The sequence below is a fragment of the Nocardia shimofusensis NBRC 100134 genome, assembly GCF_001613125.1.
GTDB classification, from domain to species: domain Bacteria; phylum Actinomycetota; class Actinomycetes; order Mycobacteriales; family Mycobacteriaceae; genus Nocardia; species Nocardia shimofusensis.
The window spans coordinates 287,450-344,335 of the sequence record NZ_BDBT01000004.1 but is presented as its reverse complement, the minus strand read 5'-3'; the positions used below and the strand labels follow the sequence as shown (position 1 = coordinate 344,335).

The following is a 56,886-nucleotide window of genomic DNA, read 5'->3' as shown; positions in this document are numbered from 1 at the left end:
CCTCTGCCCTCGGGTATTTCGCGCCGTCAGCAATCCGGTGACTTGCCGGTGGCGGCGGTGTGCCCGGCCCGGAAGCCCCACACCATCGCGGGCCCGATGGTGCCGCCCGCCCCGCCGTAGGCGCGGCCGGTGACCCCGGCCATCGCGTTGCCCGCCGCGAACAGCCCCGGAATCACCGAGCCGTCGACGTGGCGGACCCGGCCGTCGTGATCGGTGCGCGGCCCGCCCTTGGTACCCATCGCGCCCACCGTCACCGGCACCGCGTAGTACGGCGCGGTGGTGAGCGGGCCCAGCGTCTTGCCCGCGAGGGTGTCGGCGTCCTGATCGCCCCAGTAGCCGTCATAGGCACTCGAGCCGCGCCCGAAGTCGGGGTCGGCGCCCGCGGCGACGTAACCGTTCCACTGCGCGACCGTGGCGGTCAGGCCGTCCGGATCGATGCCGGTCTTCGCGGCCAGAGCCGCCGGGCTCGCGGATTCGTTGAACCAGTCCGGGACCGCGCCGCCGGGCTCGACGCCCAGAAATCCGTAGCGCTGCAGATGAACCGAGTCGAACACCATCCAGGCCGGATCGTTGACATAGCCGTGTGCGGGGTGCAGGTAGTGGAAGGCCCCGGCCATCGAGTTGTACTCACCGGCCTCGTTGGCGAAGCGCTTGCCCGCCCGGTTGACCATGATGGAGCGCGGCCGGGTGCGTTCCAGGCGCACACTGCGGCTGCGCGGCTTCCCGTCGATGGTGTCGCCGGGAATCCGGACCACCGGCACCCACCACGCCTCGCTCATCGTGCCGAGCTCCGCGCCGTGCGCCATCGCCATCCGCAGGCCGTCGCCGGTATTGCCGGGCGGGGAGACCGCGCCGCGCATGGGCCCGCGCAGGTAGGTCTGCACCAGGCCCTCGTCCCACTCGAAGCCGCCGGTCGCCAGCACCACGCCGTTGCGCGCCCTGACCCGGAATTCGCCTGCCGCCGTGCTGATCCGGACACCGGTGATCGCGCGGGCCCCGGAACTCCCGGAGGGCTCGGAACTCTTGGAGGGCTCGGCGAGCAGTTCCACCGCGCGCGCCCCCGTCGCGGGGGTCACGCCTCGATCGAGCACACCGCGCAGCAGGCCGGCGATCAGCGCGGCGCCCGCCACACAGGGTTCCACGGCCTCGTCACCGATGGTCGCCTTCAGCCGGGCGCGCGTCTCGGCGTCGAAACCGACATTGCTCCAGTCCGCCGGGAACGCGGTGATCCGGTCGCGCCACGGCCCCAGCGTCGCGAGATCGACCGCGGCCGGGCCGAGCGAGCGACCGCCGCGCGGCCTGCCGCCGGGCAGTTCGGGCTTGTAGTCGGGGAAGCCGTCGGCGACCGCGAAGCGCACACCACTGTGCGCCTCCACGAAATCGAGCATGGCCGGACCGGTTTCCACGAACGTGCGTACCAGCGCCTCGTCCATGGCCCCGTGCGACTGCGCCCGCAGGTAATCCATCGCGTCGTCGACCGGCAGCGGCTCGTCGGCCCGGTCGTGCGCCGGAATCCAGGCGATGCCGCCGGAGACCGCGCTCGTCCCACCCACCGTGGCCGCCTTCTCGTACACCGCGACGGTGGCCCCGCGCACGGCTGCGGTGAGCGCCGCGGTCAGGCCCGCCGCCCCGCTGCCGAGGACCACGACATCGACTTCGGTATCCCACTGCGAAGGCACTCCACGCTCCCTTACCGCCGTCCCCGCACCGGCTTCGGACCCGCCGATCAGCGGCCTCACCTGCGAGATTTTCATTCCCCTGTTTGGAGAATGATATTCTCCAAATTCGGATGTCGCAATGGTTGCGCGGCAATCGCCCTGCGGATCAGATGCTTGCGCACCTTCCCGCCGGCCGTGCGCGGGAAGTCCGCCGCCCGGAACAGCCGTTCCGGCCACTTCTGTCGCGCCACGCCTGTCGCCGCGAAGTGCTCGCGCACTTCTCCGCGGGTCGGCATGCGCGCACCGGGCCGCAATCGCAGTACCGCGCCGACGATCTCGCCGAAGCGCGCATCAGGGACCGCGACGACCACTGCCTCGGCGACGGCGGGCAGCAGCGTGAGCACTTCCTCGACCTCCAGCGCGCCGATGTTCTCGCCGCCGCGGATGATCACATCGGACTTGCGGTCGGTGACCGTCAGATGCCCGTCCTCGTGCAGCACGCCGATGTCGCCGGTCCGGTACCAGCCCTGCCCGTCGAAGACCTTCGCGTTCTGCTCGTCGTCGAGGTACCCCAGACACAGATCCGGCCCGCGACTGAGGATTTCGCCGTCTTCGGCCAGCCGTATCTCCACACCGGGCATCGGCCTGCCGTCGGTGCACAACCGCTCGAACTCCGGGGCGGTGTAGCGCGAGGCGGTGATCGAGGGATGTTCGGTGCTGCCGTAGGCGCGGAACGGCACCAGCCCCAGGTCGGCGAGCCTGCGGGTGACCGAGACCGAGACCGCCGAGCCGCCCAGGCCCACGTACTTCACGCTCGCGAGATGGTCGGGCGTGAAATCGGCATGCTCGAGCAGACCGGTCACGAAGTACGGCGGACCGCCGCCGACGGCGAGACCGTGCTCGCGCATCAACGCCAGCGCACGTCCGGGCTCCCACCCGTCCATCAGATGCACCGCCTTGCCGTGCAGCACCGGGATGAGAAACGCGCCGACCATGCCGATGAAGTGACCGACCGGTGTGGCTGTCAGCTGCACCGCGTCGTCGAGCGCATTCTGCTCGGCGAGCTGCCTGACCTCGCAACCGAGCGTCTGGTGGCTGTGCACGACGCCTTTCGGCGCACTGGTCGTCCCGGAGGTGAACGCGATGAGCGCGGGGGCGGCCGGATCGGCGGGCAGCACACCGGCCATGGGCGGATCGGCCGACAGTTCCTCGAAATTCGCGTCGGCGCCGTCGACGGTGCCGACGATCGGCACCTGCGCGCACAGCTCGGGGCTCAACCCCTCGGTGGTGACGAAGACCTTCGGCCGGGCCGCGCCGAGGATGTGCGCGAGTTCCTTCGGGCCGTAGAAGTGCACGACCGGCACGACGACAGCACCGAGAAAGGCCGATGCCCAGAACGTCACCGCCGCTTCCCGCCAATTCGGCAACCGGAAGGCGATCACATCGCCCGGGCCCACGCCACGCTCGCGCAGACCGGCGGCCAGCCTCCGTGCGGACAGCTCGACCTCGGCGAAGGTGCCCACCCACGGTCGCGCGGCCGAGTGCACATGGAACGCCAGATCGCCGTTCTCGGCCAGCCTTCCGGCGAGGAGTTCGCCGAGGGTTTCGCGGCGCCACCACCCCTCGCGCTCATAGCGGTCACGCAACTCGTTCGGAATCACTCGCATGGTCGGCCGTCACTTCCGGTAGCACCTAACGGAAACATCATTCTCAAGCGTGCGCACGCGGTAGAACCAGACATTTCAGGCGAGTAGCCGTGTCGGAATCCTTGCGGGCTCATTGCGCGAAGAGTACCGTTCTCATTTATCGCAAGGATTGTTCTTGCAAGGATTTCAGAGGGAAGGAGCAGCTGTGGGACGTGTGGAGGGCAAGGTCGCGTTCATCACCGGCGCGGCGCGCGGTCAGGGCCGCAGTCACGCAGTGCGTCTCGCCGAGGAGGGCGCCGACATCATCGCGGTCGACCTGTGCGAGAACATCGACACCGTCGGCTACGCGCTGGCGACACCGGAAGACCTGCAGGAGACGGCCGATCTGGTTGCCAAGACCGGCAGGCGCGCCTACACCGCGAAGGCCGACGTGCGCGATGCCGGACAGCTGAAGACCGCGCTGGAGGCCGGCATCGCCGAACTCGGCCGACTGGACATCGTCGTCGCCCAGGCCGGTATCGCCGGGATGAAGGGCGAGCCGCAGATGCAGGCGTGGACCGACGTCATCAACACCAATCTCATCGGCACCATCAACGCGATCCAGGTGGCGCTGCCGCATCTGTCCGAGGGCGCGTCCATCATCGCCACCGGCTCGACCGCCTCGTTGATCGACATCAACAAGGTGGATCAGCCCGGCAAGGACCCCGGCGGCATGGCCTACGTGCACTCCAAGCGCGCGCTCACCGCCTACGTCTACGAACTCGGCCGCCAGCTCGCGCCGCGGGGGATGCGCGCCAATGTCGTACATCCCACCAACTGCAACACCCCGATGTTGCAGAGCGAGCCGATGTACCGGTCGTTCCGGCCCGATCTCGAGCACCCGACGCGCGCCGACGCCGAGCCGGTCTTCGCCGTGCAGCAGGCCATGCCGATCCGCTACGTCGAGCCCGAGGACATCAGCAACGCGATCGTCTTCCTGGCCTCCGACGAGGCCCGCTATGTCACCGGCCTGCAGGTGCGCGTCGACGGCGGCGGCTACCTGAAGTGGTACGACTACCACATCTGAGCGAAGGAATCTCCGTGAAGGTCAGAGTCGATTCGGAACGCTGTCAGGGTCACACCCTCTGCGCCATCAGCGCGCCCGATGCCTTCGAACTCAGCGACATCGACGGGCACGCCACACCGGCGTCGGAGGATGTCGCTCCCGGGCAGGAGGACAAGGTGCGCGAAGCCGCGCGCTCCTGCCCCGAACGCGCGATCACCCTGCTCGACCAGGGATGACCCTTCCGCCGGCACATGCGTCGCGCACCGCATCTCCGGGCGATCATCCTGCTCGAACGGCAATGAGCCGCCCGCCGGCACATGCGTCGCGAACCGTATCCCCCCGATAGCCAGAGGAATTGAAGCCGTGACCATCGACGATGCGGTCGCCGACCGGGGCCGCAAACAACAGCACGCCTACCACTTCGACCGGCACACCCCCGAGTACCGGCACCGGTTCGAGGAGATCACCGAGGAGATGCACACCAAGTGCCCCCTCGCGTGGACCGACACCTACGACGGTCACTGGGTCGCCGCGGGCGCCAATGTGGTCTTCGAACTCGCCCGCAGCCCGCACGTCTCCAACGACCACGATGTCAACGGAGTTCGTAAGGGCTACAAGGGCATCTCCATCCCGACCGCGCGGCGAGCCGCCCTCGTGCGCGGCGGCATGCTGGAGATGGACGACCCCGAGCATCGCCAGTACCGCTCGGTGCTCAACCCCTATCTCTCCCCCGCGGCCGTGCGCCGCTGGGTGCCGCTGATCGACGAGATCACCCGCGCCGCCATCGACGAGAAGATCGAGACCGGCCGCATCGATTTCGTCGACGACCTGGCCAATGTCGTCCCGGCCGTGCTGACCCTGGCCATGCTCGGCATCCCGCTGAAGAAGTGGTCGCTCTACAGCGAGCCCGTGCACGCGGCGGTCTACACCCCGGAGGACTCTCCCGACGCCGTCCGGGTCGCCGAGATGCACCGCCAGATGGGACTGGATCTGCTGACCAGCCTCGTGGAGATCAAGGAGAATCCGCGCCCCGGCCTGGTCAAGGCGCTGGTCGATCTGCGCATCGACGGCGAGCCCGCCCCCGACCTGGAGATGCTGGGCATGCTCGGTCTCATCATCGGCGGCGGCTTCGACACCACCACCGCGCTGACCGCGCATTCGCTGGAATGGTTGTCCCAGCACCCCGATCAGCGCGAGGTGCTCAGCCGCGAGCGCGAGTCCCTGCTCGATCAGGCGACCGAGGAGTTCCTGCGCTACTTCACCCCCGCGCCCGGCGACGGTCGCACCATCGCCGCCGAGTGTCCGGTCAACGGGACCGTGCTCGAGGAGGGCGAGCGGCTGTGGCTGTCGTGGGCGATGGCCAACCGCGACCCGGAGGTCTTCCCCGACCCGAACGAGGTCGTGCTGGACCGCAAGGGCAACCGGCACTTCAGTTTCGGTCTCGGCGTGCACCGTTGCATCGGGTCGAATGTCGCGCGCACCGTGTTCAAGTCGATGGTGACCGCCGTGCTCGATCGCATGCCCGACTACCGCTGCGATCCCGAGGGCACCGTGCACTACGACACGATCGGCGTCATCCAGGGCATGCGCCATCTGCCCGCCACTTTCACACCGGGTCCGCGATTGGGTGCCGGCCTGGAGGAGACGCTGGAGAAACTGCAGCGCATCTGCGACGAACAGGGTTTGGCCGCGCCGGTGACCGAACGGCCCGACATCGCCCGCGTCGACTGATGAGGACCCATCCCGACGGCACGCGGACACCGGTCATCGACGCCAGCGTGCACATCTTCTTCTCCTCCAACCGGGACATGCGCTCGTTCCTGCGGGAGCCGTTCAAGAGCAGGGGCGTCCCCGACGCCGAGATGGACTGGTACGGCGCGCCCGGCGGGGAATACGCCGCCGGGACGCGCGGTCCGGACAAGCGCTATCCGGGCAGTGATCCTGCGTTCGCCGGTGCGCAGTTGTTCGGCGAGCGCGGCGTGGATGTGGCGATCCTGCATCCGATGACCCGGGGCGTGCTGCCCGACCGGCACCTCACCTCGGCGGTCCTGGCCGCGCACAACGAGATGATGGTGACCCGCTGGCTGGATTCCGGCGAGTACAGCGAGCGTTATCGCGGCACCATCCGCGTCAATCCGGAGGACATCCCCGGCGCGCTGCGCGAGATCCGGCGCTGGGGCGATCATCCCCGGGTCGTCCAGGTCGGCGTCCCGCTGCAGTCGCGTGAGCTCTACGGCAAACCGCAGTTCTGGCCGCTGTGGGAAGCCGCCGCCGAGGCAGGCCTGCCGGTCGCCGCGCACATCGAGACCGGCGAGTCCATCGCCTTCCCGCCGACGCCGTCGGGTCACACCCGAGGCTACGAGCAGTACTACGGCTTCATGTCGCTGAACTACATCTATCACCTGATGAACATGGTGGCCGAGGGTGTCTTCGAGCGCTTCGGCGACCTGAAGTTCGTCTGGGCCGACGGCGGCGCGGATCTGCTGACCCCGTTCACCTGGCGGATGGACACTTTCGGCCGCCCGCACCTCGAGCAGACCCCGTGGGCGCCGAAGATGCCCGGCGACTACCTGCCCGGGCACGTGTACTTCGTACACAACAGCATCGACGGTCCCGGCGATGCCGAATTCGCCTCGGAATGGCTGGACTTCACCGGCAAACAAGACATGGTGATGTTCGGCTCGAGCTACCCGCACTGGCACTGCGCCGATGTCGACACAGCACTGCCCGCGGCACTGACTGCCGAGCAACGCGACAAGCTCTGCTGGGCCAACGCCGCGAGCCTCTACGGGATCGAGATCCCCGCCGCGAAGGAAGGACGGCCATGCTGACCCACGAACAGCACCGCGCCCCCGCACCCCAGCAGATCGCCGTACGGGTGGTCGACTCCGACGTGCACCCCGTGCCCCGGCGCGGGGAACTCGTCGACTACATCCCCGAGCCGTATCGCAGCGCCTACTTCCGTAGTCACAAGGTCGGCGACATCATCATCTACGACGCCCCCGACTACGCCCACTCCTACGCCATGCGGGTCGACTCGTTCCCCGAGGACGGCGAATTCCCCGGCAGCTCACCGGAACTGGCGTTCCAGCAGCTCATCGTGGAGGCGGGCTCGGATATCGCCATCCTGGAACCGACCGTCAAAGCGGCCAGGATCCCGGAGGCGACCCAGGCGATGGCCACCGGTATCAACCACTGGCTCGCCAACCACTGGCTGGACCCGAAGAACAACTGGCATCAGCGCTGGCGCGGCTCCATCTGCGCCGCCGTCGACGACCCGGCGGGCGCGGTCCGCGAGATCGAGCACTGGGCAGGCCACCCGTTCATGTCGCAGATCCTGATCAAGGCCGAGCCGCGCCCGGCCTGGGGCGACCCCAAGTACTACCCGATCTGGGAGGCCGCGACCCGCCACGACATCGTGGTCAGCTGCCATCTCGGCCGCGGCGCCTTCGAGACCATGCCCATGCCGCCGGTCGGATTCCCCAGCTACAACCACGATTTCATGGTCACCTACTCGCTGCTCGCCGCGAACCAGATCATGAGCCTGATCTTCGACGGCGTCTTCGACCGCTTCCCCACCCTGCGGATCGTGTTCGTCGAGCACGCCTTCACCTGGATCCTGCCGCTGATGTGGCGGATGGACGCCATCTACGCCGCGCGCAAGCAGTGGATGACGATCAAGCGCAAGCCCTCGGAGTACGTCAAGGAGCACATCAAGTTCACCACCCAGCCGCTGGACTACCCGGAGGACAAGACCGAACTGACCCGGGCGTTCGAGTGGATGGAGGCGGACAAGATCCTGCTGTACTCCTCGGACTATCCGCACTGGACCTTCGACGATCCGCGCTGGCTGGTGAAGCATCTGCCGGTCGCGGCGCGCGACAAGGTCATGTATCTCAACGGGATTCAGACCTATCACCTGCCGGAGACCGTACCGGCGATCACCGGTCGACGGCGGGTGTTCTGAATGAGTGAGTCGGCGATGGCCGAGCCGCCCGAGGCCGCGAAGACGGCCGACAGAACCGGCGAGCGGCCGGTTCGGCTGGCGCAAGGGCGCGAGCACGTGGTCGCCCGGGTCGACGAGATCGCGCCGGGCGAGCACAAGGTCGTGCCGATCGGCAGGCACGGCGTCGGCGTCTACAACGTCGGCGGCACCTTCCACGCCATCGCGAACTACTGCCCGCACGAGGGCGGACCGCTGTGCGCGGGCCGCACCAGGGGCCGCACGGTGGTGGACGAGAACGTCCCCGGCGACGCGGTGATGTTGCGCGACAAGGAGTTCATCTACTGCCCCTGGCACCAGTGGGGCTTCGAACTGGCGACCGGGACGACCACCGTCAAGCCGGAGTGGAGCATTCGCACCTACCCGGTGCGGATCGTCGGTGACTCGGTCGTCGTGCAAGCGTGAGGAGCGCGCATGCCCGCACTGGCGATCAACGGCGGTGACGTCGTCTACGAGATCCTCGGCGAGAGCGGCGATCTCATCGTGCTGACTCCCGGCGGACGCTACGGAATGGACATCCCCGGCCTGCGTCCCCTCGCCGAAGCTCTCGTCGCCGGCGGGTATCGGGTGCTGCTGTGGGACCGGCCCAACTGCGGGGCCTCCGACGTGCAGTTCTACGGCCGGACCGAATCCCATATGCGCGCCGAGACCCTGGCCGGACTGCTCACCGGGCTCGACCTCGCGCCGTGCGTGCTCGCGGGTGGTTCCGGCGGGGCGCGGGACTCGATCCTGACCGCCATCCGCTACCCGGAACTGGTCGACAAGCTGGTGTTGTGGAATATCGTCGGCGGCACCTACGGCACGTTCAATCTCGGCGCCCACTACATCCTGCCCAGCCTGCAGGTGGTGCGCGGGGCGGGCGTGGCCGGACTGCTCCGGCTCAAAGAGTGGCGCGAGCGCGTCGAGGCCAATCCCGCCAACGAGAAGCGGCTGCTCGCTCTCGACGCCGACGAGTTCGTGAAACTCTCGCTGCGCTGGCTCAACGCCTATGTGCAGAAGCCGGGCCAGACCATTCCCGGCGTCGACGACGACGAATTCGATCGAATCCAGGTGCCCACCCTGATCATTCGGGGTGGCGAGCACGATATCGACCATCCGAAGCGGACCTCGCTGGAGATCTCCTGCCTGATCGCCGGCTCCACGCTGATCGACCCGCCGTGGCCGGAGGATGCGTGGGAGCGGGCGATGCAGGATCGCGCGATGGGGCGGGTGAAGCGATTCAACATGTTCGACACGTGGGTGCAGGCCGCGCCCCCGATCCTGGAATTCCTCGGCCGATGAACGATGTCCGGCCGAGGTCGTGGACCCGCTCAGTCGATGTCGATCCGGACCTCGCAGTTCAGCGACGCCTCCAGGGCGGTGTGGATGCGGCTCTCCGGCACCCGGCGCAGGTCATCCTCGCGCAGGCGGACGTGGACGATGTCGAAACCGTCGTCGTCGAGGGAGCGGGTGACTGCGCCGCGCAGCCCGAAGCCGGCCAGGACGCCGTGGGCATCGTCGTCGGTGCCCCGGCTGAGGTAGGTCACCACGCCCGGTTGCGGAGCGGTGTGGAAGGCCCTCGCGCACAGGGTGACCAGCGTGCTCAGCGAAGCCTCGGCGTCGGCGGTGTCGAGCAGGAATTGCAGCTCCCTGGGTGGCGCGTCCTTCTCGGCCGAGCTCACGGCGGCCGTCCCCGCGAGGCCCTGATCGGCGCTCGACACGCGGAGGCCGAGGAGTTCGGCGCCCTGGTCGGCGAGTTCCGCCTGCAACGCGGCCAGACCGTCCGCCCGTTGCCCGGCGGTCAGCTCACGCCCCGGATCGACGTCGATACGCAGCACCGCGGTTCTCATGCCGGAAAGACTATCCGGCCGTCCGCGTCCCACCGGCCGAATCGGCCACCCGTGCCCGAGCCCGTTCGCACGCCGGGCACGTCTCGCCGCGACCACCGAAGAGGTTGCCATGCATCATGATTCCGATCCGCCCCGAGCGCTGACGGTCGCGGTCGCGCCCGGCGTCGCCCCCAGATTGCTGCGCGACATCGACGATGTCGAGGATCTCGCGCGCTACCGCGCCGAGGGCGGCTACCGCGTAGTCGGCGCGACCGCGGAACTGCTCGACCAGATCAGCACGTCCGGGTTGCGCGGGCGCGGCGGGGCCGGCTTTCCGCTCGCGGTGAAGCTGTCCGGCGTCCGTGCGGCGGCGTTGCGCGGCTCCCGTACGGTGGCCGTCGCCAACGGCGAGGAAGGCGAACCCGCCTCGATCAAGGACAAGTGGCTGATGCGCCACCGCCCGCACCTGGTCCTCGACGGTCTGCGCCTGGCCGCCGCCGTCGTCGGCGCACACCGCGCTGTCGTGTACCTCTCCGACGGCGAATCCGCCCGCGCCGTCGACCACGCGCTGACCGAACTCGACGCCGCGGCGATCACCGAGGTGCCCATCGAGCTGGTGGTCGTCGAGCCCGGCTACGTCGCCGGCGAGGAAACCGCCGCGGTGCGCGCCGTCAACGGCGGACCCGCCAAGCCGACCGACAAACCGCCCCGCCCGTTCGAGAGCGGCGTCGACGGCCTGCCGACCTTGATCAACAATGTCGAGACACTGGCGCACCTGCCCTTCATCCAGGCCCACGGCGGCGAGGCGTTCCGCGCGGTCGGTACCCCCGGTTCCCCCGGAACGTTCCTGGCGACCGTCACCGGCGGCGGACGCGGTCCCGGCCTCTACGAACTCGCCCACGGCACGCCCTTCGCGACGCTGCTGGATCTGCACGGTGTGCCCGCCTCCGAGGTCCGCGGCGCACTGATGGGCGGCTACTTCTCCGGCCTGCTCGGCGAGCCGATTCTCGACGCGACCCTCGACCACGAGTCCCTGCGCGCATTGGGCAGCGCCCTGGGCTGCGGCGCCGTCGCCCTGCTCACCGATGAATGCCCCGTCACCATCGCAGCCGCCGTCCTCGCCTACTTCGACCGCGAGAACGCGGGCCAGTGCGGCTCCTGCTTCAACGGCACCGCCGCCATGGCCGCCGCCGCCACCGCCCTGCACGAGCACCGCGCCACCGACACCGACCTCGCCAACCTGCACCGCTGGTCGACGGTCCTGCGCGGGCGCGGAGCCTGCGCCACCCTCGACGCCGCGGCGAACATCGCCGAAAGCCTGCTCACCGCCTTCCCCGCCGAGGTGCGTGCCCACCTCACCGGCCGCTGCCCCACCTGCGCCGACCCCGCCCCGCTGCCCCTGCGCCCCTTCCACGCCGAAACGGCGGTGCTCGCATGAGAATTCGCTTCGACAAGACCCTGTGCGACGGCTTCGGCATCTGCGCCCGCCATGCCCCCGACCACTTCCCCCTCGACGATTGGGGCTACGCCGTCCTCGCCGGAGACGGCAGAATCGCCCCCGAGGATCAACCCGGCGTCCTGCGCGCTCTACTCGACTGCCCCGCGCATGCGATCATCGCAATGCCTGAATCCGATCCATCGACGACGCTCGAACGGCAAGAAGGGACCACCCCGTGAAGACCAACCTGTCCTGCCCCTGCGGTGAACAGATCACCGGAACCGACGAAGACGACCTGGTCGAGAAGGTCAACGCGCACCTCGCCGCGAACCACCCCGGCCACGAATACACCCGCGATCAGATCCTGATGATCGCCTACTGATCCTTCCGTATCCCGCACGACTACAGCCCGCCCCTGGATCTTTCGAGGGCGGGCTGTCGCATGTGCCGGTCCCGATGATTCAGTGTCGGTCGGCGAGCACGCCGCGGCACAGCAGCGTGAGCTGCGCCGAGACCGCCGCCAGATCTCGCCCCTCGGTCGCGGCGACCCGCATCCCGGCCTCGTTGACGGCTCCGAGCAGCAGTTGGGCGGCCAGGCTCGGCTCGACGCCGACAACGAGCCGGCCTTCCTCCGCGAGCGATTCGAGCAGTTCCGCGACGAGTCGCAGCGACCGGCCGCCGTCGAGCGCCCGCCAGCGCGACCAGCCCAATGCCGCGGGCGCCTCGACGAACACGATCCGCTGCATCGGCATGTCGTCGGCAAGCGTCTTCAGAACCACCGGCCCCAGCGCGAGCAGCCGTGCACGGGCATCGGCATGCTCGGCCAGCGCCTCGGAGACACGCGAGACCAGTTGACCCTCGGACCGCGCGAACACTGCCTCCATCACCTCGGTCATATTCGCGAAGTGGTGGTAGAGCGCACCCCGGGTCACGCCGGCCGCCTCGCTCAGCCCCGTCGTGGTGACGGCGGCGAACCCCTCGCTCGCGAACAACTGCGCCGCGACGTCGAGGAGCCGCTGCCGAGTCGCCAATGCCTGCGACTGTCTCGATGTGGCCATACCGGCATCCTACCCATTGACATACACTCTGCATGTCACATTCAATCTGTATGTGAACCTCTCCCGGATCGAACAGCAGCAGCCCACCAACGGCACCGACCTGATGCGCCTCTTCGTCCCCCAATCCCCGTTCGTCTCACTTCTCGGCGTTCGGATCGAAGAACTCACCGACGACGAAGCGGTCCTCCGCCTCCCGTGGCGCCCCGAACTCGCCACCGTCGGCGACATGGTCCACGGCGGCGCGATCTCAGCGCTGGCCGACATCACCGTGATGGCCGCGGCTTGGTGCGGCCGCGCCCTGCCCGGCCAACTGCGGGGCGTCACCACCTCGTTGTCCCTGCAATTCCTCGAACCCGCCCACGCCACCGACCTCATCGGCCGCGGCCGCCCACTCCGACGCGGCGCGACCCTCACCGCCCTCGAGGCCGACATCGAAACCCCCTCCGGCACCGGAGTCGCCAAAGCCATGGCCTCCTACAAGGTGGGCTGATCCGATGCTCCGCATGAAAACCAGGTGCGAACTCTGCGCGACCACACTGACCCCCGACGCCGCGGCGTGGATCTGTTCTTACGAATGCACCTACTGCCCGCGATGCCACACCGATCTCACCGAATGCCCCAACTGCGCAGGCGAACTCGCGCCGCGACCACGCCGCACCACGGGACTCACCGACATCGCCGCAGGTACCCCCGCCCGACTGACCCGGATAATCCGGCGCAGCATCAAAAGCAGGTCGTAGACCGGCCGCCCCGTGCGCACAGCGACATGGACTCACTACGGCGTGTGACGCCCGGCCCTGCCGCGCGGCTCCGACCATCGGCTAAGGTCTGACTGTTCTATCGGCAGCGACCCTTCGGCGGATCCCAGCGATGATCGAGATCGGACTTGCGGTAGTCGCCGTAGCGGAGGCGATGGGCCTGCTCTGGCTGTGGACGCTGCTGACTCGTACCCGCGGACAGCTGACCCGGACCGAGGCATCGCTGAGTCGCAGTCGCCGCGAGCTCGCCGAACTCGAGCGCAGGCTCGAGACGCGTCGTCAGCTGATGACGAGTGGCCGGGAGGCGGTCAAGACCGTATGGGAGACGGCGAATCTCGTCCGCGCGAAGGGCCTCCGCAGAGCGATGCTCAGCTCGATCGAAGAACTGGCCGGGTGGGCGCAGGTCGAGCGACCGGATCTGGCTCGGTTGGTGCCCGACGGTCGCGTCGCGATCGTGTTCTCCGATATCGAAGGCTCCACCGCCCTCAACGAGCGGCTCGGCGATCAGGCGTGGGTCAAGCTCCTCGACCGCCACGAGAAGCTGATCCGCAAACTGGTCGCCGCGCACGGCGGGCACGTGGTGAAGAACCAGGGCGACGGCTTCATGATCGCCTTCGCCGAAGCCGCCCAGGCCGTGCGCTGCAGCATCGAGATCCAACGCGCCCTCGGCAGCCGCGCCATGAAAGCCGGCAACCGCGAGAACGTCCGCGTGCGCATCGGCATCCATACGGGCAAGTCGGTCCGCCGCGGCGACGACCTCTTCGGCCGGAACGTGGCCATGGCGGCACGGGTGGCCGGGCAGGCGAGCGGCGGGGAAATCCTCGTCAGCGAGGACGTGCGGACCGCCGTGAGCACCGAGCCGGACATCGTTCTCACTCCCGCACAGGAGGTCGAACTGAAAGGCTTCACCGGATGCCATCGTCTCTACACGGTGGACAGCGCGCGCTGATCAGCCCTGCTCGGCGTGACTCTCGTGTTGCCGCTCAGCGGCCGAGCCGCGCCCGCCACTGCGCGATCGTCGTGCCGATCTCCGTGTGCGCGGGCTCGCCGTACATCCACTCCCGCGCGATCCGATGCCAGTTGTTGCTGGTCCGCAGTTGTCCCAAGGCCGCGAAGGTGAACAGATCCGCGCGACGGGAGAAGACGTGTTCGGGCGGCAGCAATTGGCGTCTCAGACCACGGAAGTCGGACTGCCTCGGGTCGACGGCGAGAACGACTGCGCTGGTGGCGAGTTCGGGCGTGATCGCCAATTCCTCGTCGAGCAGGTGCCAGCCGGCCGCGGCCCACACGTATTCCAGGCATTCCCGCGGCGTGACTCCCGCGCCGGGGTCGACGATGCCACGGCCGACCCATTCCCGATACAGGTCGTCGGCTCGGTACTCGCAGGCCGCGCGGAGGCAGGTGCGCTCGACCTCGACGTGCACCGGGTCCATCGTGTGGAACAGGCCGAAATCGACGAAGCACACCCGCCCGTCCGTCGCGAGGAGAACGTTGCCGGGATGGGGGTCGCCGCAGAACTCGTGGTCGGAGAACAGCGAACTGATGTAGAAGCGATAGATCAGCTCACCGACGTCGTTACGATCGGAATCGGGTAGCTGCTGGATCTGCTGGAATGGAACGCCTCGAACGAATTCCGAGACGAGCACATGCCGACCGCAGTACTCCCCCACCACGTCGGGAACGACGATCAACGGATGGCCCCGGTAGCGCTGGGCGATCCGATGCTGGGTTCGGGCCTCGCGCGGATAGTCGAGTTCGGCGGTGATGTTCCGAGCGATCTCGTCGAGGACGGCGGTGTCGGCGGCGGTGGGCAGCACCGATTTCCACAGTTTCGCGAACCACGCCAGATTGCGCATATCCGCGTCGACGGCGGCGTCCACGCCGGGGTACTTCACTTTCACCGCCACCGAGCGCCCGTCGCGCAAGGTCGCTCGATACACCTGGCCGATGGAGGCCGCGGCGATGGCCGTCTCGTCGAAGTCGGCGAAGACCCGCGCCATCGGGCCGAGATCGCCCTCGATCACCGTCCTCATCCGGGCGAAGGGAATCTCCGGTGCGCGGTCGCGTAGTTCGGCCAGTTTCGCGCGGAAGAGCTCGCGATGCGACTCGGGGACGAGGTCGACATCGAGAACCGAGAGCATCTGCCCCAGCTTCATGGCGGCGCCCTTCATCCCGCCGAGCACGGTCACGGCTTGTTGCGCGGTCTGCAGGGCCGAGCGCTGGGCAAGGATTCGCCGCGCCTGCTCGGGGCGGCCGATCATCGACAGGCGAGTACCGACACCGCGGACCGCCTGGCCGGCGGCCAAGCGCCCGAGGCGGCCGCCACGGGTCAATCGACTTCTCGGCACCGGATGTTCGGTCACCTACCTTGTGTAGTCCCACGCAGCGGGACCGGCAATAGTGTGCGACGCCAATGGTCACCGCCCGAATGCTGTCATCGAGACGAAATACCGCCATTCCAGCCTGCTCGTACCGCGAAGTGAGCAAAGCTCAGGTTTTCGATGCGCGGAGAGGAGTGCGATGAGGACGAAACCCGCCCGGCAGGGGCGACGTCCGACTCAGGAGCGGGCGAAGGCCACCAGGGAACACATCCTCGACACCGCGGCACGGCTGTTCGGCGAACGCGGGATCGCCGACACCTCGACGAACCGGATCGCGGCCGAAGCCGATGTCAGCATCGGGACCGTCTACCGCTACTTCGCCGACCGCAGCGTCATGGTCGACGAACTGCTCGAACGACTATTGGTCCGAGCCGAACAGCGTTGCACCGCGTGGATATCGGAGACCACTCAGCTGTCGCGCGAGCTCACGCGCGCGTCGGCGTCGGAGCTGTTCACCAAGTTCCTGGAGAGCTTCACCGACGAGTTGGCCGACAACGCGAAGCTGGTCCGGGCGTTGATCGACGGCGTCCAGTTCTACAGCAGCGGCCTTCCCGAGTTCGAGCCGCGGCTGCGCCTGCTGATCAAGGTGCTGCTGATCCAGATCCTCGGCCCCGGCGACGACCGCAAGTACGACACGATGACCTTCGTGTTGATCAACACCGGATTCTCGGCGGTACTGCGGACATCGGCTGTGGAGGTCACGCCCGAGGAACGGGAAGCTGCCATCGCCATGACGGGCCGGATGATGGGGGCGTGGCTCGAAGCCGAGATGGATCTGGCCTGACGGCAGCTCAGACCGGGTGCCCGGGCGCGGGGGTCCGGGGCTTCGGCTCGGCGTGATCGGCGAATGCCTTCGCGACGAGCGCCGACCGCAGCTGCCACAGGCCGCGCCGTCCGTTCGGGTCGATGCCGGTGAGCGCGGCGATGCGCTTGAGGCGGTAGTCGACGGTGTTGGTGTGAATGTGCAGCGCGCGGGCCGTGCGCCTGCGGTTGAACTCGTTGGCGATATGCCGCTGCAGGGTCTCCAGCAATTCGGGGTGGTCGTCGAGCGGGTCCAGCAGTGCGGCCAAGCTCGTGCGGCCGGGGCCCGGCCTGCTCAGCTGGTATTCCAGTGCCACGTCGCTCAACTCGTAGAGACGGGGCTCGCACTGCAGCCGCTGCACTAGATCGAGCAGTTCGTGTGCGCGCGCGACCTGTTCCGGGATCTGCGCCGTCGGCGCGAGGGTGAGGGTCCCCGTGACCGGCACGCCGGCGGCGGCGGAGAGCCTGCCGATCAACGCTTCGATCTGGTCACGGGAGGCCGAGGGCTCGGGCAGCAGGACTGTTCCGCCGTCCACGCCGAGCAGGGACAGGGCGTCGGTGCCGCTGCGGGCGAGTTCGGACTGAACGCGGCGCAGTTTGCGGCGCGCCACCACCTGGCCGCTGAGTCGCGGGTGGGATTCGTCGGGATGCTTCGGGATGCCGAGCGCGAGGACGTGATACTCCCCCGCCACGTCCAGCCCCGATTCCCGGGCGATCCGCGAGGTCGGGTGCCCGCTCAGGAGCGCGCAGGTGAGCGTGTGAACGGCCGAATGGTGTTCGCCGACCACTGCTTTGTGCTCGCGGATATAGGACCGGGCGACGATCGTGTTCATGACGTCGAGCAACTCGACCATCCGCTCCACCGCGCTGCGCACACTGTCGAGATCACCCGCGGTGGCCGAAGCCAAGATGAGGTCGGTGCCGAGTTTGAAGCCCTCGTGGATCGCGTGCAGGATCGTGTCGATCGGCACCCCTTCACGCGCCCACCCCGCGGCGGCCTCGGCGAGCCTGTCGGTGTCTTCGGGAATCTGCCCGCCGTCGAGCATGCCGACGGCTATCTCCAGGCACGTCCCGGTGATCGACATGATCTCGCCGGACATCGCGTCGCCGGGGAGAGTCCCACACGGAGTCACGTTCTGCACGAAGTGACCGACCATTTTCCGCGAGATCGTGTGAACATCCTTCAATGGTGTGGACATCGGTTGCCCGGACAATTTCAAATCCGTCCGAAGCGTGCCGTTGGCTGTCATCGTCGACTTCCTTCCGCCCGAGAGCTACGGCCGTTTCCGGCCCCACCGTGGATGCGCCCGCGCATTTCGAGCCCCGGCACCCGACATGCCCGGCTGCGTCCGATCGGTGGAGCATGAACTCTAAGTTGTCCGACAACTCACTTTCCACTTCTCTTTCCGCACGGCTGCGTGCGCCCGCCCGCACATCCACCACCAGCGCAGATAACGGGATAGGCAACTCGTGCTGCGGGGGTTTTCCGAAACATCCTGCAGGACCGCTCACTTCAGGCAGGAATGCGACGGAGGACGCACGAAATACCCCGAGTGGTCGATGCGCAGCACTCGCCCGCACCCCACCGGGGTCTTCGCTCAGCCGTTACCGGCGCTCACACGGTGACATTCACAGCGACCCTCCCCCACCGATCAGCCACGGGTTAGAGGTGCACACCAGCGGCTGCGACGGATCCAGGGTGTTGAGGATGATCGACAGCGCGCGCGGCGAATACATCAACGTCAAATGGTCGGACAGATCCTGTTCGCACCCGTCCTGCAGCGTGATGTTGCGGACGGTGGCGCCCGGCCCGGCCTGCAGGAACGTCGAGTCGTAAGGCGTGGTGATCTCGTCGTATCGGCTGCCGACCACCGTGTATTCCACTCCCGGCTCCGTGTCGCCCCCGGCGTTCAGGTTGTTGATGAAGTTCGAGCCGACCGTCTGCTGAATGCCCGCGTGACCCACGAAGATCTCCACCAGACCGAGGACGTCGATGCCGAGGTTGTTGATCGCCCGGCCCAGCGCGCCGATGCCGATCAGCGTGGTGCCGTGATGGGTGGCTCCGAAGGTCATCAACTGGTCGACCTTGTCCGCGCCCCCTTCGAACCGGAGGTATTGCCGCGCCACCGTACCGCCCTGCGAGTGGGCGACAATGTTCACCTTCTCCGCCCCGGTCGCCTGCAGGACCCGGTCGACGAAGACGTCGATCTGCTTCGCCGAATCCTCCATGTAGCCGGTGCCGTTGCGGCCGGGCAGGACCGGGCCGAGGCCACCGCCCTGGATCAGGCCGGACTTGCCGTAGTTGAAGGTGAAGACGCAGTGACCGGCGTCGTGGATGGGCTGGGAGACGTAGGCGAAGTTGTCGTAGGCGTTCTCCCAGGTGCCGTGCAGCAGCACCACCGGTTCGGGATGTTCGGCGGTCGGCTTGCACGTCCAGTCGTTGGAACCCGGGGGCGCCACATCGGGGTTGAGCAGACCGTGGCCGAAGGCGGCGAGGAACGCGGTGGCGGGCGGACCGAATCCGACGGTGTCCGTGGCGTGGCCGCCGCGCAATCCGGAGCTAGAGCCGGAGCCGCCGTAGCAGTCACCGGAGCCGTTGCCCGATCCCGCGCCGCTGCCCGAGTCACACGCCGAGCCGGAGCCGGAGCCACTGTCGACGATCGGCGTCGCGGACGGTTCCGAGAGCCCCTCGTCGATGACGTCGGCCAGTTGCTGCTCGGTCGGCACCGCGGCCGGCTCGGCATTGACCCCCGCCCCCACCACGCCGACTGTGAGGACGGCCGCGCTCGCCACGACAACGGCCCGCATCGACCCGCGGATAGCTTTTCGCTTCATCGGTTTCCTTCCCGCAAACAGGTGTTTCGGTTCCCCGTAGTGGGGAATCCATCCGCACCTGAGAACCGCCGATGACGCTAAATCCGATTGATCGACGATTCGCCCGAAAGCGTTCAGGCCGTGCTGATCACGATGAATCGAGCGGCGGTCCGATGACGGGACACAGGAAATTCACCAGCCCGGCGAGAATTGTGACCGATCACCGATTTCCACGGTCGAGGATTGGAAATGACTTCGGCACCGACCGACGGATCAACACCTGTTGTGGCGTCGGACAGCCAGGCAAAGCAATGCGTTGGGAATGGGCATCATTCGTTACACCGGCCCTCGCCGCGACGGTCTGGTCGGCAACCTGGCGAGCGCCCCTCCTCGACTCGGCGACCGCGGCCGTCGCCGGAAAAGGTGTCGAAACCGGCTTTCGCCTGTGCAACGATCGCACACGCTCACGACGAATCCAGGCAATAGAGAAGAGCACATGGCGACCTCGGATGTCGGTTCACAGTCGGAAGAGAAGCCAACGGGAGGATTGCGCCTCCTCGCGACGAACGCGCCTTTCCGCGCGCTTTTCCTCTCGCGGACCGTGTCCTACACGGGCGAGGCAGTCAGCCTGGTCGCGCTGATGCTGTTCGTCGCCGACTCCACCGGTCAGGCGATAGCGGTCGCGGTCCTGCTGCTGGTCGGGGACTTCATCCCGGCCCTGCTCGGGCCGATCACCGGGGCGATCAGTGACCGCTTCGACCTCAGGCGGGTGATGATCGTCTGCGAACTCGTTCAGGGCGCCACGCTGCTGACGATCACCCTGTCGATGCCGCAACTCCCCCTGCTGCTGGTCTTGGTGGCAGCACGGGCGACCGGCGGCCAGGTGTTCATGCCGACCTCGCGGGCGGCTGTGCCCGCCCTGGTGCGCGGACGTGACCTGGAGTCGGCGAATTCCAGCATCGGGTTCGGCGCCAACGGAGCCGAGGCTGTCGGCCCGTTGCTGGCCGCCGCGCTGTTGCCGTTCCTCGGGCTCCAGGGCGTACTCTTCGGTGCGGCGGCGGCCTACGGGTTTTCCGCGCTCATTCTGCTCGGACTGCGGCCGTTGCCCTCGGTCCGCGAGGAGCGCGAGTCCACCTCTCTGCTGACCGACGCCAAGGAGGGCATGGGCTACATCTGGTCGGTCTCGGCGGTCCGGGTGATTGCGATGGGGTTTTGCGTCGTGGTGGCTTTCAACGGAATCGACGACGTGGCGCTGGTGCTGCTGGCCAAGAACACCTTCGACGCGGGTGACTCGGCCGTCGGGCTGTTGTTGAGTGCGGTCGGAATCGGACTGCTGGTCGGCTACGCGCTGCTCGCGCGCTACGGCATGCGCGGTTCGACGGTAGTCCTGCTGCTCCTCGGGTTCGCGGTGAGCAGCCTGGGCAACTTGCTGACCGGCCTGGCATGGGCGGTCGCCGCAGCCTTCACCCTGCAGGCGGTACGCGGCATCGGGATCGCGGCGATGGACGTGGCGACCAACACGCTGCTCCAACGCACTGTCCCGGCCCGGATGCTGGGCCGGGTCTTCGGCAATCTGTACGGTGCGGTCGGTGTGGCCGCCGGACTGTCCTATGTGGGCGGCGGGCTGCTGCTCGACGTCACCTCGGCGCCCGTCACCCTCGTCATCGCGGGCGTGGGCGGGCTCGTCGCCACCGTCGCGGTGGCCGTGACGCTTCCCCGCGCGCTGCGGCGCGGCCGGGCCGCCGGGGAAGGCGTCGGTCCAGAAGGATGATTCGCTCGGGCCGCACGCCGCGCTCAGTGGCGATGGAAGGGTTTCCGCGATCGACCAGGCCGACCGCGCCTGGTCGGCAACCTAGCGAGTGACCCGCACAGGCACCTCGGTCCAGCCCGCGACGCTGGTCTCGCGGGCACGGCGCAGACCCTGCCGATCCAGTTCGTATTCGGGCATGAAGTCGAGCATGGCATCGAGGGCGATGTGGCTTTCCAGACGCGCCAGGGCGGCGCCCAGGCATCGATGGATGCCATAGCCGAGACCGAGATTGTTGCCGGTGAACGGACGGGTGATGTCGAAGCGGTCGGCGTCGGGGAAGGCGTCGGGGTCACGGGTCGCCGAGGCGAGCAGCATGAGAACAGGACTGTGGACCGGGATCGTGCGGCCGCGCAGGGTGACCTCACGCCGGGTGTAGCGCACGTCGTACTGCACCGGACCCTCGTAACGCAGCAGTTCCTCGACCGCGCCGGGGATGAGTGAGCGGTCCGCGCGCAGTGCCCGCCACTGCTGGGGGTGGTCGGCGAAGATCACCGCTGCCGTGCCGAGGAGTTTGGCGACGGTTTCCGCGCCCGCGCCTGCCAGCAGCGCGGCGAAGCCGAGCACTTCCTTCTCGGTGAGCCGGGTGATGCTGCCGTCCGCGCGATCGACTTCGACCGCGAGCAGCCGGCTGATCATGTCCTCGCGCGGACGGACGCGACGTTCGGCGACCAGCCGCGTGTAGTACGCGGTGGAGGATTGGACCGCGCGGCGCGCGTCCTCGTCGATTCCCACCTGCCCTTCGGCGCGTTGCAGCGGGATCGAGAGCCATTCCCGCAGCTGCTGCCGGTCTTCCTTCGGCACACCGAGCATGGTGGTGATCACCTCGATCGGGAACAGCGAGGAGAAGTCGGCGACCACGTCGAAACGCTCCGGGTCCAGCCGCTCGACGAAACCTGCGATGGCCTCCCGGATCATCGGCTCGAGAGCGGCGATGGCGCGCGGGGTGAACACCGCGCTGACCAGCTTCCGCATCCGGGTGTGCTCGGGCGGGTCCATCATGATGATCATCGGGATCTGCTGTTCGGGCGGTTCCGGCGCGAGCACCTGCTCGAGGGTGACTCCGCGCCCGGAGGAGTAGGTCTCGAAGTCCTTCATCGCCGGCACCACGTCTGCGTGCCGCGACAAAGCCCAGAATCCGTAGCGGGGGTTGTGATAGACGGGTGCGGAGTCGCGGAGCCTACGGTATATCCGTTGCGGATCGTCGTGGAAGGCCGCGGCGAACGGGTCGAAATCGATGGCGTCGTGGGAGACGAGGGAGTCGGTCATGAAGTGCCTCTTTCTCGATCGGCCGACCGTTGCCCGCGCGCGGAATCCGAGGTCCGCCTGCTGACGAGACGGGAAACGCCCAACCCCTCAAAGCGTTACACTTCTTACACTCTATGTAAAGGTTGTCAAGTGGACTCGATTTCCGAGCGGGACGGCAACGACACGCGCACGCGGATCCTGCGGGCGACCTTCGAGGTGCTCGGACGCAGGGGCTACGGGAAGCTGAACCTCTCCGATGTCGCGGCGGCGGCGAAAGTTTCCCGCCCGACGCTGTATCGGCTGTTCTCCTCCAAGCAGGACCTGCTGGCCGCGTTCGGCGAATACGAGCAACGCAATATCGAAAAGCGCGTGCGGGCCGCGATCGAAGGCCTCGATGGCGCGGAACGGCTCGACGCGGTCCTGCGGTTCATCGTCGACTTCCAGGACTCGTACTCGTTGAGTCGCGTCGTCGAGGTCGAGCCGGATTATGTACTCCAGGAGATCGCGCGCGTCGTGCCCGTCATGCGTGAAGTGATCGAGCCGCTTGTGCCGCAGGATGACAGGCGAATCATCGCCGGCGCGATCGTACGGTTGGCGGTCGCGCATTACCTGGTCGGCGGCGACGACCGAGCCGACTTCCTGGCTCAACTCCGGCACACTGCCGGAATCAGTGGCAGTCCGCGAAGTGCGTCCGCCGGCTGAACCACAGCATTCGGCTCGACATGAGCTTCCCCGCAGACGTAGCACACGTTTCTCAAACCTCTTCCGGAGAAGTCGTTCGAGACGGGACGGTGGTTCACCCCGCGCGTCGATGAGATTTCCCAGATCCCAGTCCGCATGAAACGCTCACTTCGAGCAAAGAGTCGGCCATTCCGGCGGACTACCCGTACAGGTCCGACAGTCCGATCAGTGTGATGTCGGATGACGACGCGGCGGCATTGCGTGCGTTGTCGTTGAATCCGGCACTACTGAACAGAATCAGCCGAGTACCACTGGTGTCGTAGCGGCCGGCGCGGGCGATGAGGCTTCGGAGGTGCCGAAGTCGGTCGATGTGGGCTCGGCCGATGGTGTCGTTCCATTTCGCTTCGCCGATGGCCAGCAGTGGAGGTTTGCCCGCATCGGCGAGACCGACGACCGCGACATCGATTTCGTGAGCGACCCGGGCAGTGGTGTCGTGGACGACGCCGTGTCCGACTCGCGCCGGCAGTCCACCGAAGATATCCGGGTCGGCGTGGTGCAGCGACCATTCGCGGCAGATCTGCTCGAAGTGCGGGCCGAGCACATTGCTGGCGAACCTGCGCCTGCTGGCCTGCCACACCCGATGCGCACTGCCGGGGCGCTCCAGCTGATCCCACACCGGTCGCATGATCGCGTGGTAGAAGCCGATCAGCGGCTCGGCGATGCGATATGCCGAACGGTTCTGCCGGAACACATCGGCGTCCCGGTGCAGCAGTCCCACGTCTTCGAGCACGGTGATGGGATGGGCGAGATCGGTGGCCTTGCGTTCGAGGTAGCCTGCAATGCCACCGCGCGTCGCGTTACCGTCCGCAACCGCGGCGAGTACCGATAGATACAGGGCCGTGTCTCGGAGGTCCGGTTCTTCGGCCAGCAGATAGCGCGGCTCGCGAAACAGCGGGGTCTCCGGATTCAACACCGTGCGTTCGACCCATGAGTCGAAGTCGGCCGCATCGGCAGGAACGTCACCCCGGGCAAACTCCCGGCGGTATGCCGGAGTACCACCGACGATCGCATTCACTTGGACTGCCAGCTGCGGATCGGCGATACCCCAGAACTCGGCGGCCAGACGGAAGTCGAGCGGTCGCACCAGTAGTTCCAACCCTGCCCGGCCCCGCAAGGGCGCGCTGCCCGACAGCAGTCTGCTCATGAACGACAACGCGGACCCGCACAACAACAATCGGGTCCGGGACGTCGCCCGCTGTTCGCGAAGCGGACGGAAGGCTTCCTGAATGATGGAGGGCAGCTCCGGGTTGGCCTTGGCCAGATACGGGAACTCGTCTATCACCACCGGGACGGGCCCGGCGCTGCCCAATCCGAGCAGCGTGTCGATGACCTCCGACCAGTGCGCGAAGTGGAACGGACTCGCCGGACGGATATGGTCGGTCAACGCAGCACTGATCCGGCGCAACGACTCGACATCGGTCGCCTCGGTCGCGCCGAAGTAGAAGCCTCCCGCTGCCCGGCATACTGCCTCGAGCAGAAACGTCTTGCCCTGCCGGCGCCGACCGGACACGACACCCAGGGTGGCACCGACTTGGCTGTCGGAAACGAATCGCGACAGGGCCGCCCACTCGTAGTCCCGGTCGAACATGTCCAGAGGCTTATCCATGCGGCTCCATCGATTTGTATAGGTACAGTTTTTATAACTGTACCTATACAAAGCCATTCCCTGGGGTCAGAGCGACTGCATGCCCGACGCGCGCACCGCGCCTACAGTCGAGCGCCCTCGCTCGAATCGCAGCGGGAGCGCCCAGCCGTGGGACCGTCCTGGTCGGCGGGACGCGATCGGCGTGATCGACGGGCGCACGGTTCCGGAGGACGCATTTCCTGGTGGTAGCCGGCGCGTGCGGGGGCAGGGATGCGGGACATCAGTGGTCCTTCCTCGTATCACGGCAGCCATCGGTCGCGCGGGCCTCGACCTGGTTGGTGCGCACGATCGGCGACGTGGCGCAGCAGGTCTCGCCCTTCCATGCTTCGCGACCTTCCCTGACCGCGAACGCCGCGATCACCAGCGCGGCGATCGGGTCGGCCCACGACCAGCCGAACAGGCTGTTGAGCAGCAGCCCGGCGAGCAGCACGCCGGACAAGTACGCGCACAGCAGCGTCTGCTTGGAATCGGCCACCGCCGATGCTGATCCGAGTTCGCGTCCGGCGCGGCGCTGAGCCGCGGACAGGATGGGCATGACGACCAGGCTGGCGGCGGCGAGCGCGATGCCGATCGCGGAGTGTCGGGCTTCGCCGATTCCGAGCAGGGCTCGGACCGAGTCGACGGTGACATAGAGCGCGAGGGCGAAGAATGAGAAGGCGATGATGCGCAGGGCGATCTTCTCCCGCTTCTCCGGATCGCGCCCGGCGAACTGCCAGGCGACCGCGGCGGCGGAGGAAACCTCGATCACCGAGTCCAGGCCGAAACCGATCAGCGCGGAGGAAGACACCCGTGCGCCCTCGGTCAGGGCGATGATCGCCTCGAGCACGTTGTAGGAGATGGTCGCGGCGACGAGCAGGCGAATCCGCCGCGCCAGCAGCGCCTTGCGGGCCGGGTCGGGGTCGGCGCGACTCTTCCGGGGCAGGCCGGGCGAGGCCATCAGCAACACCCATCCGGTTCGGCGTCCGGGCAGCAGGCCGGATCCACGGAGAGCACCAGCCCGAGCAGGTCGTCGAGCGCCCGCCCGATCCTGGCATCGGCCAGTTCGTAGCGGGTGCGCCGACCTTCCGGCGCCGTGACGACCAGCCCACACCCGCGCAGACAGGCCAGATGGTTGGACAGGATCTGACGCGAGACGCCGATGCGATCGGCCAACTCCGAGGGATAGGACGGCGCGCTGCGCAGGTTGAGCAGGATCCGGGTGCGGGTCGGGTCGGACAGCGCGTGCCCGAACCGCGCCAGGGCATCGGTGTGCGGCACCGGCAAGGTCTCCATGCCGCCACTGTACAGATTTCTCTGTATTCAGAAAAGGATGAACCAGCAGGGAGCGCCGGGTGCCGACAACCGGTTGGCTCGACATCCCGCGCCCGTCCGTGCGCTCTCCCGCCGCGCGACTACTTCTCGCTGTGGTGGCTCTTCACGCTGCTCATGTCGGTGAGGATGGGATATCCGGTGTGGCTCAACGCGTTTCCATGGCCGGTCTGATGGGTGTCGAAAACCGATTGGATGGCGGCGTAGAAGCCTTGGATGTCGAGGGTCTGGTTGACGGCGCGCTTGGCCTGGCGGAGGCCGAAGGGCGGCATCCGGGCGATCTGGGCGGCCAGTTCGGCGGTCTCGGTGGCGAGGCTGTTCAACGGAACCACGCGGTTGACCATGCCGGTGTGCAGAGCTTCCTCGGCGGTGATCGAGCGGCCGGTGAAGAGGATCTCCTTCGCCTTGCGAGGGCCGAGTTCCCAGGTGTGGCCGTGGTATTCGACGCCACCGATGCCCATCAGGACTACGGGGTCGGAGAATCGGGCGTTGTCGGCGGCGATGATGAGGTCGCAAGGCCAGCACAGGAGCAGGGCGCCGGCTATGCAGCGGCCTTGGACGGCGGCGATGGTGGGTTTGGGGATATTGCGCCAGCGGAGGCTGTATTCGAGGTAACGGCGGGATTCGGCGGCGTAGACGAAGTCGAGGGTGATCTTCTCGGGGGCGTCGGCGGGCCGGTCTTTGAGGTCGTGACCCGCGGAGAAGTGTTTGCCCGCGGCGGCCAGGACTATCACCACGACCTCGTCGTCGGTGGCGGCGCGGGTCCAGGCGGCGTCGAGTTCGTCGAGCAGGGCCATGTTCTGGGCGTTCGCCGCCTCGGGGCGGTTGAGGGTGATGGTGGCTACGCGGCCTTCGGTGCGGTAGTCGATGTACACGGATGTCGCCTTCACGGTCGGGGAAGGCCGAGCACGCGCTCGGCGATGATGGTGCGCTGGATTTCGGAGGTGCCGCCGGCGATGGTGCCCGCGAACGTCCGGACGAAGCGTTCGAACCAGCCGGGGGCGGTGTCCTCGAGGCTGAGCGGGCTGTAGCGGGCGGTGACGCCGGGGTGGTCGAGGCCGCCGGTGCCCGCGGCGGCGAGGGCGTGTTCGGCTCCCGCCTGCACGGCTTCGGAGCCGAGGAGCTTCAGAACCGACAAGCCGGGGCCTGCTTCCTCGCCGCGGGCGGCCTTGGCCAGGGCCTGCGAGCCGAGCAGGCGGAGGGCGTGGGCATCCATGGTGAGGGTGGCGTAGCGGCTTTCTTCCAACGGGGTAACGGGATGGAAGTCGGCGAGCAGGCCGTCGAGGCGGCTGGCGAAGTTGGTCCACAACAGGTTTCGTTCGTGGCCGAGGGAGCCGCTCGCCACCCGCCAGCCTGCGTTGAGATCGCCGAGCAGATTGTCGGCGGGGACTCGAACGCTGTCGAAGAAGACCTCGTTGAAATCCAGATCGTCGGGGCGGGCTACCGAGGCGAACGGGCGACGGTGCACGCCGGGCAGATCGGTGGGGATGAGCAGGGCGGAGATGCCGCGGTGTTTGGGGGCATCCGGGTCGGTGCGGACGAAGGTGAGCACGACGTCGGCGTCATGAGCTCCGGACGTCCACACCTTCTGTCCGTCGACGATGAAGTGGTCGTCCTCGAGGCGGGCTCGGGTGCTGAGGCCGGCGAGGTCGGAGCCGGCGCCGGGTTCGCTCATGCCGAGGGAGGCGGTGAGGTCGCCGCGGAGAATGGGGACCGCCCACCGCCGCTTCTGTTCTTCGGTGCCGAAGGTGAGCAGGGAGGCAGCGATGATGCCGACACCTTGCGGGTTGAAGTGCTCGTGGATTCCTCGTTCGGCGAGGGTCTCGCGGTGCACGTACTGCTCGAGGATGCCCGCGTCGCGCCCGCCGTATTCGGGCGGGTTGCCGGGCACGAGCCAGCCGTGGTCGAACTGGGTACGTTGCCAGCGGCGGGCCCAGTCGGGGGTATGGGAGCTGGAGCGAGGGCGTTCGAGGCCCTCGGCGTCGGGCAGGTGCTCGTCGAGGAAGGCGATGAATTCGGCGCGGAACGCCTCGACGCCGCTATCGAAGGCCAGTCGCACGGTGGTGCCTCGCAATCGTCGCTCGATGTTCGTCGGTGCCGCCGAGCAGCAACTCTCCCGCCTTGGCGCGCTTCAGAGCGAACTGGACATCGTTTTCCCAGGTGTAGCCCATGGCGCCGAACAGTTGCAGGCCGTTGCGGAAGACCAGGGATTGGCATTCGCCCGCGGCCGCCTTGGCCATGACGGCGGCGAGGTGCTTGCGGTCGTCGGCTTCGGCGATGGTGAGGGCCGCGAAATAGGTGAGGGCGCGGGCTCGTTCGATCGCCACGTGTATGTCGGCGGCCTTGTGGCCGACGGCCTGGAAGGAGCCGATCGGGACGCCGAACTGGCGGCGCTCGCGGACGTGCTCGACCACGAGGTCGAGGACGCGTTGGCAGGCGCCGACCATGGTGGCGGCCATGCCGGTGAGGGCGACGGCGCGGGCGTGGCGGACGTCGGCCGAGCTGCGGGCTTCCGGGGCGACTCGGACGCGGTCGAAGACGACGTCGGCGATGTGCAGGACCGGATCGAAGACGGCGGCTCGGCGGATGCTCACCACTCCGGCGGGGACCAGGAAGACGCCCGCGCCGGTGACCACGGCGAACTGGTCGGCGCGGTCGCCGTCGAGGACGCGGGCCGAGCCGGTGAGGACCCAGTCGCCGCCTTCGCGGGCGGCGGTGACGCCCTCGTAGACGGCCGCGCCCGCGACCTCGGCGGGGGCCTGCGTGACGAGCGGGGCGAACTGACTGGTGGTGGCCAGGAAGGGGGTCGGATCGCAGGCGCGCCCGAGTTCTTCGTGGGCGATGGTCAGCTCGACGGCCTCACCGGGCTCGGTCATCGCCGTCCAGCCCTGATCGATGAGCGATTTCCACAACGGGCCCGTGTCGGCGCCGTGATCGGCGACCTCCCTGATCAACGTCGGCGGGCAGTGCCGGGCGAGCATCTCGCGTACGGTGCTCTGCCAGAACCGCTGATCGGAGTCGAACTCCAACAGCATCCGATCGACCTCCTTATCCGTGACCGCGGTTCAGCGCGCTCGCCACACCTGCATGGACATCGACCCGAGGTCCAGGGTCGGGCTCAGCGGCAGCTTTCCGCTCGCGGAACGTTCCCCGAAACCGCGCAGGACGACATCGGGGTCCGCGCTGAGTTCGTAGATGGCGAGGTAGCGGTGGGTGGGCTCGCCACGGCCGGGGACGGGCTGGATTTCGTAGCGGGTGCACGATTCGATGCCGGGAACGGCGAGGACGTCGGCGAGATGGTCGGTGTCGTACCACGTGTTGAATTCCTCGTCGCGGCCTTCGACGGCATTGGTGAAGACGAGCATCTTGGCGTCGGTCATGGTGGTGTCCTTCTCTCGGTGGGCTGTCCCGCTGGTCAGTGCGGGAGCATGGCGGTCCAGGGGCGGTTCGGTTCGGTGGCGAGGTCGCCCTGCTGGTAGACGCGGCCGTCGGAGGCGAGGTAATCGCCGGTTGCGGGGTCGTAGCGCGCGGCACCGATCGCCGGGGCGTCCGAGGTACTGCTCGCCGGAGCGCTGGCGGGGGCGTTGCCGGGCGGGCTGTTCTGCGCGGAGATCGGGCGGGTGTCGGGAGCGATGCCCTGATCCTCGAGTCCGGGGTCGCGAGGGTAGGGACCGATCAGGGGTTGCTCGGGGGCGAGCGGGACGAATCCTTCCGGGCTGCGGCAGAGTTCGGCGGTCGGTGCGTATTTGCCGGGTTGTCCCGCACAGGGGGTGTTGCGCACGCCGCGCACGGCTATGTCGGAGTCCTGCGGGAGTTTGCAGTACAGGCCGTCGGGGGTGTCGAGGGTGTCGGTCTCGTGCGGGGAGCGCCACTCGGTCGGCGGGAGGAAGCCGACGGTGCAGGCGGCGGGTTCGGACATATTGCCGAAGCGGAAGGTGCCCAGGCCCAGGCCGGAGGCATTCTTGGACGGCTGCACGGTCTGGATCATCGAGATCGACGGCGGGAGCAGGACGAGCAGTTGTTCGAGACCGGCGTTGTAGGTGACCGCGAGCCGGCCGACACTGGTGAGGTTGGCCAGCAGGACCGGCAATGTCAGTTCGACGGATTCGAACAGGCGGGTCGCCTCGGTGGCGAAACCCGGGCCGTCGCGCAGGATCGCGCGGAGCTGCGGGTCGTTGGTCACGAGTTGGCCGGTGACACCGGCGAGGCTGCGGGTCCACACCTGGACGGCATCGAGGCTGCGGGCCTGAGCGTCGAGCAGCGGGACGGTGTCCTGGACGAAGGTGCGGGCGGTCTCGCCGGAGCCCTCCAGTTCACCGGCGAGGGTCCGGGTGGAGGCCAGCAGCGAATCCAGTTCGCGGCTCGACGATCCCAGGCCGGTGGACAGTTCACCGAGCAGGTCGTACATGCGCTCTGTCGGAACGGTGCCGACCATGGCACTGAGGCTGTCGAGCATGGGGCCCACCGCTTGCGGGACCTCGGTCGCCGAGAGCGGGATCACCGCGCCCTCACGCAGGTAGGGGGCTTCGTCGGTGCGGGGGCGCAGTTCGACGTACTGTTCGCCGACCGCGGAGACACTGCGGACCAGGGCTTCCAGGTCGGCGGGAATCGGATGGCCGGTGTCGAGGGTGAGGGTGGCGCGCACGCCGTCGTCGGTGAGGTCGACGGCGGTGACTTTGCCGACCTCGACGCCGCGGTAGGTGACATTGCCGAAGCGGTAGAGGCCGCCGGTCTCGGGCAGGTCCAGGTAGACGGTGATCGAGCCGACGCCGAGCAGTTGCGGCAGTTTCATGTAGACGGTGCCCATGACGGTCAGGCCGATCACCGACAGGACGGCGAAGATGACGAGCTGGGCTCTGACGAAGCGGGTGATCAGCATCAGCGGCCTCCGGTTCCCGGCGGGGTGATGCCCACACCGAGCGGGTTCGAGGTCTGCTGGGCGTAACCGGGATCGCCGACGGCGGCTTGGATGACGGCGTCGGGATCGGCCCACGGGGTGCCTTGCAGCAGTTCGCGTTGCAGGCGCGGGATGGTGAGGTCGACGGTGGCGTGCAGGTTGATGTAGTCGCCGCGGACGGCGCGGTCGATCACCGACTGGCCGTAGGGGTAGACGGTGGCGTAGGCGAGGCCGGCGTCGAGCAGCGGACCGACATCGGCGACGGCTTTCAGAGTCGGCTCGAGATTGCGCAGGTCGGCGATCAGGTCGGCACTGATCTCGGTGACCACGCCGGTGGCGGTGTCGCTGAAGACACGCAGGCGGTCGAGGGCGTCGGTGAGGGCGGGGCGTTCGGCGAGCAGGAGGTCGAGGGCGGGCGGGAGCATGTCCAGTGCCCGGGTGAGAGTCTCGGTCTGGCCCGCGAAGGTCTCCCCCAGCCTGGCCAGCGCTTCGATGGAGGCGACGATGTCGGCGCGCTGTTCGGCGAGGACGGTCATGAAGCCGTCCAGGCGGGTGAGCAGGTCGACGACCTGGTCCTGACGGCCGTCGAGGGCATTGTTCAGTTCGGCGACGATGTCGCCCAACTGGCCCAGACCGCCGCCGTTGACGACGACCGACAGGGAAGCCAGGGTCTGCTCGGTGGACGGGTAGGTGGAGGCGCGGTTCAGCGGCAAGCGCGCGCCCGATTCCAGGCGGCCGGTGGAGTGTTCGCCGTCGGGGGTGTTCAGTGCCAGGTGGGTGGAGCCGAGCAGGCTGGTCTGGCCGACGGTGGCGACGACGTTGGCCGGGATCTCGGTCTCGGGGCGCACCGCCGCCTCGACCACGGCGTGCCAGCCGTCCAGGGAGATGGTGCGGACGCTGCCGGCCACCACGTCGTCGATCATGACCGGTGAGTTCGGCGTCAAGGTGCCGACATTCGCGATCTCGATGGAGACGAGCGTCGCCCGCGAGCTGTTGGACTCGGCGCCGGGCAGCGGCACCGAGTTGACGCCGTGCGCGCCGCAGCCGGTGACGGTCAGCAGTAGGCAGGCCGCGGAGGCGACTCGGCGCGCACGGGAGGGCAGGAAGTGTCTCATGGTCAACGCCTTCCGCCGAACAGGATGGCGGCCAAGTCGAGCGGAGGCGGTGGGGCCTGCTCGACGGGGGCCACCACCTGCGGGACAAGGTGGGGCTCGGTGTAGAGCACCTTCTCCGGGCGCGGGGTGGGACCGAGGATCGGGTTGATCGAGAAGGGCAGGTAGTTGAAGCTCAGCAGTGGCAGGACCGGCCCGAGGTAGTCGCGGCAGGTCTGGGCCGATTGCGCCGAGGACTGTTTGCCGACGGCCTCGATGGCCGAGCAGATGAACTGCACCGGGTTGGAGAAGTTGTTCAGCACGAACACCCCTGCCTCGGTGCCGGATTCGGGGTTGTAGATGTTGTAGAAGTTGGCCATGCTCGTCGGGAAGACGTGCAGGAGCTGTTCGAGGTCGTCGCGGTTGTCGACGAGGTTCTGGGTGACGTTCACCAGACGGCCGACCTGCTCGCTCGCGCGATCGCGGTTGTCGGCGACGAAGCGCTGGACTTCGGTCACCGCGAGGGAGAGCTGGTGCAGGGCGGCGTCGAGGTCGGAGCGGCTGCCGTCGATGACGCTGGTGAGGGTGGCCAGGCGGTCCTGGAATTCGACGATCTGCACATTGCTCTCGCGCAGGGCGGTGACGAACTGCTGCAGGTTCGCCACGGTGGTCACGATGTCGCCGCTGCCGTCGGCGAGGATGCGGCCGACGCCGCTGAGCTGGTGCAGGGTGTCGCGCAGCTGGTCGCCGTTGCCGTCCATGGCGGTGGCGGCGCTGTCGACGAACCGGCCCAGGGAGCTCGAGGAGAGGTCGCCGTCGGGGCCCAATTGGTCCGACAGCTTGGTCAATTGGGTCTTGACCTCGTCCCATTCGACCGGAACGGCGGTGCGCTCGAGCGGGATCGTCGCGCCCTCGGCCATGGTCGGCCCCACGCCGCGATAGGCGGGGGTCAGTTGCACGAAGCGGGAGTCGACGAGACTCTGGGCGACGATGATCGCCCGCGCGTCGGCGGGGATCGAAACGCTCCGGTCGACCTCGAGAGTCACTTCGACCGTGGTGCCGCGCGGTGCGATGGCGGTGATGACGCCGACCTTCACGCCGGAGACCCGCACGTCGTCACCGGGGTAGATGGCGGTGGCGGTGCTGAACACGGCACGAAAGATGTTCGGGCCGAGAGCGGCTCGCCATCCGGTCGTGCCTGCCGCGATCAGCGCGGCGGCCAGGGTGAGAACTCCTGCGATGCGGAGGATCGTCGTTCGGGTCATCGCGGTGGCTCCGGGGTGAGTTGTGGCGCGCCGAAGGCCTGGTCGATGAACGGCTGGATGAGGTCGCCGGGGATCAGGTTGGCGACGAAGGCGTTGTAGAACGGGCCGCCGGAGACCGCTTCGCCCTGCGTCATGGAGACTTTCGCCAGACCGGGCAGGGCGGCGGCGATATTGTCGCGGTTCTTTTCCAGCATGGCGACCACCGAGTTCAGTCGGTCCAGGGTCGGGGCGAGATCGGCTTCGTTGTCGGCGACCAGGCCGCGCAGTTGCTCGGCGACGGCGGCGGTTCCGGCCAGCAGGTCGACGATGGCCTGGCGGCGGGCGACCAGGGTCTGCAGCAGCGCGTTCGAGTCCAGGATCATGGTGTTCAGTTGCGCGCCGCGGTCGGCGAGGATGCCGGTGACGTCGGCGGTGGCGGTCAGCAAGGCGCGCAGGGTTTCGTCGCGGCTGTTGATGGTGCGCGACAGTGCGGTGAGGCCGTCGAAGGTGGGACCCAGCTGCGGGGCGATCCGATCCAGGGTGACGGCCAGGGTGTCGAGCGAGGCGTCCAGGGCAGCGGCATCGGTCTCGCCGACATTGGTGGTCAGCTCGCCCACGGCGTCGGTGAGCGAGTACGGCGAGGAAGTGCGGTCGATCGGGACGAGGTCGCCGGGACGCAGCACGCCCGGTCCGGCCGAGACCAGGGTGAGCACTCGTTTGCCCAGCAGGGAGCCGGTTTTGATGTGGGCGGAGGTGCCGCCACCGAGGGTGATCCGATCGCGGACGGTGAAGTCGACCTTCGCGTCGCCGTTGTCCAGGCTCAGGCGGGCGACAGTGCCGACCGTGACCCCGGAGAGGACCACCTCGTCGCCGACCGCGAGTCCGCCTGCCTCGGCGAAGACGGCGGTGTAGCGGACGGTGGTGCCCCAGGCGATGAACTTCTGCGATTGCAGGCCGATGGCGATCACGCAGACGATCAGGACCACGCCGACCACGCCGTGGCGGGCCAGGTGCGCGCCGCGATAGTGCGTCAGGCTCATGGGCTGCACCGTCCCGTCGTCTGCTCGATGGCGGGCAGGACCAGCACCTGACCGCTGGGATCGTTGATCCGGACGGTGATGGCGCAGATGTAGTACTGGATGAAATTGCCGTAGGCGCCGGTGCGTACCAGCTTGCGGAAGTTCTCGGGGGCGCGGCCGAGGGCGTCGTCGAGGATCTGTTTGTCGCTGTCGAGAAGCGGTGCGAGACGGGCCAGTTCGTCGACGGTGCCTGCCAGTGGCGGGCGGGCGTCGGTGAGCAGGTCGGCGACGCTCGCGGTGCCCTGGTCGATGGCCTCGATGGCGGCGCCGATCGGGTCGCGCTGGGCGGACAGTTCACCGATGAGGCGTTGCAGGCGATCGACGGTGCCGGTGAACTGATCGCCCTCGGCGCTGAGGGTGTCCATCACGGTGCGGAGATGGTCGAGCAGGCGGTGGACGACGTCGTTCTTCTCGGCGAGCGCGGTGGTGAACGAGGCGGTTCCGGCCATGAGCGAGTCGATGGTGTTCTCCCTGCCCTGCACGATCTCGAGCAGCGACCAGGTCAGCGCGTTGACCTCGTGGGCGTTCAGGCCCTGGATCACGGGTTTCAGACCACCGATGAGCAGGTCGAGATCGAGTGCGCCCGCGGTCTTCTCGACCGGAATGCGGGCGCCGGGGGCCAGTGGTTCGGAGACCCCTGGCGGGTCGGTGAGTTCCAGGTAGCGGTCGCCGACGAGGTTGAGGTAGCGCACGGCGACCTCGGTGCCGGTGGTCAGGGTGACGGTGTCGGCGGCGTCGAATTCGACCAGGACGGAGTGGTCGTCGCGCAACTCCACGCCGCGGACCGTCCCGATGGGCACGCCGGCGATGCGCACGGTGTCGCCACGATTCAGGCCGGAGGCGTCGGCGAACACCGCCGAGTATTCGGTGGCGCTGCCGCTGCGATACTGGCCGAACACCAGGATCAGCAGAGCCGAGAGCACCACCATGACGACGGCGAAGGCGCCGAACTTCAGCAGCGGCGCGTTGCGTGGGCTCATCGCGGCCCTCCGATCGACGGTCCGAACAGGGCGTTCGGCAGGGAGTCGGGGTTGACCACGATGCCCTGGTTGCCGCGGGCGAACGGGTCGGCACCGACATCGGCGACGACGAACGGCGGGCGCTGTTCGTAGCCGACCGGCAGGACCGAGCACTGGGAGCCGCCGGAGGCCCGCAGTTTCGGCAGGTTCTCCGGGTAGCGGTAGGGGTCGATGCCCCACAGGAAGTTCGCCGACAGGCCGAGGCCGGGGACGTCGACCGGGGCCATCTGCGAGAGGTCGGCGAAGCCGTCCAGCGAGCAGTACAGGGCCTCTCGATATTCGGCGGTGAGGGCCGTCGTGGGGACCAGTACGTCCAGGGTGGTGGCGAGGGCGGAGGCGTTGGCGGACAGGACGCGGTTTCCGGTGTCGGACAGGCCGATCAGGCCGAGCAGCATGGCGTCGAGGTTCTGTTGTTCCTCGAGCAGCGTGCCGCCGGTGGAGGTGAGGTTGCCCGCGGTGTCGAGCAGGGGCTGGGCGGCATCGGCGTAGGTGTTCAGGACCGGTGCGGCGAGCCCGATGTCGGTGCGCAGGTCCGGGAGGGCCGGTTCGAGTTCGGCGAGGAAGGTCTCGAGGTCGCTGAGCATCTCCCCCACCTGGGTGCCCCGGCCGCGGGTGGCCGCGGCGAGGGAGCCCAGCGTGGCGTTCAGCTTCTCCGGCTCGAGTGCGGCGAGCACGGCGGTCAATTGCTCGAAGACGGTGTTGATCTCGACGGTGACGCGGTCGGCGGTGAGCACCTGTCCGGCGCGCAGCTGATCGGCAGGGCGCTCGGGTGGGATGAGCTGGACGTACTTCGCCCCGAACACGGTGGTGGAGGCGATGGCGACCGAGACGTTGCCGGGGATCCGGGCCAGCTTGTCGGTGTCGATGGCCAGTTCGAGGGTGGCCGTACCGTCGGGGCGTTCCCGGATCGAGGAGACCTTGCCGACGGTGACGCCGCGCATCTTCACATCGGCATCCGGATTCATGACCAGACCCGCGCGTTGGGAGAGCACCTGCACCGCGACGGTGTCGGCGAACGCGCCGCGGAAGCTCTGCACCGCGCCTGCCACCAGCAGCGCGCACAGCGCCATCGCGACTGTCCCGGCCAGCGGGCGGATCACGTTGTGCACCAAAGTCACTCACCTACCCGGACAGATCGAAGTTGCCGTCGGCGCCGTAGACCGCCAACGAGACCAGCAGGGTGACCGAGACGATGGCGATCAGCGAGGTGCGCACGGCATTGCCCACCGCGATCCCCACCCCGGCCGGACCGCCCGCGGCGAAGAAGCCGAAGAAGGTGTGGATCAGCAGCACCGTCAAGGCCATCGCCAGCGCCTGCACGAACGACCACAGCAGGTCGATCGGATTCAGGAATGTCGAGAAGTAGTGGTTGTAGAGGCCCGAGGACTGCCCGAGCAGGACCACCGTGGTGAACCGGCTGGCGATGAAGGAGGCCACCACGGCCAGCGCGTAGAGCGGGGTGATGGCGATCATCCCGGCGACCAGACGGGTGCCGACCAGGTAGGCGATCGGCTCGATCGCCAGCGACTCCAAGGCGTCGATCTCCTCGTTGATACGCATCGCGCCCAGCTGGGCCGTGGTGCCCGCGCCGAAGGTCGCCGCCAGGCCTATGCCCGCGACCACGGGCGCGGAGATACGCACATTGATGAAGGCGGCGAGGAAGCCGGTGAGCGCCTCGATGCCGATATCGCCCAGCGAGCTGTAGCCCTGCACGGCGAGCGTGCCGCCGGTGGCCAGGGTGAGGAAGCCGACGATCACCACCGTGCCGCCGAAGACCGCCAGAGCGCCTGTGCCCATGCTGATCTCGGCGATCAGGCGGACGGTCTCGCGGCGGTGATGCCAGGCCGCGAACGGGGCGACAGCCAGGGCTTTGACGTAGAAGATGGCGTGGTCGCCGACCTGACCGGCGACGGCGATCGGCTTGCGGACCCGCCGCACGAACAGCGGGTAGCGGGTGGCGAAGGTCGCGATTTCGGCGGTCACGGGTTGTTCCGTCATCAGCGCACCGTCATCTGGATTCCGATGGCCGTGACGACCACATTGATCACGAACAGCGACATGAAGGCGTAGACCACGGTCTCGTTGACCGCGTTGCCCACCGCCTTCGCGCCGCCGGTGACGATCAGCCCGCGATAACAGGCGACCAGCCCGGCGACCAGCCCGAACAGCAACGCCTTCACCGAGGAGATGAGCACCTCGTCGATCCCGGTCAGCAGAGTGATGCCCGCGGCGAACGCGCCCGGATTCACATCCTGCACATAGACCGAGAACATGTAGCCGCCGAGGATGCCGATCACGCATACCAGGTTGTTGAGCAGGAACGCCACCAGGCCGGAGGCGAGCATGCGCGGGGTGACCAGCCGTTGCACCGGGTCGATGCCGAGCACCTGCATGGCGTCGATCTCCTCCCGGATGGTGCGCGAGCCGAGGTCCGCGCACATGGCGGTCGCGCCGGAGCCGGCCACGATCAGCACGGTCACCATCGGACCCACCTGGGTGACCGCGCCGAACGCCGCGCCCGCGCCGCTGAGATCGGCGGCGCCCAGCTCGCGCAACAGAATGTTGAGGGTGAAACTGACCAGCACCGTGAACGGGATGGCCACCAGCAGAGTCGGCACCAGCGAGACCCGCACGATGAACCAGGACTGTTCGAAGAACTCTCTGGCCTGAAACGGTCTACGGAAGGCGAAGCGCACCGCGTCGGCGGACATGGCGAACAGGCCGCCGACGAGTTCGAACGGCCGAGCCGCCCGATCCACCGCCGCCGGCGTCCACGCGCGCCGTGTCCGTGTCATCGCCGCGCCTCACCCGACGATGGTCGCGAAGGTCTTGCTTTCCAGGAACTCCTCGAGCCCGGCCGCGCCCATCTCCCGGCCGATGCCCGACTGCTTGAAGCCGCCGAAAGGCGTCTCCGGGCCGAAGTAGTGACCGCCGTTGATGCTGAACGCTCCGGCCCGGATGCGGCGGGCGACGGCGACGGCTCTGGCCTCGTCGGCGCTGTAGACCGCTCCTGCCAGACCGTATTTCGAATTGTTGGCGATGCGGACCGCGTCGTCGTCGGTGTCGAACGGGATCACCACCAGGACCGGCCCGAAGACTTCTTCCTGGGCGATCTCGCTGTCGGGGTCCACATTCGTCAGCAGCGTCGGGGTGTAGAAGAAGCCGGGATCGACGCGTTCGCCACCGGTGACCAGCGTCGCGCCGTCGGCGACCGCGCGGCGGACCATGCCGTCGACCTTGTCGCGCTGGCGTTCGCTGATGAGCGGGCCCATATAGGTGTGCGGGTGGGCCGGGTCGCCGTAGGTGATGTTCGAGAAGTTCGTGGCCAGCATGGCGACGAGTTCGTCGTGACGTTCCCGGGGCACCAGCAACCGGGAGGTCAGCGCGCAGCCCTGGCCGGCGTGCGAGCACTGGCTGAACGCGGCGAACATGGCGGGGAGCCCGAGGCCGGCGGTGTCGAGGTCGTCGAGCACGATCATCGCCGATTTGCCGCCGAGCTCGAGAAAGACCTTCTTCACGGTCTCACTCGCGGCCGCCATGATGCGCTTGCCGGTGGCCGTCGATCCGGTGAAGGTGATCATGTCGACGTCGTCGTGGGTGGTCATCACCACGCCGATCGCCGGGTCCGAGGAGGTCAGCACGTTCACCACGCCGGCCGGGATATCGGTGTGGCGGGCGATGATCTCGCCGATCGCGAGGGTGACCAGCGGGGTGTCCGGCGCGCCCTTGAGCACCACGGTGCATCCGGCGGCCAGCGCGGGCGCGAGCTTGGCGAGGGCGAGCTGGTTGGGGTAGTTGTAGGCCACGATGGCGCTGACCACGCCCGCGCCTTCCTTCTCCACCCACCGCCGGTGCTTGGACCCCCTGACCTCCGCCTCGCCGAGTTCCTCGGTGAACGGGTAGGTCCGCAGCAGGTCGGCGTAGTACCGCACGATCTCGATGGGCGAATCGACCTGGGCGGTGGTGAGCAGACGGGTCGCGCCGACTTCGGCGATGGTCAGTTCCCGCAGCTCTTCCCGGTGCTCGACCAGGGCGTTGTGGAGCTGGTCGAGACAGTGGATGCGGAACTCGCGGTCGGTGGCCCAGGTGGTCTCGTCGAAAGCGCGGCGGGCCGCGGCGACCGCGGCGTTCACGTCGGCCACACTCGCGTCCGGGGCATGGCCGAGGACCTCGCCGGTGGCGGGGTTCAGGGTCGGGAAGGTGACCTCACGGCTCACCAACCGACCGTCGATGAGCAGGTGGCGTTCGAGATTCGAGGGCGCCGTGGGCGCGGGGGTGGTGGTTTCGGTTGACATGCTTCCCCACTCGCGGAAATCGGTGTGTTGACTGGTTCGACGGACGTGCCGTGGTCGGGTCGAGGTCTGGATCAGGGTGGTGCCGCGCCGGGCTCGTCGGAGGGCATCAGGAAGGCCGGGGTGCGCTGTCTGCCCGCTGCGCGCCGGCAGCCTCGGGGTCGACATCGGGCAGCCCGTCGTCCTGGAGGTCGCCGACGAGAGTGCGACGAACCACCTTCCCGGTGGGAGTGGTGGGCAGTTCGTCGCGGAAGACGACGCGGTCGGGAGTCCGCGAGCCGCGCAGGCGGGCGCGGACGAACTCACGCAGCTCTGCGGGATCGGGGTCGGTGGGTCCGGCGGGCACCACGACCGCGACGATGATCTGGCCCCACTGGGCGTCCTCCAGGCCGACCACCGCGACCTCGCGCACCGCGTCGTGTTCGACCAGGACGTCCTCGATCTCGGCGGGCGCGATGTTCTCGCCGCCGCGGATGATGGTGTCGTCGGAGCGGCCGCCGATGAACAGGTAGCCGTCGGCGTCCAGACTCGCGATGTCGCGGGTCGGGAACCAGCCGTCGGCGTCGAGGACCGAGCCGATGCCGGTATAGCGGCCGGAGACCTGCGGGCCGCGCACGAACAGTTCCCCCGTCTCGCCTGCGGGCAACACCGCCCCGAGTTCGTCGCGGATCTGCAGTTCGATGCCGGGCACCGGCTTCCCCACCGAGGACAGCCTCCTCGCGACCTCCGGGTCGGTGGCGGCATGCGCCTCGCGGTGGTCGTCGGGGCCGAGAACGGCGATGGTCGAACTGGTCTCGGTCAGGCCGTAGGCGTTGACGAAACCGACCTCGGGCATGAGTTCGAGTGCCTTGCGCACCAGCGGGAGCGCGACCTTGGCTCCGCCGTAGGCGAGGGTTCGCAGGCTCGTCAGGTCCGCGCCGGTGTGTTCGAGTGCGGTGACGATCCGGTCCAGCATGGTCGGCACCACCGTCGCGCTGGTGATGCGTTCCTCGGCGACCAGGCTCAGCCAGCGTACGGGATCGAACTGGCGCAGATAGACCAGTTTCCGGCCCGCGTAGAGGTTGGACAGCACCGCGCTGACGCCGGCGATGTGATAGGGCGGCACGCTGATCAGCGCGGCGTCCCCCGGTGCGGCGGAGGCGAATTCGACGGTGCCGGTGATGTAGCTGACCAAGTTGGCATGGGTCAGTTCGACGGCCTTGGGCGCCGAGGTGGTGCCGGAGGTGAACAGGACCACCGCGATCTCGTCCTCGCCCGGCGCCGCGAGGGCGCCGCCCTCGGCGGACTGTCCGACGAAGTCGTCCGAGGTGATCGTGGTGCCGCCGAAATCGGCTACGGCGTCGATGTATTCGACATCGCACACCAGTAGCGGTGAGTCCAGACGGGCGAGCAGTTCGAGCAGCGCGGCGCCGCTGAGCCGGTAGTTCAACGGCGTGAACGGCACGCCGGCGCGCGCCGAGGCGAAGATCAGCAACGGGAGCATCGGCCCGCCGGTGCCGATATAGGCCACGCTCCGGCATCCCGAGCCCGCGATCCGCGCGCCGCCACCGTCGGCGAGTTCGGCGAGCCGGACGGCCGTCCAGCGCACATCGTCGCAGACGACCGCTGTCCGATCCGGGTCGCTCGAAGCCGCCATATCGAGCAGCAATGACACGCTCATCCCGCACCCTCTCCGCGAGCCTCGCCACGGGAGCCGCAGCACGTGGGTCGGCAAACCCCACTGTCCGCCCGCTGACGATATTGGCATTCTCTCAATGCGAGAATAACATACTCACCACGTGACGCCAGGCACTCCTCGAAGCGGCATCAGGGTGCGATTCGGTCGCCACACCCCTTTGGTGACCACGGTAAACAGCCGATCTCCGCGCGGCGATTCGTGATAATGTCATTCTCATATCGGGATAATCCAAGCCGTCCCACGTGGCAGGGCAGGCCCGATACCGTGGCACAACTGAGAGCCGTCGAACGATCGCGGATCGACCCGTGATCCGTTCCCACACCGAGGATTCGGCGATGACCCAGCTCACCGACAGCGACAACCGCGCAGACCCCGGCGGTCCCGTCGACATTCCCGACACTCCCCCGGGCCGTTCGCTCGACACCACCGCCGACCGTGCGGCCGTCGCGCCACCGGATGGCCCGGCCGCGTCCCCTGGTCCGGATGGCGCCGTAGACCGGATCGGCGCGCTACCCACCCTCGACGAGCTTCGGCTGGCGGCCGAGGAAGCCGAGGCCGAAGCAGCCGCGGCGGAAGCGGTCGCCGCCGCGGCCCGGGCACGCGCGCGGGCCACCCGATTACGCAGGCGCGCGACCACGGCGGCGAATTCGGTCGCGGCGGAGGAAGAGCCGGAGGCGAAGGACCCCGGTGTCGATCACGGGACCGACTCGCCGACGGCCGCGGCAGAGGGCAGCTCGACAAGCGCCGACCGCACAGGCGAACAGTCCGGGGACGACGACTCCGCGGACGAACGCTCCGCGACCGAGGTCACCGTCGCCTCGCCGGGTCGCTCGTGGCGCGCGCCGAATGCGCGGGCGCTCATCGGCGCGATCGCGATCGCGCTGATCGCGGTATCCGGCACGGTGAGCGGGCTGATGGTCCACCACCACCAGCAGACGGTGCAGGCGAATCAGCGCAAGGTGGAGTTCACCGAGGCGGCGCGAGCGGGAGTGGTCGCGCTGACCTCGCTGGATTTCAGCCGGGCCGAACAGGATGTGCGGCGGGTGCTCGAGCATTCGACCGGGGCCTTCCGTGACGACTTCGAGAGCCGGTCCCAGGACTTCACCTCGGTCATCCAGCAGTCACAGGTCGCCACCGCGGGCACGGTGAATTCCGCCGCCGTCGAGTCGATGACCGAGGACTCCGCGGTCGTCCTCGTCGCAGCCACCTCGCAGGTCACCAATTCCGCCGGGGCGCAGGAGGAACCGCGCGCCTGGCGGTTGAGTGTGACAGTGACCAGGGAAGGAGACACGATCAAGATGTCGAAAGTCGAGTTCGTGCCATGACAGTTCGCGCCGGGACAACGACACGCCACCTCGTGAGCGGCCCACGCCGGGTACTCCACCTGCTCCGCACCGAACGCGGCATCACCGTGCTGTCGATCCTCGCGATCGCCGCGGCCGCGCTCACGGTCACCCTGTGGGCGACCCAGTACCGCACCGACAGCCACGTCGACGACGCGGCAGAACGGTCGGTCGTCGACGCCGCGACCACCGGAACGGTCGCGCTGCTCTCCTACGCCCCCGACACCATCGACGCCGACTTCGCTTCGGCCAAAACACATCTCACCGGCGACTTCCTCGCCTACTACAGCCAGTTCACCCAGCAGATCGTCGCCCCGGCGGCCAAGGAGAAATCGGTCGCCACCGATGCCGCCGTCGTCCGCGCCGCCGTCGCCGAACTCACCCCGGACCGCGCCGTGGTGCTGGTGTTCATCAACCAGACCACCACCAGCGCCGAGAAACCCGATCCGGCGATGACGGCGAGCAGCGTGCGGGTCAGCCTCACGAAGGTCGACGATTCCTGGCGGATCTCCCAGTTCGAGCCGGTCTAGTCGCCGGCAGCGCTCAGCTCGCGCCGAGCTGGACCGCGCCGCTGCGTACCGCCGCGACCACACCGCCGTCGACGAGCAGGTCGGTGCCGGTGACGAAGGTCGACTCGGGGCCGAGCAGGAAGGCGACAGCCGCGGCGATGTCGGCGGGGGTCCCGACCCGGCCGGTGCCCGAGCCCGCGATCATCGCGCGCATGCCGGCGCCGGAGTCACCGGCCAGTTCCTCGCGGCCCATGGGAGTGGAGATCACGCCGGGGCTGATGCTGTTGACGCGCGCGCCACGGGCGCCCCAGGCGAGGCTTGCGGCCTGAACGCGAAGCTGGTTGCCGCGCTTGGCGAATGCGTAGGCGGCGCCGGCGTCGGGCACGGCGCTCTCCTGCAGGAAGGGCAGGGCGAGCAGTTCACCCGAGGGAGTGCGGGCGAGCGCGGTCTCCATCTCGGCGGGCAGCGCCCCGGCCGTCAGGCTGCCCGCCATGCTGGCGATCACCACGCCCGCGCCGCCGGGTGCGACGACCTTGCCGAATTCGTCGAGCACGTAGGCGACGCCAGCCAGGTCCACGCCGAGGATCGCGGCGGCCGAGGCCTGGGTGGGCGAGAGGCCCGCGGTGTGGGCCATCGCGGTGACCGCGCCGAGGTCGGCCGCGCGGGCGGCCAGCGCCGCCACCGCCGCGGGATCGGAGACATCGACCTGCTGGGTGTGGACGTCGTAGCCGTCGCCGCGCAGGCTTTCGGCCACGTTGTGGAGTGCCGCGTCGTCGAAGTCGGCCAGCAGCACCGGGCGGCCCGGGCCCAGCCTGCGGGCGATCGCCACTCCCATGCCGCCGATGCCGATCACGACCAGAACGTCACTCATGGCGCTCCATTCCTTCCGCCGGGGACGATCCCGAATTCCGATGCGATGCTTCGATCCTGCTATGTCCAGGGGTCGGCCGCGAGCATTCCGGGCGAACCTCGGCGCGGCGAAACTATCGCCGATTCACCGGCGGGTCCAGTCGGGTTGGGCGAAGTGCGCGACCCTGGCCTCGGCGGGAGCGCTGCCGAGCAGGACGACCTCGCGGAACTGCCAGAGCATCGCGCCGGTCGGTGCGTGGATGGTCATCGCGGGGCCGAGCCGCATCTGCAACAGGTCCGGTCCGTCGGGGGCGTCCTCGCGGCGCAGCCAGTGCGGCACGTCCTCGGCGCCGAGCCGGGTCAGCGGCACATAGTGGACCGAGTGGACCTCGCCGGGGTCGGGGCGAAGCCCCGCGGTGTCGGGCATGGTCACCACCACCGGAGTGATCGCGAAGCCGGACGTGGCCGGGAAGTCGTCGAGCACGCCGAGGATGTCGCCCGGATCGGCGGGCAGGGCGAGTTCCTCGTGCAGTTCGCGCAAGGCCGCCTGCTCGGCGGTCTCGCCCCCTTCCATCCGTCCGCCCGGCAGTCCCCACTGCCCGGCATTGCGGCCGCGGTAGGCCCGCTTGATCACGAGCACCGAGAGTTCACCGGCGTCGGCGGGCACGACACACAGCACGACCGCCGCTCGCCGCATGCCGGGGGCGTCGGGGACCTCGATCCGGGGGAACCGCTCGAGGCGGCTGTGGGCGAGCGCGCGGAAGCTCGCGATATCGAGCCCGGCCGTCGGCACGCCGCCGGCGGCCGGGGGCTGCTGCGGCGCCGAGCCACCCGGTGCGGTCGGCTCCGCTGCGCGCGCGGCGTCCGAGTCGTCCGGGGGCCGCAGGTCGGATGTGGTGCTCATCATTCGATCTTGCCTCGAGCCGCACCGGTCGCGGACGGCGATCTCGTGGCCGTACCACGGACGCCGCGGAGTGCACCACGCGGCAGCTCCAGGTGGCGTACGAGGTGACAGTTCGTGTCCTGGGCCGCCCGCGTGTAACAGTTAGTCCTCGATCGGGTATGTAGCCGGTCACAGGACCAATAGCGCGCGCGTAGGCGCGGCGAGGCTAGGCAGGTGGTGCATTCATGCGTTCTCGGACGCGGAAGTCGGTGATCCGGGCGCAAGCCGGGGTGGGGAGACGGAAGCGGGTGCTGCGCACCGCTGCCGTCGCGCTCACCGCCGCGATGTCCATGTCGGTATTCGCGGGGGCGACGTCGGCCGAACCGGGCAAGGCCCCGGCGATCACCTCCGTCGAGAAGGACGGCCGGACGTGGCATCTGAAGGTCTACTCGGCGGCGATGGATTCCGAGATCACCGTCGATGTGCAGCGCCCGGCAGACGAGTCCGCGCCCGCGCCGAACCTGTACATGCTCAACGGCCTGGACGGCGGCTACGGCACGGCGAGCTGGAAGGCCGCCACGCACGCGCTGGAGTGGCTGGCCGACAAGCCGGTCAACGTCATCCAGCCGATCGGCGGTCGCGGCAGCTACTACACCGACTGGCAGCAGCCCGACCCGCGGCTCGGCGTCAACAAGTGGAAGACGTTCTTCACCGAGGAACTGCCGCCGCTGCTGGACGCGGAACTCGGGTCGACCGGCCTGAACTCGCTGGCCGGTCTGTCCACCTCGGGTACCTCCGTGCTGCAGCTGGCGGAGGCGAAGCCCGGCCTGTGGAAGTCCGTCGCCGCCTACAGCGGCTGCGCGCAGATCGCCGATCCGGTCGGTCGGCGGTTCCTCGAGCTGGCCGTCGAGACCTGGGGCGGCGGTGACACCGAGAACATGTACGGCCCCGCCGACAGTCCCCTGTGGGCCGAGAACGACCCGGTGATCAACGCCGAGAAGCTGCGCGACACCAAGCTCTACATCTCCACCGGCAGCGGCATCCCCGTGCTCGAGGACGTGCAGTACTACCTCGACAGCGCGCCCGGTCCGATGGGCGCGGTCAACCTGAGCCTCGGTGTGATCATCGAGGCGGCCGTCAACGGTTGCACTGCCAACTTGAAGAACAAGCTCGACTCGCTGGACATCCCGGCCACCTACAACTTCAACCCGGTCGGCACGCACTACTGGCCGTACTGGGAAGAGGCGCTGAAGGATTCCTGGCCGCTGCTCGCCGAGGGCATGGGCCTGAGCAGCTGATCGGCTGAGCGTTCACACGAAACGAATGGCGCGTCGCGGCGGCAGTTCTCCTACTGCCGCCGCGACGCGCTTGTCCGCCGGACGAACACGCTGTCCGCAATGGACCCTCGAGGAGGGACCATCCGCCTCCGGCGGGCGTGATCGAATTCGGCCTAGCATGAGGGCACGACAGCCGACTCCGAAAGGGCCGTGCACATGATCAGTGAAGACCCGCACATCCTCGTCTCCGCGCCGATCGTCGTCGGCGTCGACGGTTCCGCCGGTGACACCGCGGTGCGGTGGGCCGCCGAGACCGCCGCCCGCCGCCGACGGCGCCTGTTGCTGGTGAACGCGGTGAACGTGGCCGCGGCCAGCGCGGTTTTGGGCCCCTACGATCTTTTCGTCCCGCCGGTGACGACCGCGATGCGAGACACCAGCGCCGAACTGCTGGCCCGTGCCCGCGAGCTGGCGGCGTCCGTCGCCGGAGACATCGAGATCGACACCGAATCCGCCGACGGCAGTGCGGGCAAGGTACTGATCGACCGGTCGGCCACCGCGCACATGACCGTCATCGGCGCCACCGGCACCGGCGGCGCGCTCGCGCATCTCGGGTCGACCCTGCTCGCGGTCACCGCGCACGCCTCCGGGACCGTCGCCGTGGTGCGCGGCGCGAACCCCACCGCTACCCAGGACGCGGACGGGCAGACGCTTCCGGTGGTGGTCGGCGTGGACGGCAGCGAACTGAGCCGCGCCGCGGTGCAGGTGGCGTTCACCGAAGCCGCCGAGCGCAACGCGCCGCTGATCGCCGTGCACTCCTGGACCGACCTGCCCGCCGAGGGGTTCTTCGGCCTGCCGCCGGGCATCGAGGATCAGGATGTGCAGGAGGCCGCGCAGCAGTTGCTCGCCGAGCAGCTCGCGGGCTGGCGGGACAAGTTCCCCGATCTCGACGTCTCCACCCGGGCCTACCTGTCCGGGCCGCGCAAGCACCTGCGCGAGTGGTCCGAGCGGGCGCAGCTGGTCGTGACCGGCAGCAGGGGGCGCGGCGGATTCCGCGGCCTGCTGCTCGGGTCCACCAGCAACGATCTGGTGCAGAACGCGCAGTGCCCGGTGATGGTGGTCCACCCGACGAAGTGAGCGGTGCCCGCCGCGGGCCGGTCGAACCCGGGTGCGGCAGGATGTATCCGGCGCGAGCGTCAGGACCAAAGACCCCTGCGGGACGCGGCCGGATTCTCTTAAGCTCCGAGAATCCGGCCGATTTCCACACCAGTCCGGTCGGTCGCTCCGAATAACCGCCAGCAAGCTCGCCCGAAAGGCTGCCGATGTCCGAGAATTCGCAAGCGCCCGTCGTCGTCGGAGTGGACGGCTCCGAATCCGCCCGCCCCGCCCTGATCTGGGCGGCCGAATACGCCGCCCGGCACCATCGGCCCCTGCACCTGGTGTACGCGATCGGCATGCCGGTCAGCTTCGACCCCGGATTCGCCGGTCCGGTCGACAACGAGACGAGCATCGAGGCCGCGAAGCCGACCGTCGCCGAGGCCGCCGAGACCGCGCGCAAGGCCGCCGCCGCCATCGGCGAACTCACCGTGAAGTCCTCGGTGGTGGTGTCCGCGCCCATCCCCGAACTGCTGCGCCGGTCCGAGGAGGCGCATCTGGTCGTGGTCGGCAGCCGCGGTCTCGGCGCGATCCGCCGGGCGCTGCTCGGCTCGGTCAGCACCGCGCTGGTGCGGCACGCCGAGTCCCCGGTCGCGGTCATCCCGGAGACCGAGCCCGCGCCCGAGGGCCCGATCGTGGTCGGTGTGGACGGCTCGCCGCTGAGCAGCGCCGCCATCGCGCTGGCCTTCGAAGAGGCGGACACGCGTGGCGCGACGCTGGTCGCCGTGCACGGGTGGTCGGAGCTGTACCGCTACGTCTCCCGTGACGAGATGCAGGGTGAGGCCGAGGCGCTGGTGGCGGAGAACCTGGCCGGCTACGGCGAGCGCTACCCTGACGTCGTGGTCGAGCGTCTCGTCGAAGAGGAGCGCCCGGCCAAGCTCATGTTGAAGGCCGCGGAATCGGCGCGTCTGGTCGTGGTGGGTAGCCACGGCCGTGGCGGGTTCCCCGGCATGACCCTCGGTTCGGTGAGCCAGGCTGTGCTGCACGGAACCGACAGCCCGATCATCGTGGTGCGCCCCCGGCCGGGAGCCACCGCCTGACCCGCCACGACCCCACCGGACGGAGAATCCACCATGTGCCAGCCCACACCCTGCTCGACCTGCGGTAAGACCACCTGGGCCGGATGCGGTCAGCACATCGACGAGGTGCAGGCGAACGTGCCCGCCGAGCAGTGGTGCCCCGGGCACTCCGAGTCGCACGCGGGCTGATTCGCGTCCGGTCTCGTCGCCGGACGCCCGCCCGTCGTCGGGCCCGGCCGCGGCTGCTCGCCGCCGGGCCCGACGACGGGCGGGCGGCGCGCGATCCGGTACCGCACGCCGGATCATGGTCACGCGCAGAAGATATCGGTGTCGGACGAACAGAGGAAAACAACTTGTTCAGGTACCGGCCGCTGATCGCAGGGCGGCGGTGGTGAATTCGTCGAGCGGGTAGAACAGTTCGATGGCCAGCTCGGAGAGAGTCACGTCGGCGGGGGCGCCGAAGGTGGCCATGGTGCTGAACATCGACAGCTCGCCCATCGGTGTGCGGACGCGGATCGGTACCTGGAACGGACTCGGTTGCACCTCTTCGGGTTCCGGGTCTCCGGCCGGTGCGGGGTAGCGGGCGATCTCGTCGTGGAGCGCTTGCAGGCGGGCGTCGCCGGTCGCGTTGACCTGACGGGTCAGCCTGTCCAGGAGGAGACTTCGTACCTGGTGGGCGTTGGCGAGGCGGCCGGACAGCCCTTCGGGATGCAACACCAGCCGGTATACGTTGGGCTCCGGGGCGAGCAGATGCTCCGGGATTCCGGTCATCAGCACCCCCATCGCACGGTTGCCGGTGACCAGATTCCAGTATCGGTCGACGACGACGGCCGGGTACGGCTCGTGTGCGCTGAGCATGGTGTCCAGCGCGGCTCGCACCGATGCCAGGTTCGCGTCCTCGAGGCTGCTCTCCCGGTACCCGGGTGCGTAGCCGCCGGCCAGCAGGAACGTATTGCGTTCGCGCAGCGGCACATCCAGCGCCTCACACAATCTGATGACCATCGCACGGCTCGGCCTGGAGCGGCCCGTCTCGACATACGACACGTGCCGCGCCGAGGTATCGGCCGCCAGCGCCAGATCCAACTGGCTCAGTCGCCGCCGCTGCCGCCATTCCCGCAGCAGGCTGCCCACCTGTGGGGGCGGCGCGATCGAGGTCATCGGGGCAGCATAGCCAGGCGACATCGCGACCTCCATGACCTCCGAGGTCATTGAGACCACGATCTCCGGCTGGCACGGTCGTCTCGGGAGGTCCGATCGGTTTCGGCCCTCCGGATCGGAGACGGATATGACGACTACCCTGCCCGCGCCGGTCACCATGAGCGCCGGTACCACCTTCTTGCGCACCATGCTCCGGGTGGACGGATGGGGCACCGGCGGTTTCGGTGTGGTGCTGCTCGCGGCGGGCCCTGTGTTGCGCGACCCGCTCGGATTGCCCACGGCGTGGTCGATTCCGTTCGGCGTCGCGATGCTCGGTGGCGCGGCTGCTCTGCTGCTCATCGCCGGGTATCCGGATATCCCGCGGAACCTGGCGATCACCGTGGTGGCGGCGAATGCGCTGTCGGCCGTGGCGATGCTCGCGCTGGTGCTCGTCGGGGCCGTGCCATTGACCGGGTGGGGCACCGCGTTCATGCTGATCGGCGCCGCGGTGGTGGCGGTGTTCGCCGGCCTCGAACTCATCGGCCTGCGCCGCGCGGACCGGTGAACACCTTGGAAAACGAGGCAGCACGCGCCGTACTGCTCCAACTCGTCGAGCAGCAGGCCGCGGCCTGGGCGGCAGGTGACGGCGCGGCGTTCGCGGCCACCTTCACCGCGGATGCCGATTTCGTCTCCGTCATCGGCGAATTCATTCAGGGACGGGCACCGCTCGCCGAGGTCATGCAGGAGGGCTTCGATGGTTTCATGAAGGGCACCCGGCTCTCGCGGCCGCGCACGGTATCGGTGCGCTTCGCCGCCCCGGATGTCGCGGTGGTGGTCACCGAGGGCGTGTGTGTCCTGCGGGGAGACGCCGCCGAGTGCCGCCCCGAGGATCTGTCCGTTCAGACTCGAGTCGCTGTGCGGCACGCTGATACGTGGCTGTTCACCAGTTTCCAGAACACGCGGATCAAGCAGTTCCCGGCCGCATGACGACGGCGAGGAACGGCCGGCTGCAACCCGTTGCCGGGTCGGCGATCACCAGCCGATCCACTCGTCGATGATTCCGGCGATGCGGGCGAGCACGGCCGGATCGGTCATGCCCAGATGCGGCGCGTCGACGTCCACGTTCGCGATCTGCCCGCGCACGACCGGCGCCCAGCCCTTGTGCCCCTGCGCATCCGTCCGGCGATCCTCGGTCGCGGTGAAGTACAGCATGTCGGCGTCCACGACGCGGGGCTGCCAGTCGGATGCCGCGCGGATCGACATGTTGTAGGCGTCGGTCATGCGCTCGAGCATGGCGGCGTCCACGCCGATCCCGTCACCGAAGTGCTCGCGGATCGACGCGGCCGCCTCCTCGGCGGTGGCCTCGGCGTCCACGAAGTCGACGCCGAGGACCGGGCCGAGGTTGCTGATCAGGTCGCCGGTGGTGACGGTCCTGACCATGGACGGGTCGAATCCGTCGGCCTCGGCGTCGAGCAGCGCCAGCAGCGCGACCTGTTCGCCTGCCTCACGCATCTCGGCGGCGATCGCGTGCGCGATCTGACCGCCCAGTGACCAGCCGAGCAGGTGGTACGGACCGTGGGGCTGGACGGTCTTGATCTCGGCGTAGTAGCGGCGGGCGATCTCCTCGATGCCGGTCGGGCCGGGCAGTTCGCCGCCGAGCTGCGGCGCCTGCAGGCCGTAGATCGGCCGATCGGCGCCCAGGTACTCGTCGAGGGGGCGGTAGCACCAGGCCAGACCGGACGCCGGGTGCACGCAGAACAGCGGCGCCAGGCTGCCGCGGGTCCGGATCGGCAGCAGCACGTCGAATCCGAGCCCGTGGTCGATCGGTGCGTCGGCGCCCGAGCGCATCCCCGATTCGATGCGCCTGGCCAGGTCGGCGGGGCGGGGATCGGAGAGCATCCAGCTCACCGGCACTTCGTAGTGCAGGCCCTTCTTCAGCTCGCTCACCACCTGCACCGAGCGCAGCGAGTTCCCGCCGAGGGCGTAGAAATCGTCGTCGGCGCCGACCCGCTCCACCCCGAGGACATTCTCGAAGGCGCGGGCGACTTCGCCCTCCAGCCAGGTGGCGGGCTCGCGGAACTCCTTGGTCGTGAACTGCGGCTCCGGCAGCGCCTTGCGATCCAGCTTGCCCGAGGCGGTGAACGGCACGGTGTCGAGCACCAGCACGGTGCCGGGCACCATGTAGTCGGGCAGCTCGGTGGCAGCGTGGGCGAGCACGGCGTCGACGTCGACGGTGGCGCCGGCGGCGGGCACGAGGTAGCCGACGAGGCGGGCCGCGAGTCCTTCGCCGTACACCGCGGCGATCGCCCTGGCGACGGTGGGGTGTTCGCCGAGGACGGCTTCGACCTCGCCGAGTTCGATCCGCAAGCCGCGCAGCTTCACCTGGAAGTCGGTGCGGCCCAGGTACTCCAGCTCCCCCGTGCGCCGCCACTTGGCCAGGTCGCCGGTGCGGTACAGGCGTTTGCCCGCGGCGAAGGGGTCGGGTACGAAACGCTCGGCGGTCAGGCCGGGGCGCGACTGGTAGCCGCGCGCCGCCTGCTCGCCCGCGAGGTACAGCTCGCCCGCCACACCGGGCGGCACCGGCCGCAGCCGGGGGTCGAGCACGTACGCGCGCACGTTCCACACCGGACGGCCCATCGGGATGCTGCCCTCGTCGTCCGCCCGCACCGGGCGCGCCGTCGCGTGCAGGGTGAACTCGGTCGGACCGTAGAGATTGTGCAGGTCCGCGTCGGGCAGCACACGCCGGGCAGCGGCGACCACATCGCCGCCGAATGCCTCGCCGCCCACCAGCAACGCGCGCAGCGAATGCAGCGACTCGGCCGGGACCGCGTCGGCGAACGCCGCCAGCATCGAGGGCACGAAGGAGGTCATCGTGATCCGTTGCGCGGTGATGATTTCGGCGAGGTAGGCCGGATCGGCGTGACCATCGGACCTGGCGATCACCATCCGGGCGCCCGCCGCGAGGGTGCCGAACAGTTCCCACACCGACACGTCGAACGTCGCGGGCGTCTTGTACAGCACCGTGTCCTCGGGCGACAGGGCATAGGTTCCGATGATCCAGCTCAGCTGATTGAGCACCGCCCGGTGCGCCACGGCCACACCCTTCGGCCGCCCGGTCGAGCCGGAGGTGAAGAGCACGTAGGCGACATTGTCCGGCCGCAACGCCGCGGTCCGGTCGGCGTCGGTGAGGGGGGCGTCGTCGAACCCGGACAGATCCAGCCCGTCCAGACTCGTCAGCACCACCACCGGTTCGGCGGTCGCGAGGATGTAGTCGATGCGGTCGGCCGGATAGTCCGGATCGACCGGGACGTACCCGCCGCCCGCGGTGAGCACCGCGTACATGGCGACGACCTGGTCCAGGCTGCGGCGCATCTGCAGCGCCACCAGCGATTCCGGCCCGACCCCGCGGGCGATCAGCCAGCGGGCCAGCCGGTTCACCCGCGAGGCGAGTTCGGCGTAGGTCACCGACCGCTCGTCGAAGAGCACGGCGGTGCGGCCGGCGTGCGAGCGGGCGGCCGCAGCGAAGACCGAGACGAGGGTGGCGTCGGGATCGAGCGGGTGACCGGTGGAGTTCCACCGTGTGAGAACGGCTTCCCGCTCGTCGGTGTCGAGCAGGTCGATATCGTGCAGCGGCCGGCCGGGATCGGCGGTCAGCGCGCGCAGCAGGCGCTGCAGGCGGGCGACGATGGCGGTCACCGTGCCGGGATCGAACAGGTCGGTCGCGTAGCTGATCCCACCGTCGAGACCGGCGGGGGCGCCGGTGTCGTCGTAGGTGTCCGACACCGTGACCTGCAGGTCGAACAGCGAGGTACCGGTGTCGGCTTCGACGGCCGACACCGACAGCTCGGGCAGTTCGAAGTCCGCCGAGGCCAGGTTCTGGAAGGCCAACATCACCTGGAACAGCGGATGGTGGGCGTGCGAACGCACCGGGTTCAGTTCCTGCACCAGCCGTTCGAACGGCACATCCGCGTGCCCGAACGCCGCCAGGTCGGCGCCGCGCACGTGCTCGAGCAGCTCGGTGAACGACATGCCCGCCCGCACCCGGGTCCGCAGCACGAGGGTGTTGACGAACATGCCGATCAGGTCGTCGAGTTCGGGCTCGCCGCGGCCCGCGTAGGGCGTGCCGACCGCGACGTCGTCGGTGGCCGCCAGCCGGGCCAGCACCGCGGCCAGCGCGGTGTGGAAGACCATGAACAGCGTGGCGTTGTGCGCCCGGGCGACGCGTTGCAGATCGGCGTGCAGTGCGGCGTCGACGGTGAACGGCACGGTCGCCCCCGCATAGGACTGCACCGGCGGCCGGGGCCGGTCGGTCGGCAGTTCCAGTACCGCGGGCAGATCGGCCAGTTCCGCCTTCCAGAAATCGATCTGGGCCCGCAGCAGCGAGGCGGGATCGTCTTCGGTGCCGAGCACCGTGTGCTGCCAGATGGCGTAGTCCGCGTACTGGACCGGAAGCGGCGTCCACGCCGGGGCCTGCCCCTGCATACGGGCGGCGTAGGCCATCATCACGTCGCGAGCCAGCGGGCGCAGCGACGAGCCGTCGCCGGTGATGTGGTGCATGACCGCGGCCAGCACCCATTCGTCGCCGCCGAGATCGAACAACCGCAGCCGGAAGGGCACCTCGGAGGTCACGTCGAACACCTGTGACACGAAGGCCGAGACCGCCTCGGGGACGTCGGATTCCGCGATGGCGACGACCGGGATCGACGGCGCCGACTCCGCGGCGGGCAGCACCACCTGAGCGGGTTCCCCGCCCGCGTGCGGGTAGACGGTGCGCAGCACCTCGTGACGGCTCACCACGTCGCCGACGGCGGCCCGTAGCGCGTCCAGATCGAGGTGGCCGCGCAGGCGCATCACGATCGGGATGCTGTAGGCGGGCGAGTCCGGCTCGAAGCGGTTGAGGAACCACATCCGCTGCTGGGCGTAGGACAGCGGAATGCGCGGCGGGCGGGGCTGTTCGGTCAGCGCGACCCGGCCCACATCGGCGTGCGATTCCACGCGCGCGGCCAGCCGCGCCACGGTCGGGGCCTCGAAGATCATCTGCACCGGGACGGTCGTGTCCAGCGCGGCGCCGACCCGGGCAGCCACCCTGGTCGCGATCAGGCTGTTGCCGCCCAGTTCGAAGAAGTCGTCGTCGGCGCCCACCGCTCGGTCGATGCCGAGCACGTCGCCGAACACGGCGGCCACGATCTCTTCCACCGGCGACTCCGGCGCGCGGAACCGCCTGGCCTGCAACACCGGAGCGGGCAGGGCGCGGCGGTCGAGTTTGCCGTTGGGCGACAACGGGACCTCGTCGAGCACCATCACCGCCGCGGGCACCATGTAGGACGGCAGCACCTCGGCCAGGGCGGCGCTCAGTTCCGCGCCGGTGACCTCGGCCCCGGCGGCGGGGACGACGTAGGACACGAGCATCGTCGGTCCCGCGCCCTCGCGACGCGGCACCGTCGCGGCGAAGGAGATGTCCTCGCGCGCGTCGAGCACCGCGTCGATCTCGCCCAGTTCGACCCGGAAGCCACGAATCTTGACCTGGAAGTCGTTGCGTCCGACGAAGGCCAGGCGGCCGTCGGTGGTCCAGCGCACCATGTCACCGGTGCGGTACATGCGCTCGCCCGGTGCACCGAACGGGCACGGCACGAAGCGGGCCGCGCTGACGGCGGGCTTGTTCAGGTAGCCGCGCGCCGATGCCGGGCCGGCCAGGTACAGCTCACCGGCCACGCCGGCGGGCACGGGCCGCAGCCGTCCGTCGAGCACGAGCGCCCGGATGCCCGGCAGCGGAATGCCGATGGTGGGCCGGTCGCCCGGCCGCACCCGGCGCGCGGCCGTGGCGATGATGGTGGCCTCGGTGGGCCCGTATAGCACCCGGAACTCGCGCCTGCGGGCCCGGTCGGTGCCCGCCCAGCGCCGCACCAGATCCTCGGGGACCTGCTCGCCGCCGGACATGACCAACCGCAGATCGTCCAAGCCGTCCGGGTCGACCGAGGCCAGGGCGGCCGGAGTCACGAACGCGTGGGTGACGCGCCGGGTGCGCAACAGGTCGGCCAGTTCGCCACCGCCGTAGGTCCCGGTCGGGGCGATCACCAGGGTGGCCGAGGCACTGACCGCGGTCAGGATCTCGAGCAGCGACGCGTCGAAGGACGGGGAGGCGAAATGCAGGACACGGGCGGCGGGGGTGAGCTCGGTGTCCGCGCGTTGGCCCGCGTGGAAGTCGGCGATGCCGGTATGGCTGACGGCCACGCCCTTGGGCACACCGGTGGAACCGGAGGTGAAAACCACGTAGGCCACGTTCTCCGCACGCAGCGGGCGCGTCCGCTCGTCGTCGGCGATCGGCGCGGCCGACACCGCCTCGAGCCGGGCGAGGACGCCGGGCTCGTCGACGACGATCCAGTCCGCCGCACCGGGCAGCTCGGCACGGGCGCCGGTCACCGTGATCCCCAGGGCGGCGCCGGATTCGGTGACCATCTGCTCGATGCGGGCGGCCGGGTAGGCGGGGTCGACCGGGACGTAGACCGCGCCGGACTTCACCACCGCCCACCAGGCGACGACCGATTCCACCGACCGCGCCATCGCGACCAGCACCGGGATCTCCGGCCCCGCGCCCTCGGCGATCAGCAGCCGGGCCAGCCGGTTGGAGCGTTCGTCGAGTTCGGCATAGGTCAGGTCGATGTCACCGGCGATAATCGCTGTGCCGCTGCGGTTCTGGCGAACGGCTGCCGCGAACAGCTCGGGCAGCGTGGCGGGCGAGTCCGTCTCGGGACGTTCGCCGACGCGCGCGACCAGGTCGTCGTATTCGCCTTCGGCCAGCCACTCGATGTCGCCGACCGGTGCGGCGGGGTCGGCGGCGATCCCGGTCAGCAGACGAGTCAGCCGGTCGGCGAAGCCCGCCACCGTGTCCTCGTCGAAAAGGTCGCGGGCGAACATCATCTGGCCCGAGACGCCCTGGGCGTCCCCGGATTCGCCGTACTCGTCGGAGAGCACCAGTTGCAGGTCGAACTGGCTGACGCCGGTGTCCACATCGGCGCGCGAGACGACGACCTCCGGCAGCGCGACCTCCACGTTCGACAGATTCTGGAACGCCAGCGCCACCTGGAACAGCGGATGGTGCGAGCCCGAGCGGTCGGGATTGAGTTCCTCCACGACGCGCTCGAACGGCACGTCGGCGTGTTCGAAGGCACGCAGATCGGTGTCCCTGGTGCGGTGCAGCAGGCCGGTGAACGGCTCCCCCGCCTCGACCGGGGTCCGCAGCACCAGCGTGTTGACGAAC

At 68.9% G+C, this 56,886-nt stretch carries 53 protein-coding genes (1 of these 53 running past the window's edge); 24 read left to right on the top strand and 29 right to left on the bottom strand.

What is annotated here, in order from left to right:
* Nucleotides 1–26: 26 nt before the first annotated feature.
* Both NS3_RS06915 and NS3_RS06910 read right to left on the bottom strand, forming a co-directional pair.
* Entirely contained in the window at nt 27–1,679 is a 1,653-nt protein-coding gene (locus NS3_RS06915; protein ID WP_067855307.1) for an FAD-dependent oxidoreductase, read from the bottom strand.
* A gap of 71 nt (nt 1,680–1,750) precedes the next feature.
* Complete coding sequence (locus NS3_RS06910) at nt 1,751–3,325, bottom strand: AMP-binding protein (protein WP_067855304.1); 1,575 nt, start codon at nt 3,323–3,325, stop codon at nt 1,751–1,753.
* Between the two features lie 184 nt (nt 3,326–3,509).
* Between NS3_RS06910 and NS3_RS06905 the strand changes: the two genes are divergently transcribed.
* The 7 genes from NS3_RS06905 (at nt 3,510) to NS3_RS06875 (ending at nt 9,633) form a co-directional block, all read left to right on the top strand.
* Nucleotides 3,510–4,370, top strand: a complete 861-nt coding sequence (locus NS3_RS06905; RefSeq protein WP_067855301.1) for a mycofactocin-coupled SDR family oxidoreductase — start codon at nt 3,510–3,512, stop codon at nt 4,368–4,370.
* Between the two features lie 14 nt (nt 4,371–4,384).
* Entirely contained in the window at nt 4,385–4,585 is a 201-nt protein-coding gene (locus NS3_RS06900; protein WP_067855298.1) for a ferredoxin, read from the top strand.
* 127 nt (nt 4,586–4,712) lie between these two features.
* The gene (locus NS3_RS06895; protein ID WP_067855295.1) at nt 4,713–6,080 is read left to right on the top strand and encodes a cytochrome P450; all 1,368 of its coding nucleotides are present in this window, start codon (nt 4,713–4,715) and stop codon (nt 6,078–6,080) included.
* Nucleotides 6,080–7,180, top strand: a complete 1,101-nt coding sequence (locus tag NS3_RS06890; RefSeq protein WP_067855292.1) for an amidohydrolase family protein — start codon at nt 6,080–6,082, stop codon at nt 7,178–7,180. The genes NS3_RS06895 and NS3_RS06890 overlap by 1 nt, the downstream gene beginning before the upstream one ends.
* Nucleotides 7,174–8,316, top strand: coding sequence for an amidohydrolase family protein (locus tag NS3_RS06885; RefSeq protein WP_067855289.1), 1,143 nt, complete (start codon nt 7,174–7,176; stop codon nt 8,314–8,316). Before NS3_RS06890 ends, NS3_RS06885 begins: the two co-directional genes overlap by 7 nt.
* A 15-nt stretch (nt 8,317–8,331) precedes the next feature.
* Nucleotides 8,332–8,757: a Rieske (2Fe-2S) protein gene (locus NS3_RS06880; RefSeq protein ID WP_067855473.1), complete on the top strand. Its 426-nt coding sequence runs from the start codon at nt 8,332–8,334 to the stop codon at nt 8,755–8,757.
* A gap of 9 nt (nt 8,758–8,766) precedes the next feature.
* Nucleotides 8,767–9,633, top strand: coding sequence for an alpha/beta fold hydrolase (locus tag NS3_RS06875; RefSeq protein ID WP_067855278.1), 867 nt, complete (start codon nt 8,767–8,769; stop codon nt 9,631–9,633).
* Nucleotides 9,634–9,662: 29 nt separating this feature from the next.
* Here the strand turns inward: NS3_RS06875 and NS3_RS06870 are convergent, their stop codons facing one another.
* Nucleotides 9,663–10,181 (bottom strand): hypothetical protein, encoded by a 519-nt coding sequence (locus NS3_RS06870; RefSeq protein ID WP_067855275.1) that lies wholly within the window; start codon nt 10,179–10,181, stop codon nt 9,663–9,665.
* A 109-nt stretch (nt 10,182–10,290) separates the two neighbouring features.
* On the opposite strand from NS3_RS06870, the gene NS3_RS06865 reads away from it, so the two are divergent.
* The 3 genes from NS3_RS06865 to NS3_RS28325 are packed head-to-tail and all read left to right on the top strand — an operon-like array spanning nt 10,291 to nt 11,980.
* A complete protein-coding gene (locus NS3_RS06865) occupies nt 10,291–11,598 on the top strand; it encodes an NADH-ubiquinone oxidoreductase-F iron-sulfur binding region domain-containing protein (protein WP_067855272.1) in 1,308 nt (435 codons plus the stop codon).
* Entirely contained in the window at nt 11,595–11,837 is a 243-nt protein-coding gene (locus tag NS3_RS06860; protein WP_067855269.1) for a ferredoxin, read from the top strand. The genes NS3_RS06865 and NS3_RS06860 overlap by 4 nt, the downstream gene beginning before the upstream one ends.
* A complete protein-coding gene (locus NS3_RS28325; protein ID WP_084495112.1) occupies nt 11,834–11,980 on the top strand; it encodes a DUF1059 domain-containing protein in 147 nt (48 codons plus the stop codon). The genes NS3_RS06860 and NS3_RS28325 overlap by 4 nt, the downstream gene beginning before the upstream one ends.
* Before the next feature lie 79 nt (nt 11,981–12,059).
* Here the strand turns inward: NS3_RS28325 and NS3_RS06855 are convergent, their stop codons facing one another.
* On the bottom strand, nt 12,060–12,656 hold the full coding sequence (locus tag NS3_RS06855) for a TetR family C-terminal domain-containing protein (RefSeq protein WP_067855266.1): 597 nt from the start codon (nt 12,654–12,656) through the stop codon (nt 12,060–12,062).
* Nucleotides 12,657–12,672: 16 nt separating this feature from the next.
* Between NS3_RS06855 and NS3_RS06850 the strand changes: the two genes are divergently transcribed.
* The 3 genes from NS3_RS06850 to NS3_RS06845 all read left to right on the top strand — a co-directional run bounded on the left by NS3_RS06850 (nt 12,673) and on the right by NS3_RS06845 (nt 14,363).
* Nucleotides 12,673–13,146, top strand: a complete 474-nt coding sequence (locus NS3_RS06850) for a PaaI family thioesterase (protein WP_084495111.1) — start codon at nt 12,673–12,675, stop codon at nt 13,144–13,146.
* Nucleotides 13,147–13,150: 4 nt separating this feature from the next.
* Nucleotides 13,151–13,396 carry a DUF1272 domain-containing protein gene (locus NS3_RS28320; protein WP_084495110.1) on the top strand — a complete coding sequence of 82 codons (246 nt, stop codon included), beginning with the start codon at nt 13,151–13,153 and terminating at the stop codon, nt 13,394–13,396.
* A 130-nt stretch (nt 13,397–13,526) separates the two neighbouring features.
* On the top strand, nt 13,527–14,363 hold the full coding sequence (locus NS3_RS06845) for an adenylate/guanylate cyclase domain-containing protein (RefSeq protein WP_067855263.1): 837 nt from the start codon (nt 13,527–13,529) through the stop codon (nt 14,361–14,363).
* 34 nt (nt 14,364–14,397) lie between these two features.
* Here the strand turns inward: NS3_RS06845 and NS3_RS06840 are convergent, their stop codons facing one another.
* Entirely contained in the window at nt 14,398–15,777 is a 1,380-nt protein-coding gene (locus NS3_RS06840; protein WP_245649492.1) for an ABC1 kinase family protein, read from the bottom strand.
* Between the two features lie 157 nt (nt 15,778–15,934).
* Between NS3_RS06840 and NS3_RS06835 the strand changes: the two genes are divergently transcribed.
* Nucleotides 15,935–16,579: a TetR/AcrR family transcriptional regulator gene (locus NS3_RS06835; RefSeq protein WP_067855260.1), complete on the top strand. Its 645-nt coding sequence runs from the start codon at nt 15,935–15,937 to the stop codon at nt 16,577–16,579.
* Nucleotides 16,580–16,586: 7 nt separating this feature from the next.
* On the opposite strand, the gene NS3_RS06830 is transcribed toward NS3_RS06835, so the two are convergent.
* Both NS3_RS06830 and NS3_RS06825 read right to left on the bottom strand, forming a co-directional pair.
* Entirely contained in the window at nt 16,587–17,753 is a 1,167-nt protein-coding gene (locus tag NS3_RS06830) for a PucR family transcriptional regulator (protein ID WP_507762080.1), read from the bottom strand.
* A 472-nt stretch (nt 17,754–18,225) separates the two neighbouring features.
* The gene (locus tag NS3_RS06825; protein ID WP_067855254.1) at nt 18,226–19,431 is read right to left on the bottom strand and encodes an esterase/lipase family protein; all 1,206 of its coding nucleotides are present in this window, start codon (nt 19,429–19,431) and stop codon (nt 18,226–18,228) included.
* Between the two features lie 301 nt (nt 19,432–19,732).
* Between NS3_RS06825 and NS3_RS06820 the strand changes: the two genes are divergently transcribed.
* Nucleotides 19,733–21,181 (top strand): MFS transporter, encoded by a 1,449-nt coding sequence (locus NS3_RS06820; protein WP_307609279.1) that lies wholly within the window; start codon nt 19,733–19,735, stop codon nt 21,179–21,181.
* 81 nt (nt 21,182–21,262) lie between these two features.
* Here NS3_RS06820 and NS3_RS06815 read toward each other — a convergent pair whose 3' ends face one another.
* Nucleotides 21,263–22,486, bottom strand: a complete 1,224-nt coding sequence (locus tag NS3_RS06815; protein WP_067855251.1) for a cytochrome P450 — start codon at nt 22,484–22,486, stop codon at nt 21,263–21,265.
* Nucleotides 22,487–22,615: 129 nt separating this feature from the next.
* On the opposite strand from NS3_RS06815, the gene NS3_RS06810 reads away from it, so the two are divergent.
* Nucleotides 22,616–23,167: a TetR/AcrR family transcriptional regulator gene (locus NS3_RS06810; RefSeq protein WP_067855248.1), complete on the top strand. Its 552-nt coding sequence runs from the start codon at nt 22,616–22,618 to the stop codon at nt 23,165–23,167.
* Between the two features lie 178 nt (nt 23,168–23,345).
* On the opposite strand, the gene NS3_RS06805 is transcribed toward NS3_RS06810, so the two are convergent.
* From NS3_RS06805 to NS3_RS06725, 17 genes are all read right to left on the bottom strand, one after another.
* Nucleotides 23,346–24,812 carry an ATP-binding protein gene (locus NS3_RS06805; RefSeq protein WP_067855245.1) on the bottom strand — a complete coding sequence of 489 codons (1,467 nt, stop codon included), beginning with the start codon at nt 24,810–24,812 and terminating at the stop codon, nt 23,346–23,348.
* A gap of 259 nt (nt 24,813–25,071) precedes the next feature.
* A complete protein-coding gene (locus tag NS3_RS06800) occupies nt 25,072–25,788 on the bottom strand; it encodes a cation efflux transmembrane domain-containing protein (protein WP_067855242.1) in 717 nt (238 codons plus the stop codon).
* Nucleotides 25,788–26,123: an ArsR/SmtB family transcription factor gene (locus tag NS3_RS06795; protein ID WP_067855239.1), complete on the bottom strand. Its 336-nt coding sequence runs from the start codon at nt 26,121–26,123 to the stop codon at nt 25,788–25,790. The genes NS3_RS06800 and NS3_RS06795 overlap by 1 nt, the downstream gene beginning before the upstream one ends.
* 119 nt (nt 26,124–26,242) lie before the next feature.
* Entirely contained in the window at nt 26,243–27,034 is a 792-nt protein-coding gene (locus NS3_RS06790) for an enoyl-CoA hydratase (protein ID WP_067855461.1), read from the bottom strand.
* A gap of 11 nt (nt 27,035–27,045) precedes the next feature.
* Entirely contained in the window at nt 27,046–28,218 is a 1,173-nt protein-coding gene (locus tag NS3_RS06785) for an acyl-CoA dehydrogenase family protein (protein WP_067855237.1), read from the bottom strand.
* On the bottom strand, nt 28,199–29,194 hold the full coding sequence (locus NS3_RS06780) for an acyl-CoA dehydrogenase family protein (RefSeq protein ID WP_067855234.1): 996 nt from the start codon (nt 29,192–29,194) through the stop codon (nt 28,199–28,201). Before NS3_RS06780 ends, NS3_RS06785 begins: the two co-directional genes overlap by 20 nt.
* A gap of 30 nt (nt 29,195–29,224) precedes the next feature.
* Entirely contained in the window at nt 29,225–29,539 is a 315-nt protein-coding gene (locus tag NS3_RS06775) for a DUF4286 family protein (protein WP_067855231.1), read from the bottom strand.
* Between the two features lie 35 nt (nt 29,540–29,574).
* A complete protein-coding gene (locus NS3_RS06770) occupies nt 29,575–31,035 on the bottom strand; it encodes an MCE family protein (RefSeq protein ID WP_067855458.1) in 1,461 nt (486 codons plus the stop codon).
* Nucleotides 31,036–31,037: 2 nt separating this feature from the next.
* Entirely contained in the window at nt 31,038–32,171 is a 1,134-nt protein-coding gene (locus NS3_RS06765) for an MCE family protein (protein ID WP_067855229.1), read from the bottom strand.
* A gap of 2 nt (nt 32,172–32,173) precedes the next feature.
* Nucleotides 32,174–33,412 carry an MCE family protein gene (locus NS3_RS06760; protein WP_067855226.1) on the bottom strand — a complete coding sequence of 413 codons (1,239 nt, stop codon included), beginning with the start codon at nt 33,410–33,412 and terminating at the stop codon, nt 32,174–32,176.
* A complete protein-coding gene (locus tag NS3_RS06755) occupies nt 33,409–34,440 on the bottom strand; it encodes an MCE family protein (RefSeq protein ID WP_373865284.1) in 1,032 nt (343 codons plus the stop codon). The genes NS3_RS06760 and NS3_RS06755 overlap by 4 nt, the downstream gene beginning before the upstream one ends.
* Nucleotides 34,428–35,450, bottom strand: coding sequence for an MCE family protein (locus NS3_RS06750; protein ID WP_067855221.1), 1,023 nt, complete (start codon nt 35,448–35,450; stop codon nt 34,428–34,430). The genes NS3_RS06755 and NS3_RS06750 overlap by 13 nt, the downstream gene beginning before the upstream one ends.
* Nucleotides 35,447–36,607: an MCE family protein gene (locus tag NS3_RS06745; RefSeq protein WP_307609270.1), complete on the bottom strand. Its 1,161-nt coding sequence runs from the start codon at nt 36,605–36,607 to the stop codon at nt 35,447–35,449. The genes NS3_RS06750 and NS3_RS06745 overlap by 4 nt, the downstream gene beginning before the upstream one ends.
* A gap of 4 nt (nt 36,608–36,611) precedes the next feature.
* Entirely contained in the window at nt 36,612–37,487 is an 876-nt protein-coding gene (locus NS3_RS06740) for an ABC transporter permease (protein ID WP_067855218.1), read from the bottom strand.
* On the bottom strand, nt 37,487–38,284 hold the full coding sequence (locus tag NS3_RS06735) for an MlaE family ABC transporter permease (RefSeq protein ID WP_067855215.1): 798 nt from the start codon (nt 38,282–38,284) through the stop codon (nt 37,487–37,489). Before NS3_RS06735 ends, NS3_RS06740 begins: the two co-directional genes overlap by 1 nt.
* Nucleotides 38,285–38,293: 9 nt before the next feature.
* Nucleotides 38,294–39,784, bottom strand: a complete 1,491-nt coding sequence (locus NS3_RS06730) for an aldehyde dehydrogenase family protein (RefSeq protein WP_067855212.1) — start codon at nt 39,782–39,784, stop codon at nt 38,294–38,296.
* A 106-nt stretch (nt 39,785–39,890) separates the two neighbouring features.
* A complete protein-coding gene (locus NS3_RS06725; protein WP_084495108.1) occupies nt 39,891–41,441 on the bottom strand; it encodes a class I adenylate-forming enzyme family protein in 1,551 nt (516 codons plus the stop codon).
* A 353-nt stretch (nt 41,442–41,794) separates the two neighbouring features.
* Between NS3_RS06725 and NS3_RS06720 the strand changes: the two genes are divergently transcribed.
* Nucleotides 41,795–42,784, top strand: coding sequence for an Rv1363c family protein (locus tag NS3_RS06720; RefSeq protein WP_245649490.1), 990 nt, complete (start codon nt 41,795–41,797; stop codon nt 42,782–42,784).
* A 32-nt stretch (nt 42,785–42,816) separates the two neighbouring features.
* Complete coding sequence (locus NS3_RS06715) at nt 42,817–43,332, top strand: twin-arginine translocation pathway signal (protein ID WP_245649489.1); 516 nt, start codon at nt 42,817–42,819, stop codon at nt 43,330–43,332.
* Nucleotides 43,333–43,345: 13 nt separating this feature from the next.
* Here the strand turns inward: NS3_RS06715 and NS3_RS06710 are convergent, their stop codons facing one another.
* Nucleotides 43,346–44,182, bottom strand: a complete 837-nt coding sequence (locus NS3_RS06710) for an SDR family oxidoreductase (protein WP_067855206.1) — start codon at nt 44,180–44,182, stop codon at nt 43,346–43,348.
* A gap of 123 nt (nt 44,183–44,305) precedes the next feature.
* Entirely contained in the window at nt 44,306–45,064 is a 759-nt protein-coding gene (locus NS3_RS06705) for an NUDIX hydrolase (protein WP_084495107.1), read from the bottom strand.
* A gap of 224 nt (nt 45,065–45,288) precedes the next feature.
* On the opposite strand from NS3_RS06705, the gene NS3_RS06700 reads away from it, so the two are divergent.
* The 4 genes from NS3_RS06700 (at nt 45,289) to NS3_RS30305 (ending at nt 48,680) form a co-directional block, all read left to right on the top strand.
* Nucleotides 45,289–46,341, top strand: a complete 1,053-nt coding sequence (locus NS3_RS06700) for an alpha/beta hydrolase (protein WP_084495106.1) — start codon at nt 45,289–45,291, stop codon at nt 46,339–46,341.
* Between the two features lie 195 nt (nt 46,342–46,536).
* Nucleotides 46,537–47,454: a universal stress protein gene (locus NS3_RS06695; protein WP_067855203.1), complete on the top strand. Its 918-nt coding sequence runs from the start codon at nt 46,537–46,539 to the stop codon at nt 47,452–47,454.
* 185 nt (nt 47,455–47,639) lie between these two features.
* Nucleotides 47,640–48,512, top strand: coding sequence for a universal stress protein (locus tag NS3_RS06690; protein WP_067855200.1), 873 nt, complete (start codon nt 47,640–47,642; stop codon nt 48,510–48,512).
* Nucleotides 48,513–48,545: 33 nt separating this feature from the next.
* The gene (locus NS3_RS30305) at nt 48,546–48,680 is read left to right on the top strand and encodes a DUF8730 family Cys-rich protein (RefSeq protein ID WP_281205011.1); all 135 of its coding nucleotides are present in this window, start codon (nt 48,546–48,548) and stop codon (nt 48,678–48,680) included.
* Nucleotides 48,681–48,848: 168 nt separating this feature from the next.
* Here NS3_RS30305 and NS3_RS06685 read toward each other — a convergent pair whose 3' ends face one another.
* Nucleotides 48,849–49,649, bottom strand: a complete 801-nt coding sequence (locus tag NS3_RS06685; protein WP_067855444.1) for a helix-turn-helix domain-containing protein — start codon at nt 49,647–49,649, stop codon at nt 48,849–48,851.
* Nucleotides 49,650–49,776: 127 nt separating this feature from the next.
* Between NS3_RS06685 and NS3_RS06680 the strand changes: the two genes are divergently transcribed.
* Together NS3_RS06680 and NS3_RS06675 are read left to right on the top strand one after the other, a co-directional pair.
* Nucleotides 49,777–50,193 carry a hypothetical protein gene (locus NS3_RS06680; RefSeq protein WP_067855196.1) on the top strand — a complete coding sequence of 139 codons (417 nt, stop codon included), beginning with the start codon at nt 49,777–49,779 and terminating at the stop codon, nt 50,191–50,193.
* The gene (locus NS3_RS06675) at nt 50,190–50,615 is read left to right on the top strand and encodes an SgcJ/EcaC family oxidoreductase (RefSeq protein WP_245649488.1); all 426 of its coding nucleotides are present in this window, start codon (nt 50,190–50,192) and stop codon (nt 50,613–50,615) included. The genes NS3_RS06680 and NS3_RS06675 overlap by 4 nt, the downstream gene beginning before the upstream one ends.
* A 45-nt stretch (nt 50,616–50,660) precedes the next feature.
* On the opposite strand, the gene NS3_RS06670 is transcribed toward NS3_RS06675, so the two are convergent.
* Nucleotides 50,661–56,886: the end of a non-ribosomal peptide synthetase gene (locus NS3_RS06670; RefSeq protein ID WP_084495105.1), read on the bottom strand. 12,020 nt of this gene lie beyond the right edge of the window; only the last 6,226 of its 18,246 coding nucleotides appear in the window; the start codon falls outside the window, past its right edge; its stop codon occupies nt 50,661–50,663.

What these genes read in the sequence shown, in the direction of transcription:
- NS3_RS06735 (WP_067855215.1), bottom strand. Translation starts at nt 38,284, where the DNA reads ATGACACGGACACGGCGCGCGTGGACGCCGGCGGCGGTGGATCGGGCG.
- NS3_RS06780 (WP_067855234.1), bottom strand. Translation starts at nt 29,194, where the DNA reads ATGCTGTTGGAGTTCGACTCCGATCAGCGGTTCTGGCAGAGCACCGTA.
- NS3_RS06680 (WP_067855196.1), top strand. Translation starts at nt 49,777, where the DNA reads ATGACGACTACCCTGCCCGCGCCGGTCACCATGAGCGCCGGTACCACC.
- NS3_RS06800 (WP_067855242.1), bottom strand. Translation starts at nt 25,788, where the DNA reads ATGGCCTCGCCCGGCCTGCCCCGGAAGAGTCGCGCCGACCCCGACCCG.
- NS3_RS06710 (WP_067855206.1), bottom strand. Translation starts at nt 44,182, where the DNA reads ATGAGTGACGTTCTGGTCGTGATCGGCATCGGCGGCATGGGAGTGGCG.
- NS3_RS06825 (WP_067855254.1), bottom strand. Translation starts at nt 19,431, where the DNA reads ATGAAGCGAAAAGCTATCCGCGGGTCGATGCGGGCCGTTGTCGTGGCG.
- NS3_RS06820 (WP_307609279.1), top strand. Translation starts at nt 19,733, where the DNA reads ATGGGCATCATTCGTTACACCGGCCCTCGCCGCGACGGTCTGGTCGGC.
- NS3_RS06910 (WP_067855304.1), bottom strand. Translation starts at nt 3,325, where the DNA reads ATGCGAGTGATTCCGAACGAGTTGCGTGACCGCTATGAGCGCGAGGGG.
- NS3_RS06740 (WP_067855218.1), bottom strand. Translation starts at nt 37,487, where the DNA reads ATGACGGAACAACCCGTGACCGCCGAAATCGCGACCTTCGCCACCCGC.
- NS3_RS06815 (WP_067855251.1), bottom strand. Translation starts at nt 22,486, where the DNA reads ATGACCGACTCCCTCGTCTCCCACGACGCCATCGATTTCGACCCGTTC.
- NS3_RS06720 (WP_245649490.1), top strand. Translation starts at nt 41,795, where the DNA reads ATGACCCAGCTCACCGACAGCGACAACCGCGCAGACCCCGGCGGTCCC.
- NS3_RS06865 (WP_067855272.1), top strand. Translation starts at nt 10,291, where the DNA reads ATGCATCATGATTCCGATCCGCCCCGAGCGCTGACGGTCGCGGTCGCG.
- NS3_RS06880 (WP_067855473.1), top strand. Translation starts at nt 8,332, where the DNA reads ATGGCCGAGCCGCCCGAGGCCGCGAAGACGGCCGACAGAACCGGCGAG.
- NS3_RS06835 (WP_067855260.1), top strand. Translation starts at nt 15,935, where the DNA reads ATGAGGACGAAACCCGCCCGGCAGGGGCGACGTCCGACTCAGGAGCGG.
- NS3_RS06795 (WP_067855239.1), bottom strand. Translation starts at nt 26,123, where the DNA reads ATGGAGACCTTGCCGGTGCCGCACACCGATGCCCTGGCGCGGTTCGGG.
- NS3_RS06690 (WP_067855200.1), top strand. Translation starts at nt 47,640, where the DNA reads ATGTCCGAGAATTCGCAAGCGCCCGTCGTCGTCGGAGTGGACGGCTCC.
- NS3_RS06875 (WP_067855278.1), top strand. Translation starts at nt 8,767, where the DNA reads ATGCCCGCACTGGCGATCAACGGCGGTGACGTCGTCTACGAGATCCTC.
- NS3_RS06765 (WP_067855229.1), bottom strand. Translation starts at nt 32,171, where the DNA reads ATGAGACACTTCCTGCCCTCCCGTGCGCGCCGAGTCGCCTCCGCGGCC.
- NS3_RS06775 (WP_067855231.1), bottom strand. Translation starts at nt 29,539, where the DNA reads ATGACCGACGCCAAGATGCTCGTCTTCACCAATGCCGTCGAAGGCCGC.
- NS3_RS06705 (WP_084495107.1), bottom strand. Translation starts at nt 45,064, where the DNA reads ATGAGCACCACATCCGACCTGCGGCCCCCGGACGACTCGGACGCCGCG.
- NS3_RS06870 (WP_067855275.1), bottom strand. Translation starts at nt 10,181, where the DNA reads ATGAGAACCGCGGTGCTGCGTATCGACGTCGATCCGGGGCGTGAGCTG.
- NS3_RS06845 (WP_067855263.1), top strand. Translation starts at nt 13,527, where the DNA reads ATGATCGAGATCGGACTTGCGGTAGTCGCCGTAGCGGAGGCGATGGGC.
- NS3_RS06685 (WP_067855444.1), bottom strand. Translation starts at nt 49,649, where the DNA reads ATGACCTCGATCGCGCCGCCCCCACAGGTGGGCAGCCTGCTGCGGGAA.
- NS3_RS30305 (WP_281205011.1), top strand. Translation starts at nt 48,546, where the DNA reads ATGTGCCAGCCCACACCCTGCTCGACCTGCGGTAAGACCACCTGGGCC.
- NS3_RS06730 (WP_067855212.1), bottom strand. Translation starts at nt 39,784, where the DNA reads ATGTCAACCGAAACCACCACCCCCGCGCCCACGGCGCCCTCGAATCTC.
- NS3_RS06725 (WP_084495108.1), bottom strand. Translation starts at nt 41,441, where the DNA reads ATGAGCGTGTCATTGCTGCTCGATATGGCGGCTTCGAGCGACCCGGAT.
- NS3_RS06750 (WP_067855221.1), bottom strand. Translation starts at nt 35,450, where the DNA reads ATGAGCCCACGCAACGCGCCGCTGCTGAAGTTCGGCGCCTTCGCCGTC.
- NS3_RS28320 (WP_084495110.1), top strand. Translation starts at nt 13,151, where the DNA reads ATGCTCCGCATGAAAACCAGGTGCGAACTCTGCGCGACCACACTGACC.
- NS3_RS06860 (WP_067855269.1), top strand. Translation starts at nt 11,595, where the DNA reads ATGAGAATTCGCTTCGACAAGACCCTGTGCGACGGCTTCGGCATCTGC.
- NS3_RS06760 (WP_067855226.1), bottom strand. Translation starts at nt 33,412, where the DNA reads ATGACCCGAACGACGATCCTCCGCATCGCAGGAGTTCTCACCCTGGCC.
- NS3_RS06890 (WP_067855292.1), top strand. Translation starts at nt 6,080, where the DNA reads ATGAGGACCCATCCCGACGGCACGCGGACACCGGTCATCGACGCCAGC.
- NS3_RS06830 (WP_507762080.1), bottom strand. Translation starts at nt 17,753, where the DNA reads ATGGTCGGTCACTTCGTGCAGAACGTGACTCCGTGTGGGACTCTCCCC.
- NS3_RS06695 (WP_067855203.1), top strand. Translation starts at nt 46,537, where the DNA reads ATGATCAGTGAAGACCCGCACATCCTCGTCTCCGCGCCGATCGTCGTC.
- NS3_RS06700 (WP_084495106.1), top strand. Translation starts at nt 45,289, where the DNA reads ATGCGTTCTCGGACGCGGAAGTCGGTGATCCGGGCGCAAGCCGGGGTG.
- NS3_RS06805 (WP_067855245.1), bottom strand. Translation starts at nt 24,812, where the DNA reads ATGGATAAGCCTCTGGACATGTTCGACCGGGACTACGAGTGGGCGGCC.
- NS3_RS06885 (WP_067855289.1), top strand. Translation starts at nt 7,174, where the DNA reads ATGCTGACCCACGAACAGCACCGCGCCCCCGCACCCCAGCAGATCGCC.
- NS3_RS06855 (WP_067855266.1), bottom strand. Translation starts at nt 12,656, where the DNA reads ATGGCCACATCGAGACAGTCGCAGGCATTGGCGACTCGGCAGCGGCTC.